The following is a 51202-nucleotide window of genomic DNA, read 5'->3' on the forward strand; positions in this document are numbered from 1 at the left end:
CGGGTGTTTCGTGGAAGATTATCATTCCGGTTTTTGCGACAGGAGTTACTGCGGTTGTAGGATTCATGGCCATCTTTATAAGCAAGGATGGACGTGCCTTCTTGCATCAGATTGGAATGCCAACCTACCAGATTAACCGTATTTTGGCCTGGCTCAATCCCTTTGACTTTGCGCAAACAACGACTTACCAACAGGCGCAGGGGCAAATTGCGATTGGAAGTGGTGGCTTGTTTGGACAAGGTTTCAATGTGTCCAATCTCCTCATTCCAGTACGTGAGAGTGATATGATTTTTACCGTAATTGCTGAAGACTTTGGCTTCATTGGTTCGGTCTTTGTCGTTGCCCTGTACTTGCTTCTTATTTATCGGATGTTGAAGATTACAATCAGGTCAAATAACCAGTTCTACACCTACATTTCGACTGGATTTATCATGATGTTGCTCTTCCATATCTTTGAAAATATCGGTGCCGTGACAGGCTTACTTCCTTTGACAGGGATTCCTCTGCCTTTCATTTCTCAAGGGGGCTCCGCAATTATTAGTAACCTCATCGGTGTCGGTCTCCTCTTATCGATGAGTTACCAGACCAACCTAGCGGAGGAGAAAAGTGGAAAAGTTCCATTCAAACGAAAGAAAGTCGTCCTAAAACAAATCAAATAAGGAGGCCACTATGGCAAAAGTAGCAGTTATCTTAGCCCAGGGTTTTGAAGAAATTGAAGCCTTGACAGTAGTTGATGTCTTGCGTCGAGCAAACATTTCATGCGATATGGTAGGATTTGAAGAGCAGGTGACAGGATCACATGGCATTCAGGTAAAAGCCGACCGTATCTTTGATGGCGATTTGTCCGACTATGACTTAGTAGTTCTTCCAGGTGGTATGCCAGGCTCAGCTCACCTACGGGATAATCAAGCCCTCATTTCTGAGATTAAAGCCTTTGACCAAGTAGGAAAGAAAATTGCTGCCATCTGTGCAGCCCCAATCGCCCTCCATCAAGCAGGTGTGCTGAAAGACAAGCACTTTACCTGTTATGACGGTGTTCAGGAAAACATCAGTGACGGAATTTACCGAAAGGAAACAGTAGTTGTGGATGGCAATCTAACAACCAGCCGAGGACCGTCAACTGCCCTTGCCTTTGCCTATGAGTTGGTAGAGCAGTTGGGAGGAGATGCAGAAAGTTTACGAGTCGGCATGCTCTATCAAGATGTCTTTGGAAATTAACAGTAAGACGAGAGTTCGGCTCTCGTTTTTGCTTGGAAAAATCTAGGAAATCATCGCTTTTTTCGTAAAAAAATGGTATAATGAAGGGTATGAAATATCACGACTACATATGGGATTTAGGTGGTACCCTATTGGATAATTATGAGACTTCTACAGCAGCCTTTGTAGAGACCTTAGCCCAATACGGAATAAAGCAAGAACACGACTGTGTCTACGAAGCCTTGAAGGTTTCGACAGCTTTTGCCATTGAGAAGTTTGCCCCAGCCATCGAGAATTTTTTAGAAAACTACAAAGAAAATGAAGCGCGTGAGCTAGAGTATCCAGTTTTGTTTGAGGGAATTCCAGAGTTACTAAAAGACATCTCTGACAAGGGTGGCCGTCATTTCTTAGTTTCTCATCGAAATGACCAAGTTCTAGAACTTCTTGCAAAGACTCAGATAGCTGACTATTTCACAGAGGTCGTGACTGCCAGTTCTGGTTTCAAACGAAAACCAGATCCTGAGTCGATGATTTATTTACGTGATAAATATCATATCTCATCCGGTTTGGTCATTGGTGACAGAAAGATTGATGTAGAAGCAGGTGAAGCTGCTGGCTTAGATGCCTATCTTTTTAATAACGTTGCGACACTGAGACAAGCAATAGACATGTAAGAAAAGGGAAAAAATGACAGAAGAAATCAAAAATCAACAGGCACAAGATTATGATGCCAGTCAAATTCAAGTTTTGGAGGGACTTGAAGCTGTTCGTATGCGTCCAGGTATGTATATTGGATCGACTTCAAAAGAAGGTCTTCACCATCTAGTATGGGAAATCGTTGATAACTCAATTGACGAAGCCCTAGCTGGATTTGCTAGTCACATCCAAGTCTTTATAGAGCCAGATAATTCCATCACCGTTGTGGATGATGGGCGTGGAATTCCTGTTGATATTCAGGAAAAGACAGGTCGTCCCGCTGTTGAGACCGTTTTTACAGTTCTTCACGCTGGAGGAAAATTCGGTGGTGGCGGATACAAGGTTTCAGGTGGATTGCACGGTGTAGGTTCATCAGTAGTAAATGCCCTCTCAACTCAACTAGATGTTCATGTTCATAAAAACGGTAAGATTCATTACCAAGAATACCGTCGTGGTCATGTTGTTGCTGATCTTGAGGTGGTTGGGGATACGGATAGAACCGGAACAACAGTTCACTTCATACCGGATCCAGAGATTTTTACAGAAACAACGACCTTTGATTTTGACAAATTGAATAAACGTATTCAAGAACTAGCTTTTTTGAACCGAGGTCTTCGAATCTCCATCACAGATAAGCGTGAAGGTCTCGAACAGACTAAACATTACCATTATGAGGGCGGGATTGCTAGCTATGTTGAATATATCAACGAGAACAAGGATGTTATCTTTGACACACCAATCTACACAGACGGTGAGATGGATGATATTACTGTTGAAGTAGCCATGCAGTACACAACCGGTTACCACGAAAATGTCATGAGTTTCGCCAATAATATTCACACCCATGAAGGTGGAACGCATGAGCAAGGTTTCCGTACAGCACTGACGCGTGTTATCAATGATTATGCCCGCAAAAATAAGCTGCTAAAAGACAATGAAGACAACCTAACAGGGGAAGATGTTCGCGAAGGCTTGACTGCAGTTATCTCAGTTAAGCATCCAAATCCACAGTTTGAAGGACAAACCAAGACCAAACTGGGCAATAGTGAAGTGGTTAAGATCACCAATCGCCTTTTCAGCGATGCCTTCTCTGATTTTCTCATGGAAAATCCACAGATTGCTAAGCGCATCGTGGAAAAAGGGGTTTTGGCTGCCAAGGCTCGTGTGGCCGCCAAGCGTGCGCGTGAAGTCACGCGCAAGAAATCTGGTTTGGAAATTTCCAATCTTCCAGGAAAACTAGCAGACTGTTCTTCAAATAATCCTGCTGAAACCGAACTCTTCATCGTCGAAGGAGACTCGGCTGGTGGATCAGCTAAATCTGGTCGTAACCGTGAGTTCCAGGCTATCCTTCCAATTCGTGGTAAGATCTTGAACGTTGAAAAGGCTAGCATGGATAAAATTCTTGCTAACGAAGAAATTCGGAGTCTCTTCACAGCCATGGGGACAGGATTTGGCGCAGAATTTGATGTTACTAAGGCTCGTTACCAAAAACTCGTTTTGATGACCGATGCCGATGTCGATGGAGCCCACATTCGAACTCTCTTGCTAACCTTGATTTACCGCTACATGAAACCAATCCTAGAAGCTGGTTATGTTTATATTGCCCAACCACCGATTTATGGGGTTAAAGTTGGAAGTGAGATCAAAGAATACATTCAGCCAGGTACAGATCAAGAAATTAAACTCCAAGAAGCCTTAGCACGTCATAGTGAAGGGCGCTCAAAGCCAACCATCCAACGTTATAAGGGGTTGGGAGAAATGGATGACCACCAATTGTGGGAAACAACCATGGATCCTGAACATCGCTTGATGGCGCGTGTTTCAGTAGATGATGCTGCTGAAGCAGATAGAATCTTTGATATGTTGATGGGAGATCGGGTAGAACCTCGTCGCGAATTTATCGAAGAAAACGCTGTTTACAGTACACTTGACGTCTAAAAAATGTGGGAAATAGTTCCCTTGGTTTAAAAAATATGATATAATCATTACGATTGTTTCTAGTATAAAAGGAGTTTGATATGTCTAATGGACAACTAATTTATCTAATGGTTGCGATTGCGGTCATTTTGATTTTAGCTTATGTAACAGCCATTTTTCTACGTAAGCGTAATGTAAGCAGATTAACGGCCCTTGAAGAAAGAAAAGAAGAACTCTACAACCTTCCTGTAAATGATGAGGTTGAAGCCGTTAAAAATATGCACTTAATTGGTCAAAGTCAGGTAACCTTTCGTGAATGGAATCAAAAATGGGTTGATTTATCTCTGAACTCATTTGCAGACATCGAAAATCACCTCTTTGAAGCTGAAAACTACAATAATTCTTTCCGTTTCTTTAAAGCAGCTCACAAGATTGATCAAATTGAAAGCCAGATTAGTTTGATTGAAGAGGATATTGCAGCTATTCGCAATGCCCTTTCTGAACTCGAAAAGCAAGAATCTAAGAACAGTGGTCGTGTCCTACATGCTTTGGACTTGTTTGAAACCCTTCAACATACCGTTGCAGAAGATTCAGAGAAATATGGAAAAGCTCTTCCTGAGATTGAGAAACAATTGGAAAACATCCAATCGGAATTCTCTCAATTCGTTACCCTTAACTCATCAGGTGACCCAGTTGAAGCTGCAGCAATCTTAGATGATACTGAAAATCATATTCTTGCTCTAACGCATATTGTTGATCGGATTCCAGCTCTTGTTGAAACCTTGACAAAGGAATTACCAGACCAATTAGCAGATTTGGAAGAAGGCTATCGTAAGCTTTTGGATGCCAATTACCACTTTACTGAAACAGATATTGAGTCACGTTTCCAACTTTTGCATGAATCTTTGAAGAATAATCAAGAAAACATTCGTCAGTTGGAGTTGGACAATGCAGAGTATGAAAATAATCGCATTCAAGAAGAAATCAACGCACTTTATGATATTTTCACTCGTGAAATTGAAGCTCAAAAAGTCGTTGAGAATCTTCTCTCAACACTTCCAACCTATCTCAACCACTTGAAAGAAAATAATCAGGTGCTTGTTCAGGATCTTGAACGCCTGAATAAAACTTATCTTCTTCCAGAAAGTGATGGAAATCATGTTCGCCGACTTCAAGAAGAATTAGCTGCACTTGATACCGCTATTTTAGAAGTAACAGAGGATCAAAGAGAATCTGCTCAAGCCTATTCTGTTCTTGAAGAACAGTTGGAAATGCTTCAAAGCAATCTCAAAGATATTGAAGATGAGCAAATTTCTGTGAGCGAACGACTTGCGCAAATTGAAAAAGACGACCTCAATGCTCGCCAAAAAGCAAATGTCTATGTGAATCGTTTGCACACCATCAAACGTTACATGGAAAAGCGAAACTTACCAGGAATCCCTCAAAGTTTCTTGAAACTCTTCTTTACTGCAAGTCATAACACTGAAGATTTGATGGCGGAGCTAGAACAACCGCAGGTTAATATTGAATCTGTTAAGCGAATTCTTGAAATTGCAACGAATGATATGGCAGTACTTGAGACAGAAACATACGATATTGTTCAATATGCAACCTTGACTGAGCAACTTCTCCAATACTCAAATCGCTACCGTTCATTTGATGAACGCATCCAAGAGGCTTTCAACGAAGCACTTGAAATTTTTGAGAAAGAGTTTGACTATCGGGCATCATTTGAGAAGATCTCTCAAGCCTTGGAAGTTGCAGAACCAGGAGTTACAAATCGTTTTGTGACTTCATATGAAAAAACACGTGAAGCAATTCGCTTTTAAAATAGAAGCTTAGAGAACTCTAAGCTTTTTTTTATTTTTTGAAATGGAGCTAGATTACCTGTTTATCATTGAAATAATAGCTTTGATTTGATATGATGGAAATATGAAGAAAAATATGAACCGTGTTTCTCACGATAAAAAGAGAAGGTTATTGCTTTCCTTTGTTGGGATCTTAGGAATCGCTATGATTCTTTTGGGAAGTGCCATTGGCTACAAGGTTCTACAAAAGCAATCTTATGAACAAAAAATTGAAGCGCTAAAAAGCGAAAAGGATCAGCAATTCAACTCAGCTAGTCAGAGGGACCATTTCCGAAAAGGGCAAGCGGAGGTGATTGCCTACTACCCTCTGCAAGGAGAGGAAGTTATTGCGTCTATTAGAGAAAAAATCAACCAAGACATCAAAGAAAATCTAGAAGATAAAGAGGATCTGGTCTTTTATTATACTGAGCAGCTGGATCCTGTCTTAAAGGGAGTTGTTGCTCGTAATATTGGCAAGCAAGTCTACGATTTATCTGCATCAAAGGTTGAAGAAAAAGAAAAGACTTCTTTAGGAAAAATTTTCTTGACTGAAGATGGGAAAGATTTTGACCTTAGTAAACTTTTTAAAGATGCAAGCAAAGCTAAGGAACTTTTACTAAATCAGGTCAAATCAACTCTAGAAGATAAGAAGCTTGACCAGACAAAAATTGATCAAGTTATAAAGAGTTTCACAGGCCAAGACTTATCATCTTGGAGTTTTGATTATAAAGATAGTCAAATTATCCTTTATCCTGCTAATTCTGAAGAGACTGTTGAAGAAATTGCTTTACCAATATCCAGTTTCTTTGATGTCATTGAGTCCTCTTATTTACTAGAAAAAGATGCTGAACTCTATCAAACTTACTTTGCCAAGAAAAATAAAAAGGTTGTAGCCTTGACCTTTGATGATGGTCCAAATCCGACTACAACTCCACAAGCTTTGGATACCCTGGCTAAGTACGGTGTAAAGGCAACCTTCTTTGTACTTGGAAAAAACATCGCAGGAAATGAAGATCTTCTGAAACGAATGAAATCAGAAGGCCATGTTGTGGGAAATCATAGCTGGGATCATCCTATCCTTTCTAAATTATCCCTCGAAGATGCTAAAAAGCAAATCACTGATACAGAAGATTTGTTGACTCAAGTTTTAGGATCAAGCTCTAAACTGATGCGCCCACCTTATGGTGCCATCACTGATGATATTCGAAATAGTCTTGACTTGAGTTTTATCATGTGGGATGTGGATAGTTTAGACTGGAAGAGTAAGAATGAAGCTGCTATTTTGACAGAAATTCAACACCAAGTTCGTAATGGTTCCATCATTCTCATGCATGATATCCATGGTCCTTCTGTTAATTCCCTACCAAGTGTCATTGAGTATTTAAAGGGTGAAGGGTATACATTTGTGACTGTTCCTGAATTGCTCAATTCTCGCTTGAAGGCTCACGAGATCTATTACGATCGTGATCAATAATTGTTAAAATCTAAAGGAGCAAGTGTTCTGATAATCAGGATTTTGTTTCTTTAGATTTTCTTCACATAGAAAGGAAAAACGATGAAATCTTACACCCTTAATAATGGAGTTTCCATTCCTGTACTAGGATTTGGAACATGGAAAGCTGAAAATGGAGAGGTAGCCTATCAAGCCGTTTTAGAAGCCTTAAAGGCTGGTTATCGTCATATCGATACTGCAGCTATCTATAAAAATGAGGAAAGTGTTGGTCGTGCTATTCGAGATAGCGGTATTCCACGACAAGAAATCTTTGTAACGACCAAACTCTGGAATACCAATCACAGCTATGAAGAAACTCGCCAAGCATTTGAAGAATCAATGGAAAAACTGGGATTGGATTATCTAGATTTGTACCTTATCCATTGGCCAAATCCAAAACCTTTAAGAGAAAATGACGAATGGAAAACTCGCAATGCCGATGTCTGGAGAGCGATGGAGGACCTGTACCAAGAAGGTAAAATTCGTGCTATCGGCGTTAGTAATTTCCTTCCCCATCATTTGGATGACTTACTTGAAACAGCAAGAATCATCCCAGCGGTCAATCAGGTACGCTTGGCACCAGGAGTTTATCAGGAGGAAGTAGTTGACTACTGTAAAGAGAAAGGAATCCTCTTAGAGGCATGGGGACCATTTGGGCAAGGGGAGTTGTTTGACAAGACAGAAGTCCAAGAAATTGCTGCTAAGCATGGGAAATCAGTTGCTCAAATTGCCTTGGCTTGGAGCTTGGCAGAAGGATTTTTACCCCTACCTAAGTCAGTGACAGCCTCTCGCATCCAGAGCAATCTTGACTGTTTTGAAATTGAACTCAGCAAAGACGAGCGAGAAGTCTTAAAGACAATTTCAGTGACTTCGGGCGCACCTCGTGTGGATGAGATGGATTTTTAGTTTGTGAAATCTGTTTATACCGAAATAACAAAGACTAGGAATTTTAAATCCTAGTCTTTTTGTGTATAAAAAATCTAAATTATTTGTATAATAAAATAGTTTTATAAATTGAAATAAATGAACAAGTTTAGAAAATGTTGCTTTGATAGAGCAAATAACACGAATGATAAAATTAAATAAGAAAAATATATACGTAAATATTACATTTTTGTGACAATTCAGATTTTTATGAAAATTTTTGATTATTTGCGTTATAATAGGTATACTTTAAAGAAAAAGGAGATTATTTATGGATAGACGACAACGTTTTTCATTACGGAAATACAAATTTGGTCTTGCTTCAGTTTTATTGGGAACTGCTTTGGTTTTTGGAGCAAGTCAAGTTAATGCCAATGAGCAGAGTACAGGTGAAAATCAAGCCCAAACTCAGGCAATCAAGACAGAGCTAAAAGACGATAAACACTCAAACTCTTCAACTGACCAAACCAATACTAATGGGATAGCACCAGTAGTTGGAGAGAAACAAGAAGTTGAAACTTCTAAAGAGGATGCTAGTAAACAAGATGCTAAGGTAGATGCTCCGGTTGATAAAACTGCTGAAGCCCAAGAATCAGGAAAAGATAGCGCAGTTTCAAACGAAGAGAATCAAGGTGTCGTTCAGAAAGAAACAACAGTAGCTACCAGTCCAGCGCCTGCTACTGAGAAGGCTTCTGACTTGGAGAAAAAAGAGGTTCAAGTAACGACAGCTCCTAAAGCTACTGGAGAAACGGCAGCTACTGAAAAAGAACAAGAAAAAGCTGAGTCTGCAAAACCAAATAGTCTTTCAAGCAATGATATCATCACAGTACCAAAAACTTGGAAGGCTGGTTACAAGGGGACAGGGACCGTTGTTGCCATAATTGACTCTGGGCTTGATTTGAATCATGAGGTTCTTCGAATTTCGGATCCGTCAAAAGCAAAATTTAAAAACAAGGAAGCCATCGAAGCAGCTAAAAAGGCTGCTGGAATCGATTACGGTAAATGGTATAGCGATAAGGTTGTCTATGCCTATGACTACTTTGACGGAACAGATAAGATCAAAGAAGCAGAAAGAACTTCTCATGGGATGCACGTAACAGGGATAGCAGCTGGAAACCCTGATAAAGAAGCACCAAATGGTGAAAAGGTCTATGGTGTGGCGCCAGAAGCCCAAGTTATGTTTATGCGTGTCTTTTCAGATCGCCAAAAAACGACCAGTTCTGCCCTTTATGTAAAGGCGATTGATGACGCAGTTGCCTTGGGAGCAGATGCCATTAATATGAGTTTAGGCTCTAGCACTGGTTCTATGGTCGATGCTGGTTCTGATATCGTGGATGCCATCAAACGGGCTCGTGCCAAGGGAGTTTCTGTTCTTATCTCAGCAGGAAATAGCAATACATTCGGAAATGGTTATTCAAAACCACTAGCCGAAAACCCAGACTATGGCTTGGTTGGAAATCCATCCACTGTTGAAGACTCAATTTCAGTTGCTTCTGTCAATAACAAAACATTGACAACAGCCGTTTTTGAAGTTAAAGGTCTAGAGGGAAATGCCGGCCTTCATAACGGAAAATTTGATTATAATCAACCTGAGGCAGATAAGGACTTTGAAAAAGGAAAAGTGTATGAATACGTCGAAGCAGGGTTAGGTCGTGAAGAAGACTTTGCAAAGTTGGATTTAACTGGGAAACTTGCCCTCATTCAGCGTGGAGCTATGAATTTTTCAGAGAAGATCAAAAATGCACGAAAACACGGTGCAGTTGGTGCTTTGATCTACAATAATGTAGAAGGTGCAAACATCAATATGGCTATTGATGATGAAGCAAAGAAAATTCCTTCTGTATTTATTTCTAAACAGTATGGTGAAGCCTTAAAATCAGGAAACTACAAGATTGTTTTTAATGACAAGATGGATAATCGCCCATCCGATGTAGCCAATCAGCTATCTGACTTTTCAAGTTGGGGAGTGACCACCGATGGACAATTGAAACCAGACGTAACAGCTCCTGGCGGCAATATCTATTCATCCTTTAATGACAATACTTATGGTAGTATCAGCGGAACCAGTATGGCGGCTCCTCACGTTACGGGTGTTGCAGTTCTGGTTAAGGAATACCTTCAAAAACACCATCCAGAATTGACTCCTGAGCAAGTATCAGAGACTGTCAAGGCCTTGATCATGTCAACTGCAAAACCACATGTTAATAAGGACACAGGCACTTATACCTCTCCTCGTCAGCAAGGTTCTGGTATTGTGGACACAGCTGCTGCAGTGTCAACAGACCTCTATGTAACGGGTGAAAATGGTTATCCAAGTGTGACTCTGGGAAATGTTGGAGATCAATTTACTTTCAAGGTCACTGTACACAATATTTCAGATACTGACCGTACTCTCAAGATGGTGGTGAATACCAATACAGACGAAGTTCAAGATGGAAAATTCACCCTTCGACCTCGAAAACTAACGGAGACAGTCTGGCCTGAAGTGACGGTCAAAGCCCACAGCAGTCAAACAGTCACTGTTAAAGTAGATGCTCAAAAATTTGCTGCTGAACTCAGCAAACAAATGCCAAATGGCTATTTCCTTGAAGGTTTTGTTCGCTTTGTAGATCCAGCAGATGATGGGGATATTGTGAGTCTTGCATTTATGGGCTTCCGAGGAGAGTTCCAAAATCTCCCCGCTGTCGAAAAACCAATTTACAACCTTATTCGAGAAGGGAAAAATGGATTTTACACGGAAGTAGACAAGGAAAATCCTGCCGTTAACTACTCTAATGATGCCACCTATCTCGCAACCTTACAAAATGACCTTCTAGTTTCTCAAGGTCAACGCCAAGGACGCCGAATTACTGTTCTTGGGATTGAACAAAATGCTGAAGGTAAGCATGTTCTTCAGTTGGACGAAAAAGGGAATGTCCGTATTGCTATTTCTCCAAACGATGATGGAAACAAAGATCTGGTTGAATACAAAACGGTTGCTTTGAGAAATCTTGTAAATCTTCGGGCTACAGTTTATGCGGCTACGGATACCAAGCATGAACATCCTATTTGGGAGGGCGATGCAAAGGATCTCCGTAAGAATTATTTTGATGGAGACAGTAGAAATCTGAAGAGTTATATTCTAGATAATACTGCTTGGAGAGGTCAGGATTTTAATGGTAATACCGTTGCGGATGGTTTATATGACTATGTTATCAGTTATACACCAGACGTTCCAGGAGCAAAAGAACAATACACGACCTTTAAAATTCAAATTGATACTCAAAAACCGGTCATCACAAGTGGTTATATTCGCTTTAAAGATGGAAATCAAGAATTCGTAGCTCGCAAACCAAAAGATGTTGGTCAAGGCGGTATCCTTTCAGAAAAAGTCTTCTATATCACACCATTTGACCAAAAAGGGAGCATGGTTCTAACTGGAAAGGACCAGTCTGGAACGCGTGCGTTTGAAAACACCCATCTGATTAAGGCCAATGCTGACGGTAGTTATACACTTCCTAAGGATGTTGACAAGGCTAATATTTACTATCTTGTAGAGGACTATGCAGGGAATGTAGACTATATCTCGCTTGCCGAACTTGTGCGCAATCAAAATAGTGGTCGAGTGAAAATTGCATTGAAGGATGCAAAAACAAACCAGGATATTGATACCCTCTACGTCTATCGAATCAAAAATAGCAAGGGGCAATATGTTGATGTTGACAAGACAAAAGCGATTCATTTCTTACAATTTGGTCATTATACGGCAGAAATTTTCAGTTATGACCGAACAGAACTGAAGTTTATCAGTGCCTTGTCCCAAGAGTTTGACCTGACGGAAGAAAATAGTTTCCAAACCATTACCTTCCTAGCAAATCTCCTAGAGTATGCTCCGGTATCTGTTTCTTTCAATCAAGCTGTTCCAAAGACGACTACAGTAGTTCTGAAAGGAGAAGATGGGACAAGTATCACTCTTCCTGCTGAAAAATACGGTCAATACGCCTTTGGTAAGAAAGTTGCTACAGGTCGTTATACTGTACAAGTCACCTTGCCAACTGGATATGAACTCCTTGAAGATCTCGTTTCCTTGCTCGTTCAGCCAGGTCGAAATAATGCTTTGCGCCTATCTGTTGTGTCTAAGTTGGCCTTGATTGCTGCGGTAAATCAACAAAAAGAACTGGTAGAAACGTCTCGTTACTTTAATAGTAGTGCAGATAAGAGAAAAGCTTATGATCAAGCTTTCCAAGTGGCGCAGTCAGCCTTGTCAAGCAAGTTGAAGCAAGAATTGATTGATGGCGTTCTCGCTAGTCTTGAAGCTGCTGGTAAGACTTTGGATGGAAAAGATTTGAACGTGGCAGCCTTGAAAGAAGCTATGAAAGCTTACTACGCAACGACTAAAACTGGACGATATGCTAATGCCAAGGAAAAAGTACGTCGAGCTTATGATCGTGCCTTCCAAGAAATTGCCTTACTAGCTGTGGACCCTAAAGTCAAACAAGATCAAATTGACCAATCTCTTATTGCCCTAGCTACAGCTAAAAGCAAACTAAATGGCAAGGCCACAGACTTCTCTAGTCTAAAGAAACTGGTCAAGGATGAACGTCTCTTCCAAGAAAAGAATGCGAGATTTATCTATGCAGATAAGAAAGAAAAAGCAGCTTATCTTCTAGTCTTTAAAGAAGCACAGGAACTCCTTAAAGATCCAGGAGCGAGCCAAGAAGATGTCAAAGATGCCATTACAGTCTTGAAACAAGCCAAGAGAAATCTGCATGGCAAAAAACCAAAAGCAAGAAGACATCCTTAAACAGGAGTTTCTGAAGCTTTACTGATAAATGAGTCTGAAACTTTGTTTTCAGACTCATTTTTGGTTTACACTAGCTAGGAAATCTGCTATAATACTAGCTAGGAAAGAAAGTCTTATGGCGTTCTTCAAGCGAGCTTGGGATAGTGGGAGCCAAGTAGGACAAGGTAAGAAACTGGCGCTTTCTGTCGTATTTTAAAAAACAATGAAGTAATAAATTAGGGTGGAACCGCGTTTCTGACGCCCCTAGGTCACAGACTTAGGAGTAAAGACACGGTTCTTTTTGTATCCAAAGTCACAAGAATTTATAAAAAGGAGTAAATAATGTCTAAAAAATTGACTTTCCACTGCGTCAGTGGCAGAGACCTCCTTACAGTCGGACTGCCCCACGCTCAGCACTAGAGTGCCTGAGCTAGACGCAGTACTAACTCGTCTTGCCTCGTATAATCGACAAGGCAGACTCGTGTCGCAAAAAATCATTTTTTATTAAGGAGTATTCAATGTCTAAGAAATTAACATTTCAAGAAATTATTTTGACTTTGCAACAATTTTGGAATGACCAAGGTTGTATGCTCATGCAGGCTTATGATAATGAAAAAGGTGCGGGAACCATGAGTCCGTACACTTTCCTTCGTGCTATCGGACCTGAGCCATGGAATGCGGCTTATGTAGAGCCATCACGCCGTCCTGCTGACGGTCGTTACGGGGAAAACCCTAACCGTCTCTACCAACACCACCAATTCCAAGTGGTTATGAAGCCTTCTCCATCAAACATCCAAGAACTTTACCTTGAGTCTTTGGAAAAATTGGGTATCAATCCATTGGAACACGATATCCGCTTCGTTGAAGATAACTGGGAAAATCCATCGACTGGTTCAGCTGGTCTCGGTTGGGAAGTTTGGCTTGATGGGATGGAAATCACTCAGTTCACTTATTTCCAACAAGTTGGTGGATTGGCAACTGGCCCTGTGACTGCGGAAGTTACCTATGGTTTGGAACGCTTGGCTTCTTATATTCAAGAAGTTGATTCTGTCTATGATATTGAGTGGGCTGATGGTGTAAAATATGGAGAAATCTTTATCCAGCCTGAGTACGAGCATTCAAAATATTCATTTGAAATTTCGGACCAAGAAATGTTGCTTGAAAACTTTGATAAGTTTGAAAAGGAAGCTGGTCGTGCCTTGGAAGAGGGCTTGGTTCACCCTGCCTATGACTATGTTCTCAAATGTTCACATACCTTTAACCTGCTGGACGCGCGTGGTGCCGTATCTGTAACCGAGCGTGCGGGCTATATCGCTCGTATCCGTAACTTGGCTCGTGTCGTAGCTAAAACCTTTGTTGCGGAACGCAAACGCCTAGGCTACCCACTTTTGGATGAGGCGACACGAGCTAAACTCTTAGCAGAAGACGCAGAATAGTGAGTAATACTGTGCTCTAAAATCGTTAGAGGCAAGTCGAAGACTTGCTAGAGGGATATGCACCGCTGTACTGTTATGTGGGGATTTTTGAACCCTTGGGTTCAAAAATCAGTCAGCTAAATCCACTTTGATGAGACTGTTGGAAATCTTGATCAATTTTGTATTAGATTTCCATACAGATTCACAAAGTTAATTAGCGACGTCCCCAGTACCTAAGGTGCATATCAAAAGAAAAGATTGAAGAAGATGTAAAGGAAAAAACATGACAAAAAACTTATTAGTAGAACTCGGTCTTGAAGAGTTACCAGCCTACGTAGTAACTCCAAGCGAAAACCAACTAGGTGAAAAAATGGCAGCCTTCCTCAAGGAAAACCGCCTGTCTTTTGAAGCTATTCAAACCTTCTCAACACCACGTCGTTTGGCTGTTCGTGTGACTGGTCTTGCAGACAAACAGTCTGATTTGACAGAAGATTTCAAGGGTCCAGCAAAGAAAATCGCCTTGGATAGTGATGGAAACTTCACCAAAGCAGCTCAAGGATTTGTCCGTGGAAAAGACTTGACAGTTGAAGATATTGAATTCCGTGAAATCAAAGGTGAAGAATATGTCTATGTTACCAAGGAAGAAGTGGGGCAACCAGTTGAAGCCATTGTTCCAGGTGTAGTAGACGTCTTGAAGTCACTGACTTTCCCTGTCAGCATGCACTGGGCTAACAACACTTTTGAGTATATCCGCCCTGTACACACTTTGACAGTTCTCTTGGACGAGCAAGAGTTTGACTTGGATTTCCTTGATATTAAGGGCGGTCGTGTGAGTCGTGGTCATCGTTTCTTGGGACAAGAAACCAAGATTCAGTCAGCATTAAGCTATGAAGAAGACCTTCGTGAACAGTTTGTAATCGCGGATCCACGTGAACGTGAGCAAATGATTGTTGACCAAATCAAAGAAATCGAGGCAAAACATGGCGTACGTATCGAAATTGATGCAGAATTGCTGAATGAAGTCTTGAACTTGGTTGAATACCCAACTGCCTTTATGGGAAGTTTTGATGCCAAATACCTTGAAGTTCCAGAAGAAGTTTTGGTGACTTCGATGAAGGAACACCAACGTTACTTCGTTGTTCGTGATCAAGAAGGTAAACTCTTGCCAAACTTCATTTCTGTTCGTAACGGAAACGCAGAGCATTTGGAAAATGTCATCAAGGGAAATGAAAAAGTTTTAGTTGCCCGCTTGGAAGACGGAGAATTCTTCTGGCGTGAAGACCAAAAATTGGTCATTTCAGATCTTGTTGAAAAATTGAACCATGTGACCTTCCACGAAAAGATTGGTTCTCTTCGTGAACACATGATTCGTACAGGTCAGATTGCCGTCCTTTTGGCGGAAAAAGCTGGTTTATCAGTGGATGAAACGATTGATCTTGCCCGAGCAGCATCCATTTACAAGTTTGACTTGTTGACAGGGATGGTTGGTGAGTTTGATGAACTCCAAGGAATTATGGGTGAGAAATATGCCCTTCTTGCTGGGGAAACTCCAGCAGTTGCGGCTGCCATTCGTGAACACTACATGCCTACATCAGCGGACGGAGCTCTCCCAGAGAGCAAGATTGGAGCCATTCTAGCCATTGCAGACAAATTGGATACGATTTTGAGTTTCTTCTCAGTAGGCTTGATTCCATCAGGTTCTAACGATCCTTATGCCCTTCGTCGTGCAACTCAAGGTGTAGTTCGTATCTTGGATGCTTTTGGTTGGCACATTGCTATGGATGAGTTGATTGATAGCCTTTATGCTTTGAAATTTGACAGCTTGACTTATGGAAATAAAGCAGAGGTCATGGACTTTATCAAGGCTCGTGTTGATAAGATGATGGGTTCTACTCCAAAAGACATTAAGGAAGCGGTCCTTGCAAGTTCGAACTTTGTCGTGGCGGATATGTTGGAAGCAGCAAGTGCTCTCGTCGAAGCAAGCAAGGAAGAAAACTTCAAACCGTCTGTAGAATCTCTTTCACGTGCTTTCAACTTGGCTGAGAAAGCAGAAGGATCTGAAACAGTTGATCCTGCTCTCTTTGAAAATGAAGAAGAGAAAGCCTTGGCGGAAGCAGTAGAATCACTCGTTTTATCAGGGACTGCAAGTCAGCAATTAGAACAACTCTTTGCGCTTAGTCCAGTTATTGATGCTTTCTTTGAGAATACTATGGTAATGACCGATGATCAAGATATTCGTCAAAATCGATTGGCTGTTTTGTCGCAATTAACCAAGAAAGCAGCTAAACTTGCACGCTTTAACCAAATCAATACCAAGTAGACTCTCTATTAAACGAACTGTATCTTTTTACAAAGGAGATAAACATGGATTCAAAAAAAATCGCTCGTATCAACGAGCTCGCTAAAAAGAAAAAAACAGAAGGCTTAACTTCTGCTGAAAAAGTAGAACAAGCTAAACTTCGTGAGGAATACATCGAAGGCTATCGTCGTGCTGTTCGTCACCATATTGAAGGAATTAAGATTGTTGATGAAGAGGGAAATGACGTCACACCAGAAAAACTACGCCAAGTGCAACGTGAAAAAGGTTTACACGGTCGCAGTTTAGATGATCCTAACTCATAAAATGAAAGGGGGCTGTAGATGATTTACAAGCCCTTTTTCTGTTGTAATAAAAAAAGGAGCCATTTGGCTCCTTTTTAGTTTCTTAGTTACTTGCGCCAGAAGTAGCGTCTGCGCCACCACCGTGGCCTCCAGCGTCACCTGAATCAGAAGCACCAGAAGTAGCATCGGCATCTCCATGACTTCCAGCAGCAGGAGCAAATGGTCCGCTACCACCAACCAAACGTTGACCCGTTTCTTTTAGGTACCAGTCAAGCCATGGTTGGAAGTTAAAGACAATTTCATTTATTCCAGCGTATGATCCATCAGGATAGTACATCGCTTGGTAGTTGTGGGTGTTGATGACACCTGCAGGAGAACCTGGAACGATCGTACGGACGTATTCTTGGTTTCCGTTACGAAGTGTTCCGATAACCCACTCTACATTCTTCATACGTGCTGGTGGAAGAGATCCATGAACAGTCGACATACGGTTACCTGATTGAGGTGGTACACGTTTGGCAAACATGGTGTCTGGATCTTGGTGAGCGTTATTGTAGTAGAGGAATTGGTTGTTATCGTCAGCGTATGTCAATTCAAATGGCATAGCTTTCAAGAACATATCAATTTGGTTAACTGTCAGGATACCATGGTCCAGTTTGACATAGGTATCACCAGAAACAGCTCCAGTGATTGCAGCAACTTTTTCTACCCATTCTGGATCGTCAGGATCAACTTCTGTGATGGTTGTAGCGATTGGTTTTCCACAATCCAAGTCTTCTGGTTCGATTGGTTTTGGTTTTTTCAATTTCGAAACGACTCCTACGTATTTTACAAAGTTATCTAAGCAAGTTTCAAGGAATTTAACAGTGCCTTCGTTGGTGATATTTCCGTCGTTATCAAAAGCTTCCTTAGCTTTACCAAGAAGGAATTCGTTACCTGGAAGCGTGTAGGCATTGACACCTGGAGCATCAAGGATTTTACGGAGGTGAACTTGGGCACGTGATGTTCCTTGGTCGTAGTATGATGCACCTACAATCATAACAGGCTTGTTTTCAAATGGATGAACTTCGTATGAAAGCCATTCAAGTACAGATTTGAGAGAAGCTGAGATAGTGTGGTTGTGCTCAGGAGTGGCGATAATGACACCATCAGCACGTGTAATCTTGTTATACAAGAAGCGCAATTGGAAACTTTCGTCCCATTTTTCGTCTTGGTTAAACATTGGAACTTCGTCGATTTCAAGAACTTCTAATTCAAATTTGAATTTGAAATTGCGACGAATAAATTCCAAGAGTTTGCGGTTATATGATTGATCGTAGTTTGATCCAACAAGTCCAACAAATTTCATTCTTTCGGTCTCCTATCTTACAAATTTTCCCAGTCAAATTCTTCTGCATCTTTACGAAGCAATTCTTGTGCGTTGCGCAATTTTTCAGTAATTTTCACGAAGATACGGAAGTCATCAAAAATAGCATCCAATTTCTTGATGACATCAAGGTCAACCAAGTCACCACTTGGGTTAAATGCTTGAAGAGAGTGTGAGAGCAAGAATTCATCTGGAAGAACATTTGCCTTGATTTCAGGAGCATTCAAGATTTGACGAAGTTGCAATTGGGCACGAGATGAACCAAGTGTGCCGTATGAAGCACCAGTAATCATGATTGGTTTGTTCAAAAGTGGGTAGATACCGTAAGATAGCCAAGCAAGAGCGCTCATCAAAACTGCAGGGATAGAGTGGTCGTACTCAGGAGTACCGATAATCACACCGTCAGATGCTTCAATTTTAGCTGCAATCTCAAGAATTTCAGCTGGAAGTTGCTTATCTGCTGGTTTGTTGAAAACAGGGATATCCTTGATTTCAACGAGTTCAATTTCAGCTTTATCCGCAAAGTGTTTTTGCATGTATTGGAGCAATTGGCGGTTTGTAGAACGTTTAGAGTTCGTTCCAACAATGGCAATAAGTTTTAGCATGAGATTTCCTTTCTCTTTTTACATAATACAATTTTGAAGGCCTGAAGAACAAGCAAGGCGTCCCTCTTTGTCGATGAGGATGGCTTCAATCCCATCTATACTTTCGACTTGCCAGAGGATAGAAGCGCTTCGTTCTCCGAATAGGCGGGTTGTCCAAATCTCACCATCAACGGATTTATCTGAGATAATCGTTAGGCTAGCAAGATTGGTTTCGACAGGGAATCCTGTCTCACTATCAAAGATATGGTGATAGTCTTTTCCATCTACTGTCAGGTGACGTTCATAGATACCTGAAGTAACAACGGATTTGTTAGAAGCAGGAATGGTTAGGAGATGATTGCCACGAGGATTTCGCGGATCTTGAATACCGATTTGCCAGGCTTTCCCTTCTTTGGCTTGGTTATTCCCGATGGTGAGGATATTTCCTCCGAGGTTGATCAAGGCAGAGGTGATACCATGTGTTTTCAAATACTGAGCAACCTTATCTGCACTATAGCCCTTGGCTAAACAACCTAAATCAAGCTTCATTCCTTTCTTCTCTAAAAAAACAGTAGAGTTAGTCGGATCTAACTTGATAAAATGCGGGTCAACTAGAGGCAAGACGGCTTCGATTTCGTTTAACTCTGGAAGCCGGGCATCTGCAAATCCGATTCGCCAGGTTTGAATCAAGGGACCGATACTGATATTGAGATGGCTAGAGGGAGCTAGGCTGTGCTCTAGTCCAAGAGCAATCAGTTCAAACAGGTCAGGATGAACCTTAACAGGTGTGATTCCAGCCTGGTAGTTGATTTCCATCAGTTCAGATTCTTGACTATTGGCGTTGAAGCGGTATTCGAGCTCCTTGAGCAAGTCAAAAGCGCCCTGAAGCAGGATTTCTGCCCGCTCATCTACTAATGAAATCGTGATAGTTGTTCCCATTAGCCGTTCAGAACGTGAATGAAGAGGCAAACTACCAGCTCCTTTCTTTTCATAGGAAATCATTCAATATAAGTTGGTTAAAGAAAAAGTAAACCCCTTACATTTTATTTCCATGTAACTAGCATACCATAAAGTCAGCGTTTTCACAAATGTATTTTGACAAAAAGTCAAGAAATATGCTCAAAATTAGAATGAAAACGATAGAAAAATAAGGTTTGTTAATATTAAGAGTATTTTTTTCTGAAAAAAAGAGAATTCTGAGCAAATATCTTGTAAACGCTAACAGTAAATGATATACTAGAAAAGTAAATCAAAAATTAAAGGTAGGAATTTTTCTATGAGTAAAATCGTTGTAGTTGGTGCTAACCACGCTGGTACAGCTTGTATTAATACGATGTTGGATAACTTTGGTCATGAGAACGAAATCGTAGTATTTGACCAAAACTCAAATATTTCATTCCTTGGTTGTGGAATGGCGCTTTGGATCGGGGAACAAATTGATGGCCCAGAAGGTCTCTTCTACTCTGATAAAGAAAAATTGGAAGCAAAAGGTGCTAAAATTTACATGAACTCACCAGTTCTTTCAATTGACTACGATAACAAAGTTGTAACTGCTGAAGTTGAAGGTAAAGAACACAAAGAGTCTTATGATAAATTAATCTTTGCAACTGGTTCAACTCCAATCTTGCCTCCAATCGAAGGTGTTGAAATCGTTAAGGGTAACCGCGAATTCAAAGCAACACTTGAAAATGTTCAATTTGTTAAGTTGTACCAAAATGCAGAAGAAGTCATCGAAAAACTTGCTGACAAGAGCAAACACCTTGAGCGCATTGCCGTTGTTGGTGGTGGTTACATCGGTGTTGAGCTGGCTGAAGCTTTCGAACGTCTTGGAAAAGAAGTGGTGCTTGTTGATATCGTAGACACTGTTTTGAACGGCTACTATGACAAAGACTTCACCCAAATGATGGCGAAGAACTTGGAAGACCACAACATCCGCTTGGCGCTTGGTCAAACAGTTAAAGCCATCCAAGGTGACGGTAAAGTTGAACGTTTGGTAACAGACAAAGAAACATTTGATGTGGATATGGTGGTTCTTGCAGTTGGTTTCCGTCCAAACACAGCTCTTGCTGACGGTAAGATTGAACTTTTCCGCAACGGTGCCTTCCTTGTAGACAAGAAACAAGAAACATCTATCCCAGGTGTATACGCTGTTGGTGACTGTGCGACTGTTTATGACAATGCTCGTAAAGACACTAGCTACATCGCTCTTGCATCTAACGCTGTACGTACTGGTATCGTTGGTGCTTACAATGCTTGTGGACATGAATTGGAAGGAATCGGTGTGCAAGGATCAAACGGTATTTCAATCTATGGTCTTCACATGGTTTCAACTGGTTTGACTCTTGAAAAAGCAAAAGCAGCAGGTTACAATGCAACTGAAACTGGCTTTAACGATCTTCAAAAACCAGAATTTATGAAGCATGACAACCACGAAGTTGCCATCAAGATTGTCTTTGATAAAGACAGTCGCGAAATCCTTGGTGCACAAATGGTTTCACATGATGCTGCAATTAGTATGGGAATCCACATGTTCTCACTTGCTATCCAAGAGCATGTGACAATTGATAAATTGGCTTTGACAGACCTATTCTTCTTGCCACACTTCAACAAACCATACAACTACATCACAATGGCTGCACTTACAGCTGAAAAATAACAATAGCTGAGCTATCTGGCCTTAAGTTAAGGTCAGATAGTTTTTTTAATCCATCTGTACCCAGACAATTATTGTTTTTCTATCTTGTACTTCATTCTAATCTGGCTTAAAATGAAATGGTAGCTACCAATACAAATGATGAGGATTAAGAAATGACTGAAAATCGTTATGAACTAAATAAAAACTTGGCACAGATGCTCAAAGGTGGGGTTATCATGGACGTTCAAAACCCTGAACAGGCTCGTATCGCAGAGGCTGCTGGTGCGGCAGCTGTTATGGCCTTGGAACGGATTCCAGCTGATATTCGTGCAGCTGGTGGGGTTTCCCGTATGAGCGATCCAAAGATGATTAAGGAAATCCAAGAAGCGGTCAGCATTCCAGTGATGGCCAAGGTCAGAATTGGGCATTTTGTTGAAGCTCAGATTTTAGAGGCTATTGAGATTGACTATATCGATGAGAGTGAAGTGCTGTCTCCAGCAGACGATCGTTTCCATGTAGATAAGAAGGAATTTCAAGTTCCTTTTGTCTGTGGAGCTAAGGACTTGGGTGAAGCCTTGCGTCGTATCGCTGAAGGAGCTTCCATGATTCGCACAAAAGGAGAACCGGGGACAGGAGATATTGTTCAAGCCGTTCGTCATATGCGCATGATGAATCAAGAAATTCGCCGTATTCAAAATCTTCGCGAAGATGAACTTTATGTGGCTGCCAAGGACTTGCAAGTCCCTGTAGAATTGGTCCAATACGTTCATGAACATGGAAAATTGCCAGTTGTAAACTTCGCAGCTGGAGGTGTTGCAACACCAGCAGATGCTGCGCTGATGATGCAATTGGGGGCAGAGGGTGTCTTTGTTGGTTCAGGTATTTTCAAATCAGGCGACCCTGTTAAACGAGCAAGTGCTATTGTTAAGGCCGTAACCAACTACCAAAATCCTCAAATTCTGGCTCAAATCTCTGAAGATCTAGGGGAAGCCATGGTTGGTATCAATGAGAATGAAATCCAAATTCTTATGGCAGAGCGAGGAAAATAGATGAAAATTGGAATATTGGCCTTGCAAGGCGCCTTTGCAGAACATGCAAAAGTGCTAGAAAAGTTAGGTGTTGTTAGTGTCGAAATCAGAAATTTAGATGATTTTCAACAACATCAGAGTGACTTGGTGGGTTTGATATTACCTGGCGGTGAGTCTACAACCATGGGCAAGCTCTTGCGCGACCAGAACATGCTGCTTCCCATCCGAGAAGCCATTCTATCTGGATTACCCGCTTTTGGGACCTGTGCGGGCTTAATTTTGCTGGCTAAGGAAATCATTTCTCAGGAAGAAAGTCATCTAGCGACTATGGACATAGTAGTTGAGCGCAACGCCTATGGGCGCCAACTAGGAAGTTTTTATACAGAAGCAGAATGTAAGGGAGTTGGTCAGATTCCCATGACCTTTATCCGTGGACCGATTATCAGCAGTGTTGGAGAGGGTGTAGAAATTCTAGCAACAGTTGATGATCAAATCGTTGCTGCGCAAGAAAAAAATATGCTGGTAACCTCTTTTCATCCTGAGTTAACAGATGATGCTCGCTTGCACCAGTATTTTATCAATATGTGTAAAGAAAAAAGTTGAGAAAAGATTCTCAACTTTTTTACATGTAATAAACAATAGCGATGTACTGAAGTGCAGATGCTGCTAGGATAAAGAGATGCCAAATCATGTGGAAATAAGGTTTTTTCTTAGCGTAAAATCCAGCTCCAACTGTATAACAGAGCCCACCAGTTACCATGAGACTCCAGAAAATTGGTGTTGTTTGACTGATAATGGCAGGAATGATAGCCAGAACCAACCAGCCCATGATCAGGTAAAGGGCAAGGCTGAATTTCTCATTGACCTTTTTAGCAAAGATTTTATAAAGGATGCCAAAGATGGTCGTTCCCCACTGAATGGCAATGATCAGATAGCCAAACCAGTTATTCATCAAAGTCAATACGACCGGCGTATAAGAGCCCGCGATAGCCACGTAAATCATAGAATGGTCGATGATTCGCAAGACGTATTTGTGGGTCGAACCATAGGCCATAGAGTGGTAAATGGTTGACGAGAGGAACATGAGAAAGAGACTGATAACAAAGATAGAAACGCCAAAGGATGATAAAAATCCGTGTGCTTCATAACTATAGGTGGATGAAATGGGGAGTAGGATGAGCATGATAACGGCACCCACAGCATGGGTCACGCTATTAGCAATTTCCTCTCCAAAACTGAGTTTTTTACTGAGTTTTAGACTGGTATTCATTGGATTTCCTCCTCTTCTTTGATAAGGATTAAGTCTAGAGTTTGATGATAGAGTTTAACCGTTTGACAGCTAGTTTGGATAATAGGATTTTCTGGATCAATCCCATGGTTCATGTAGTCTACAAAAGCATCGTAGAGCTGGTCTGAGCTCGCTTGAGTTTGCAGAGTATTAAGGGTCTGAGCAATTTCTTGGATCGAAAAGACAGACTTGAGAGTGGTGATGGCAATCAAACGGGCGATCTGTTTGCGTTGGTATTTTTTCTTGTCTGGCTTTGTCAGGTAACCATGTTTGACATAGTTATTGACCATAGATGCTGTTAGTCCCTTGTCCTTATCTGGAGAGATAGGGGCACAGACCTGATTGACATAAAGTAAAACCTGATCCAGATAGAGGTCAATGTTTGGAATGTCTTCCCATTTTGGGTAGGAAAAGTTAGAATTCATTTCCAACTCCTTTTTATCTAGTTTCGATAACTAGATTATAAAATAATAAAAAACAAAAGTCAAGTTTCAACTGCTTGTAGAAAGCTTTAAATTATGCTATGATGAGAGAAAATAGTTAGAAATGAGGGGAAAAGATGGAGATTCGTTTAGCTTTCCCAAACGAAGTGGATGCGATTATGCAGGTGATGGAGGATGCCAAAAAGTGCTTAGCAAAGTCTGGTAGCGACCAGTGGCAAAATGGCTATCCAAATGCAGATATCATTATTGATGATATCATCTCAGGCCAAGCCTATGTGGCCTTGGAAGAAGGAGAACTGCTAGCTTATGCTACTGTAACCAAGAGTCCAGAGGAAGCCTATGAAGCCATTTATGAAGGAAGTTGGCAGGGGGAAGAATCAGAATATCTGGTCTTTCACCGTATCGCTGTGGCAGCAGATGTCCAAGGACAAGGTGTTGCTCAGACTTTCCTAGAAGGCTTGATTGAAGGTTTTGATTATCTAGATTTTCGCTCAGATACGCATGCAGAAAACAAGGCCATGCAGCATATCTTTGAAAAGCTAGGCTTCCAACAGGTTGGTAAGGTTCCAGTTGATGGGGAACGTTTGGCCTATCAGAAATTAAAAAAATGAAGCAGAAAAAGTACGCAAAGATGCTCTACCCGTCGCCAATTGGAACTTTATCCTTAGTTGCTGACGAGCAATATCTGCATGGAATTTGGGTGCAGGACCAAACTCATTTTGAGAGAGGTATTGATACGGATGGGATAGAAATCGTTAAGGAACATCCTGTCCTCGACAAAGTTATTTCCTATTTAAATGCTTATTTCGATGGGAGAGTTCAAGACTTGTCTCTCTTGCCCTTGGCTCCCATTGGGACGGATTTTGAAAAGCGAGTCTGGACCTACTTACAGAGTATTCCTTATGGGCAAACAATGACTTACGGTCAAATAGCTCAAGACTTGCAGGTACTCTCTGCCCAAGCTATTGGCGGAGCAGTGGGGCGTAATCCCTGGTCCATCCTCGTCCCCTGTCATCGTGTGCTGGGAGCAGGCAAGCGTCTGACAGGTTATGCTGCAGGAGTGGAAAAGAAAGCTTGGCTCTTGGAGCATGAAGGCGCAGATTTTCAAGAAAATAAAGAATAGAAAGAAAAGAAAATGTTAGAATTTATCGAATACCCAAAATGTTCAACTTGTAAGAAAGCAAAGAATGAACTTGACCAACTCGGACTTGACTACAAAGACGTCCATATTGTAGAAGAAACACCCAGCCAAGAAGTCATTTTAAACTGGTTAGAGACTTCAGGTTTCGAGTTGAAACAATTTTTCAATACCAGCGGGATCAAATATCGTGAACTTGGCTTGAAAGATAAGGTAGGAAGTCTGTCAAAACAAGAAGCAGCCAAGCTTCTAGCGAGTGATGGTATGTTATTGAAACGTCCAATTTTGGTGGAGAATGGTGCTGTTAAACAAATTGGCTATAGAAAAACCTATGAGGACTTAGGTTTGAGATAGTTTTTATTTATCTCCTTGATAGGTAAAATATATAGCCTCCCTGTTTTAAAGTGTGATAAACTAGAAGATAGACAAAGTCTGAGCAGCCCGTAGCAAATAATTTGCTTGCGAGCAGAAGTATGATAGAATGAATCATTATCAGGAGAGGATGTTTTTATGACTGTTACAACATTTTTAGCATCAGATTGGTACCAAAGTTTGATGCAACTCATTCCGGATGGTAAGCTCTTTAGTTTGCGTTCGGTCTTTGATGGAATTCCAAGGATTGTCCAACAACTGCCTACAACCTTGATGTTGACGCTTGGAGGTGCACTCTTTGGTTTGCTACTTGCCTTGATTTTTGCCATTGTTAAGATCAATCGTGTTAGGATTTTATATCCCTTGCAAGCCTTTTTCGTCAGCTTCTTAAAAGGTACCCCAATCCTAGTTCAACTTATGTTGACCTACTACGGAATTCCTTTGGCACTGAAAGCTATCAACCAACAATGGGGAACTGGTCTCAATATCAATGCGATTCCAGCAGCGCTTTTTGCGATTGTGGCCTTTGCTTTTAATGAGGCGGCTTATGCAAGTGAAACGATTCGTGCGGCCATCCTTTCTGTTAATCCCGGTGAAATTGAGGCGGCACGCAGTTTGGGTATGACGCGAGCTCAAGTTTACCGTCGCGTGATTATTCCAAATGCGGCCGTTGTGGCGACTCCAACCTTGATTAATTCCCTCATCGGTTTGACCAAGGGGACTTCTCTAGCCTTTAGCGCAGGTGTTGTGGAGGTCTTTGCCCAAGCTCAGATTTTAGGTGGAGCTGATTATCGCTATTTTGAGCGCTTTATCTCTGTTGCCCTTGTTTATTGGGTGGTCAATATTGGAATTGAAAGCCTCGGCCGTTTCATCGAGAGAAAAATGGCTATCTCAGCGCCGGATACAGTGTCTACAGATGTGAAAGGAGACCTTCGTTAATGATTAAGATTTCGAATTTAAGCAAATCCTTTTCAGGACAGACAGTCTTGGATCATCTGAACTTGGAAATCCAAAAAGGTGAGGTAGTGGCTTTGATTGGTTCATCTGGAGCTGGGAAATCAACCTTTCTTCGTAGTTTGAATTACCTTGAAACTCCAGATAGTGGAACGATTCAGATTGACAATTTTAAAGTTGATTTTTCTCAGATTAGCCAAGAAGAGATTCTAACCCTTCGTCGCAAGTTGTCCATGGTTTTCCAACAGTTTAATTTGTTTGAACGCCGAACTGCTCTTGACAATGTCAAGGAAGGTTTGATTGTCGTTAAAAAATTATCCGACGATGAAGCAACAAAAATCGCCAAGGAAGAGTTGGCTAAGGTTGGGCTTTCTGATCGTGAAAACCATTACCCTCGCCACTTATCAGGTGGACAAAAGCAACGGGTTGCCCTCGCGCGTGCGCTTGCTATGAAACCAGATGTCTTGCTCTTGGACGAACCCACTTCAGCTCTAGACCCAGAATTGGTCGGTGAGGTAGAAAAGTCTATTGCAGATGCTGCCAAGTCAGGTCAGACCATGATTTTGGTCAGTCATGATATGTCTTTTGTAACCCAAGTGGCAGATAAGGTTTTATTCCTAGATAAAGGGAAAATCATCGAGTCTGGCACACCGGATGAAATCATCAATCATCCAAAAGAAGAACGGACAAAAGAATTCTTCGCTAGTTACAAACGGACTTATATTTGATATAATAGAAAAAGGAAAACTCAGTTAGTTGGACTAGCTGAGTTTACTCTTTAAAAAAGATAGAAACGAGAGAGATCATGCTGCTGCAACTGTTTTCTTTATATTTCGAGAGTTTGATCTTAACGACCATCCTTGTCGTGATTTTTCTGGGGATTTGGATTGGATTGAGAGCCATGTCTGGTGTGGACAAGACAGCCAAGGCTCGTCAAGCTCATCTCTATGATATGATTATGATTGGAGTTTTGGTCGTTCCGGTGTTATCCTTTGCCGTCATGAGTTTGCTCTTGGTTTTCAAGGCATAATCCTTGCGTGACTAGCAAGAATAAGTTAGAATAAAGATAGTTACAACAAGAAAGAAGGAATCGAAATGTACGATACGATTATTATCGGTGCTGGACCTGCGGGAATGACGGCTGCCTTATATGCCGCTCGAAGCAATCTGAAAGTGGCTTTGATTGAAGGCGGTTTGCCAGGCGGGCAAATGAATAATACATCTGATATTGAAAACTATCCAGGTTATGCTAATATCAGTGGACCTGAATTGGCTGAAAAGATGTTTGAACCACTTGAAAACCTTGGAGTGGAGCATCTTTATGGTTACGTTGAAAATATTGAAGACCAGGGTGACTATAAGAAGGTAATCACTGATGATCAAGTTTATGAAACCCGTACTGTCATTGTGGCAACTGGGTCAAAACACCGTCTCTTAGGGGTTCCTGGAGAAGAAGAACTGAACAGCAGAGGTGTTTCTTATTGTGCAGTCTGTGATGGAGCTTTCTTCCGTGACCAAGACTTGCTCGTAGTCGGTGGTGGAGATTCAGCGGTAGAAGAAGCCCTCTTCTTAACTCGCTTTGCCAAGACTGTTACCATTGTTCACCGCCGTGACCAACTTCGTGCCCAAAAGGTTTTGCAAGACCGTGCCTTTGCTAATGAGAAAGTCAACTTTATCTGGGATTCTGTTGTCAAGGAAATCAAAGGTGAAAACCGAGTAGAATCTGTCGTATTTGAAAATGTAAAAACAGGTCAAATAACAGAGCAAGCCTTTGGTGGTGTCTTTATCTATGTTGGTTTGGATCCCGTTAGCGATTTTGTCAAAGATTTGAATATTCAAGATCAGGCTGGCTGGATTGTGACAGATAACCACATGAAAACTGCCGTTGACGGTATCTTTGCGGTTGGAGATGTTCGCCAGAAAGACCTTCGCCAAGTAACAACAGCAGTTGGAGATGGGGCTATCGCTGGTCAAGAAGCTTACAAATTTATTACAGAACATAGTTAATACACTTCGAAAATCTCTTCAAACCACGTCAGCTTCGCCTTGCCGTAGGTATGGGTACTGACTTCGTCAGTTCTATCCACAACCTCAAAGCAGTGCTTTGAGCTGTCTTAAGCTAGCTTCCTAGTTTGCTCTTTGATTTTCATTGAGTATAATCATAAAAAAGTTTCCAATCAGATGACTGGAAACTTTTTTTATAGTCTATTTCGGAAAACTTCGTACATGAGAATGGCTGCAGCAACACTGGCATTGAGGCTTTGAACATGTCCATTCATGGGAATGGTAATCATCTCATCAACCTGTTTTTTGATGTTGCTAGAGATGCCTTTTCCTTCATTTCCGATGATGAGGGCGATTTTTCCTTTTGTATTCCACTTGTGGCAAGGAGTACCGTTCATATCCGTTCCAAAGGTCCAGAAGCCTTCATCCTTGAGTTTGTCTAGAGTTTGACTGAGGTTGGTCACTCGCGCAATCGGTACATGCTCAATAGCACCTGTGGCCGTTTTGGCAACGACAGGAGTCACTCCGACGGCACGGTGCTTGGGAATGATGACACCTGAAACATTGGTCGCATCAGCAGTCCTTAAGATAGAACCTAAGTTGTGAGGGTCAGTTAGACCATCCAGAATCAACAGAAGTGGATTTTCTTCTTGGCGTGTTTTTGCAAGGATGTGATCCAGCTCGCTATAGGCAAATTCGGAAACTCGTAGAACAAAACCTTGGTGAACAGCGCCTTCGGTCATCTCAGACAGGGATTTTTTTGAAGTCCAAGAGATGGAGACCTTTTTCTCAGCAGCCAGTTCCTTGACTTTCTCAACATTCTTACCTCGGAGATCATCTTGGAGGTAGAGTTTGTTTCCTGTATTTGCAAGGAGGGCTTCGGTAACGGCATGGACGCCATAGACAATATCATTTGTTTTCATGCCTCTATTATAACACAAAACCCCGTCTTGCAACGGGATTTTCTTTATTCGAGGATGAGGAGTCCATCTTTGATAGCAAATGGGTCTTTCTCATTGATACGATCGTAGAACATGATTCCGTTGATGTGGTCAATTTCATGTTGGACAACGATAGAGTTGTATCCTTTAAGCTTGATGCGGTGTTTTTCTCCGTCCTTGTCAAAGTAATCAACAGTGACGCGGGCATGACGAACAACATAGCCTGGAACTACACGGTCGACAGATAGGCACCCTTCTCCTTCACCGAGGGCGGCGTCCTGAACAGAGTGGGATACGATTTTTGGATTGTACATAACAGCTTGCAGGTCGTAGGCTTCCTGAGGAGTTTCACCTTCTTCCACAATATTTGGCACTAAAACAGCGATAATGCGTTTTGAGATATCTAACTGAGGAGCGGCCAATCCAACCCCACCGCGGAGTCCCATCTTTTCAGCCATAACAGGATCCTGAGAATTTTTGAGGAATTGCATCATCTTTTCTCCAAGGATGATTTCCTGGTCAGACAGTGGGAAAGTGACCTCCTCAGCAACCGCGCGTAAAGTTGGGTTCCCCTCACGGATAATATCGTTCATATTAATTAAATGAGCAGCTTTTGTAATACGTTCTATAGCAGACATTTTCTCTCCTTTCATTACCTCTACATGATAACACAAAATAGGCGAGAAAGAAAGTCACAGAAGTTCCTAAAAAATAATATAATAAACGGTATTCCTCTTTTGTCTGTGGTATAATAAAAGAAAAGACTTGCAGTAAAAGCAAGGGGGGGATAAAGATGGAAAAGCGACAAGATAGATGGTCTCATGGTCCTATTTTTGGATTGTTGAAGAGTAGTATTGGTTTCTTTAGGAATTATAAATCTTGGACAAATGCCCAGTTTATTACGGTGCTGTTGCTTGCAGTTTCCTTGTCTATGGGGCTGAACTTGTTGACCCAAGCAGTACAAGGGAACAAGGGAACAAGTCCGAGTGGTCAAACAGTTGATTCTGCTCAGACGTCTAGTCAGTCTAAGGAAAATCAGTCTGCCGAAACGACAGCTCGTATCATGGCAAATGGTGACCTTCTCTACCATATTCCTATCTACCGAACAGCTCTGAAAGAAGATGGAACCTATGATTTCCATGAAAATTTTGAGTATGTAAAACCCTGGCTCAAACAAGCGGATTTAGTGCTTGGTGACTTTGAAGGAACGGTGAACAAGGACCACTACTTGGCAGGCTATCCTCTCTTTAATGCACCTGGAGAAGTCATGGATGCGATCAAGGATGCAGGCTACCAAGTTCTAGACTTGGCTCATAATCACATCTTGGATTCTCAAATTGAGGGAGTGGTTTCGACAGCAGAAGCTATTGAAAAGGCAGGGATGACACCCATAGGAGTCTACACACATGAATCCCGTGACCAAGCTCCACTAGTTATCAAGGAAGTCAATGGTATCAAGGTAGCTCTCCTAGCCTATTCTTACGGTTTTAATGGCATTGAGCAGTATATCTCTCAAGAGGATTATAATCGCTATCTTTCTGACCTGAATGAAGATAAGATGAAGGCGGAAATCGAACGAGCTGAGCAAGAGGCGGATATTACTGTCATCATGCCTCAGATGGGAATTGAGTACCAGCTAGAACCGACGGAAGAACAGAAAACACTGTACCATAAGATGATTGACTGGGGAGCTGATATTATCTTTGGAGGGCATCCTCATGTCGTTGAACCTGCTGAAACCGTTGAAAAAGATGGTGACAAAAAATTGATCATCTATTCCATGGGAAATTTCCTCTCAAACCAACGCATTGAAACCATGCAAGACGAGGAAAATGCCAAGTGGACGGAGCGAGGAGTTCTCATGGATGTGACCATTAAGAAAAAAGATGGCAAGACAAGGATTGAAACTGCTAAAGCACATCCAACTTGGGTTAATCGAACTCCAAAAGGAACTTACTCTCCAGAAGGCTATCCGCTCTTCCTCTATCAGACCTATATCCTAGAGGACTTCATTGAGGGAGGCAGTTACCGTGACAAGTTGGATGAGGCGACCAAGGAACGAATTGACACGGCCTATAAAGAAATGAATGAACATGTAGGGTTGAAGTGGTAGACGCTCGCCCTAAAGGAGATAGGATGACGATTAAATTAATTGCAACAGACATGGATGGAACCTTGCTAGACCCGAGGGGGCAGCTGGATCTGCCCCGCTTGGAAAAGATTTTAGATCAGTTGGATCAAAGGGATATCCGTTTTGTCATTGCAACGGGGAATGAAGTTCACCGTATGAGGCAATTGCTTAAACATTTGGCGAGTAGAGTTGTCCTAGTCGTTGCCAATGGGGCGCGTATTTTTGAAAACAATAAACTGATTCAAGCTCAGACCTGGGATGATGCTATGGTTGACAAGGCTTTAGTTCATTTTAAAGGGAGGGAGTGTCGAGATCAGTTCGTCGTCACTAGTATGAATGGGAGTTTTGTCAAGAAAGGCACTGTTTTTACAGACCTTGATAAATTTATGACTCCAGAGATGATTGAAAAACTTTACCAAAGGACCAATTTTGTGTATGAGCTAAACTCAGACCTCTTTGGAGGAGTTCTAAAGATGAGCATGGTCGTTGGTGAAGAACGTTCGAGTTCTGTTTTGCGGGAAATCAATGATCTCTTTGATGGGCATGTAAGAGCTGTTTCCAGTGGTTATGGTTGTATTGATATCCTACAGGCTGGTGTTCACAAGGCTTGGGGATTGGAAGAATTACTCAAGCGCTGGAATTTGCAATCGGAACAAGTCATGGCTTTTGGTGACAGTGAAAATGATGTCGAAATGTTAGAGTTGGCTGGAATTGCCTATGCGATGGAAAACGCAGCTGATGAGGTCAAGGCCGTTGCTACTGCCCTAGCACCAGCTAACAGCCAGGCGGGCGTTTATCAAGTTCTAGAAAATTGGTTAGAGAAAGAGGGATAAGGTGGCAGTACAGTTATTAGAAAATTGGCTCCTAAAAGAGCAGGAGAAGATTCAAACCAAGTATCGTGAATTGAATCAAGTTTCTGTTCTAGAGCCAGATGTAATTTTTATCGGCGATTCGATTGTAGAATACTACCCATTGCAAGAGTTGTTTGGGACTGCAAAGACGATTGTCAATCGTGGCATCCGAGGCTACCAGACGAAACTGTTATTAGAGAATCTAGATGCCCATCTTTATGGTGATGCTGTGGATCAAATTGCTCTCCTAATTGGGACAAATGATATCGGAAAAGATATTCCTATAAATGAAGCCTTGGATAATCTTGAGCGAGTGATCCAATCAATTGCCCGAGATTATCCGTTGTCACAAATAAAGCTCCTATCCATTTTGCCAGTCAATGAGGGAGAGAAATACAAGCAGACTGTTTATATCCGAACCAATGAAAAGATTAGAGAATGGAATCAAGCCTATGAGGCTCTAGTATCCGCCTATATGCAGGTAGATTTTGTGCCGATTTATGATAGTTTGACAGGTTCAGAAGGGCAACTCAAAAAAGACTATACAACAGATGGCCTCCATCTAAGTGTAGCCGGTTATCAAGCCTTATCGGAAGCCTTAAAAGAGTATCTTTTCTAAAGAAACGGCTTGATTTTGCATTTTTTGTGAAGATAGGTTATAATAGTTCTAACATCCTGGGGTCGTTACGGATTCGACAGGCATTATGAGGCATATTTTGCAACCCGTGTGGCGACGTAAACGCTCAGTTAAATATAACTGCAAAAAATAACACTTCTTACGCTCTAGCTGCCTAAAAAACAGCAGGCGTGACCTGATTTGGATTGCTCGTGTTCAATGACAGGTCTTATGATTAGCGAGATACGATCAAGCCTTGTCTAGTGGTTTGATAAGAGATTAATAGACTCGCAGTTCCTAGGCTTGAGTTATGTGTCGAGGGACTGTTAAAACAATACATAACCTATGGTTGTAGACAAATATGTTGGCAGATGTTTGGACGTGGGTTCGACTCCCACCGGCTCCATTATTCCTTTGCATTCTATTGCATTCCTTGGTAAAACGTTGTTAAATCAACGTTTTTTATTTTTGTCTTTGGTATTCCTTGGTATTCTTTTGCTAAAAAAGGATACAAAAAAAGATACAACATTGTTGTATCTAAAAAATAATTTTGCTTTTCTACGGAAGACATGGGATTCGAACCCACGCACGCTGTTACACGCCTACCGCGTTTCCAACACGGCCTCTTAAGCCTCTTGAGTAATCTTCCAATACTTACTCAAATAGTCTACCATAAAGCCACTTATCTTGCAATAAAAATTTTGGAAATAAGAAAAATGATAGAATTTGAAAGAAAATGATAAAAAATGCTTGACTTTGGTAGGAATTGTGCTAGAATGAATAGTGTAAACGATAACAGGAGGTGATTTGGTGTTAAAAACTGAGCGGAAGCAACTGATCTTAGAGGAGTTAAATCAACATCATGTAGTTTCCCTAGAAAAATTGGTTAGTTTATTAGAAACATCAGAATCGACAGTACGAAGAGATTTGGATGAGTTGGAGGCGGAAAACAAGCTTCGCCGTGTGCATGGTGGAGCAGAATTACCTCACTCCTTGCAGGAAGAAGAAACTATTCAAGAAAAATCTGTCAAAAACCTTCAAGAGAAGAAGTTACTTGCTCAAAAAGCAGCCTCTCTTATCAAGGAACAAGATGTTATCTTTATTGATGCTGGAACGACAACTGCTTTTTTAATCAAGGAATTGGTTAATAAGAATATTACAGTTGTGACCAACTCCATTCATCATGCGGTACAGTTGGTTGAAAAACAGATTCCAACTGTCATGGTTGGAGGAAGTGTCAAGATGGCAACAGATGCATGTATCGGTGGTGTTGCTCTTAACCAAATCAATCAATTGCACTTTGACCGTGCCTTTATCGGGATGAATGGTGTAGACGATGGTTATTATACGACTCCTGATATGGAGGAGGGAGCCGTGAAACGTGCTATTTTTGAGAATGCCAAACAAACCTATGTTTTGGTCGATTCGTCTAAGATTGGACAAACTTGCTTTGCCAAGGTAGCACCACTTACACGCGCTATTGTCATCACAAGTCAAGGGCATGAGCTCTTGCAGGCTATTAAGAAGAAAACGGAGGTAATAGAAGTATGATTTATACAGTCACACTCAATCCATCCATTGACTATATCGTGCGCTTGGACCAAGTTCAAGTCGGCAGTGTCAATCGTATGGACAGTGATGATAAGTTTGCTGGTGGAAAAGGAATCAATGTCAGTCGTGTCTTGAAACGCTTGGATATTCCTAATACAGCGACGGGATTTATCGGAGGCTTTACTGGTAAATTTATCACAGATACCCTTGCAGAAGAGGAAATCGAAACTCGTTTTGTCCAAGTAGCAGAAGATACTCGTATCAATGTTAAAATCAAAGCAGACCAAGAAACAGAAATCAATGGAACGGGTCCAAATGTGGAACCAGCTCAGCTAGAAGAATTGAAAGCTATCCTATCTAGTCTGACAGCAGAAGATACGGTTGTGTTTGCGGGTTCGAGTGCTAAGAACCTAGGCAATGTTATCTATAAGGATTTGATTGCATTGACACGCAAGACTGGTGCCCAAGTGGTTTGTGACTTTGAAGGACAGACCTTGATTGATAGTTTGGACTACCAGCCACTTTTGGTTAAACCAAACAATCACGAACTTGGAGCTATCTTTGGAGTGAAACTTGAAAGTTTAGATGAAATCGAGAAATATGCTCGAGAATTGTTGGCTAAAGGTGCTCAAAATGTTATCATCTCTATGGCTGGGGACGGTGCCCTCCTTGTAACATCTGAGGGAGCATACTTCGCTAAACCAATCAAAGGGACAGTAAAAAATTCAGTTGGTGCTGGTGACTCTATGGTTGCTGGATTTACCGGTGAATTTGTCAAATCAAAAGATGCAGTAGAGGCCTTCAAATGGGGAGTGGCTTGTGGGACAGCAACTACCTTCTCGGATGACTTGGCAACAGCGGACTTTATTAAAGAAACATATGAAAAAGTTGAGGTAGAAAAACGATGAAAATTCAAGACTTATTGAGAAAAGATGTTATGTTGCTGGATTTGCAGGCAACTGAAAAAACAGCTGTCATTGAAGAAATGATTAAAAGTTTGGTAGATCACGGTTATGTGACGGATTTTGAAACATTTAAAGAAGGAATCTTAGCGCGTGAAGCTCTAACTTCCACTGGTTTGGGTGACGGAATCGCTATGCCACACAGCAAAAACTCTGCTGTCAAAGAAGCAACAGTTCTCTTTGCTAAGTCAAACAAGGGTGTTGACTATGAGAGCTTGGATGGGCAACCAACAGACCTCTTCTTTATGATTGCAGCTCCAGAAGGTGCCAATGACACTCACTTGGCAGCCTTGGCAGAATTGTCTCAATACTTGATGAAAGATGGTTTCGCTGACAAACTTCGCCAAGTAACATCTGCAGATCAAGTTATCGAACTATTTAACCAAGCTTCAGAAAAAGCTGAGAAACCTGTTCAAGCACCTGCTAATGAATCTGGTGACTTTATCGTTGCTGTTACAGCTTGTACAACAGGTATTGCTCATACTTACATGGCCCAAGAAGCCCTTCAAAAAGTGGCTGCTGAAATGGGTGTTGGGATCAAGGTTGAAACCAATGGTGCTAGCGGTGTTGGTAATCAACTAACTGCAGAAGACATTCGCAAGGCTAAAGCTGTTATCATCGCTGCAGATAAGGCAGTAGAAATGGATCGTTTTGATGGCAAACCATTGATCAATCGCCCGGTTGCAGACGGTATCCGTAAGACTGAAGAATTGATTAACTTGGCTCTTTCAGGAGATGCTGAAGTCTACCGTGCTGCTAATGGAGCAAAAGCTGCAACAGCATCTAATGAAAAACAAAGTATCGGTGGTGCCTTCTACAAACACTTGATGAGTGGTGTATCACAAATGTTGCCATTCGTTATTGGTGGTGGTATCATGATTGCCCTTGCCTTCTTGATCGATGGCGCTTTGGGTGTGCCACAGGATAGTCTTGGCAATCTCGGATCCTACCATGAGCTAGCTTCCATGTTCATGAAAATTGGTGGAGCAGCCTTTGGCTTGATGCTTCCAGTTTTTGCAGGATACGTTGCCTACTCTATCGCTGAAAAACCAGGTTTGGTAGCGGGTTTTGTGGCTGGTGCTATTGCTAAAGAAGGTTTTGCCTTTGGTAAAATCCCTTATGCAGCAGGTGGTGAAGCAACTTCAACTCTTGCAGGTGTATCATCTGGTTTCCTAGGTGCCCTTGTTGGTGGATTTATCGCAGGAGCCTTGGTTCTTGCTATCAAGAAATACGTTAAAGTTCCTCGTTCACTTGAAGGGGCTAAATCAATCCTTCTCTTGCCACTTCTTGGAACAATCTTGACTGGATTTGTCATGCTAGCTGTTAACATCCCAATGGCAGCAATCAACACTGCTATGAATGATTTCCTTGGCGGTCTTGGAGGCGGTTCAGCTGTCCTTCTCGGTATCGTCCTTGGTGGAATGATGGCTGTTGATATGGGTGGACCAGTTAATAAAGCAGCCTATGTCTTTGGTACAGGTACGCTTGCAGCGACTGTTTCTTCAGGTGGTTCTGTGGCTATGGCAGCAGTTATGGCTGGAGGAATGGTTCCACCACTTGCTATCTTTGTCGCAACCCTTCTTTTCAAAGATAAATTTACCAAAGAAGAACGTAACTCTGGTTTGACAAACATCATCATGGGCTTGTCATTTATCACTGAGGGAGCAATTCCATTTGGTGCCGCTGACCCAGCTCGTGCTATCCCAAGCTTCATCCTTGGTTCAGCAGTAGCAGGTGGCCTCGTTGGTCTTACTGGTATCAAACTCATGGCACCACACGGAGGAATCTTCGTTATCGCCCTCACTTCAAATGCCCTTCTTTACCTTGCCTCTGTCTTGGTAGGCGCAATTGTAAGTGGTGTGGTTTATGGTTACCTTCGTAAACCACAAGCATAAAAAGTATTAGAATAGAAAGATTGTTACCATTTGGTGCAATCTTTTTCTCTTTTCGAAATGGCTGTGAAATATGGTATAATAGAAGAATGGCAAACAAGAATACTACAAAAACAAGACGGAGACCGTCTAAAGCAGAACTCGAAAGAAAACAGGCTATTCAGAGAATGTTGATTTCCTTAGGAATTGCCTTATTGTTGATTATTGCAGCCCTCAAGCTTGGTGCTGCGGGTGTCACCCTTTATAATCTCATTCGACTGTTAGTCGGAAGTTTAGCTTATGTGGCTATAGGTGGTCTCCTCATCTATCTTTTTCTTTTTAAATGGATACGCAAGCAAGAGGGGCTTCTGTCAGGATTTCTCTGTATCTTCGCTGGCTTGCTCTTGATTTTTGAGGCCTATCTTGTCTGGAAGTTTGGTTTGGAGCAGTCAGTTCTAAAAGGGACCTTGGCTCAAGTTATGACGGACCTGACTGGTATCCGGGTGACTAGCTTCGCTGGTGGAGGCTTGCTTGGTGTTGGACTTTATATCCCCATAGCCTTTCTTTTCTCCAATATCGGATCGTACTTTATTGGAGTCCTTTTGATTCTAGTTGGGGCTCTCTTGGTCAGTCCTTGGTCTATTTATGATGTTGCAGCCTTTATTGGAGCTCAGTTCAGATCCTTCATGGAAAAACAGGAACAGAGAAAACAGGAACGCTTCATCAAGAGAGAAGAAGAGAAGGCTCGTCAAGAAGCTGAAGAAGCAGCCAGAATCAAGAGAGAACAAGAAGAACAGGATGCACTACCGCTTCCTCCTGTAGATCCTGAAACTGGAGAAATCTTACCAGAAGTTCCAGACTATGATCTTCCACAAATTCCTGAAAAAGAATGGAGTGAACCGGAGATTATCCTCTCTCAAGCTGATTTTGACGTTCCAGATGTGGAAGAAGACCTTGAGGATGAAGAGGTGCAGGTTGATTTTTCTGCTAAGGAAGCCCTTGAATACAAGCTACCAAGCTTGCAACTCTTCGCGCCAGATAAACCCAAAGATCAGTCCAAGGAAAAGAAGATTGTTCGAGAAAATATCAAAATCTTAGAAGAAACCTTTGCCAGCTTTGGTATCAAGGTAACGGTTGAACGGGCTGAAATCGGCCCATCAGTAACCAAGTATGAAGTCAAGCCAGCCGTTGGTGTACGGGTTAACCGCATTTCCAATCTGGCAGACGACTTAGCGCTAGCTCTAGCAGCCAAGGATGTTCGGATTGAGGCTCCGATTCCTGGTAAATCCCTAGTCGGAATCGAAGTGCCTAACTCTGAGATTGCAACCGTCTCCTTCCGTGAACTCTGGGAACAGTCTCAGACTAAGCCAGAAAATCTCCTCGAAATTCCTTTAGGGAAGGCGGTTAATGGAACTGCTCGCACCTTTGACCTTTCCAAGATGCCCCACCTACTCGTTGCAGGTTCGACAGGATCAGGGAAGTCAGTTGCAGTTAACGGTATTATCGCGAGCATTCTCATGAAAGCAAGACCCGACCAGGTCAAGTTTATGATGGTCGATCCTAAGATGGTTGAGTTATCGGTTTACAATGACATTCCTCACCTCTTGATTCCAGTTGTGACTAATCCACGCAAGGCCAGCAAGGCTCTGCAAAAGGTTGTGGATGAGATGGAAAACCGTTATGAACTCTTCGCTAAGGTTGGTGTACGAAATATCGCTGGTTACAATGCCAAGGTCGAGGAATTCAATGCCCAGTCTGAGTACAAACAAGTACCACTGCCTTTGATTGTTGTCATTGTGGATGAGTTGGCAGACCTCATGATGGTGGCTAGCAAGGAAGTAGAAGACGCCATCATTCGTCTCGGACAGAAGGCGCGTGCCGCAGGAATTCACATGATTCTCGCAACGCAACGTCCATCGGTTGATGTTATCTCTGGCCTTATCAAGGCCAATGTCCCATCTCGTGTGGCTTTTGCAGTTTCATCAGGTACAGATTCACGAACTATCTTGGATGAGAATGGCGCTGAAAAACTGCTTGGTCGAGGAGATATGCTCTTTAAACCAATCGATGAAAATCACCCAGTCCGTCTGCAAGGATCCTTTATCTCAGATGACGATGTCGAGCGCATCGTGAACTTCATCAAGGCTCAGGCAGATGCAGATTACGATGAGAGTTTTGACCCAGGAGATGTCCCTGAAAATGAAGGAGATTTTTCTGATGGTGAAGCTGGTGGCGATCCGCTTTTTGAAGAAGCCAAGGCTTTGGTTATCGAAACCCAGAAAGCTAGCGCTTCGATGATTCAGCGTCGTTTGTCGGTTGGATTTAACCGTGCGACCCGCCTTATGGAAGAACTCGAAATGGCAGGTGTCATCGGTCCAGCTGAGGGAACCAAACCACGAAAAGTATTGCAACAATAAAAAAATAGCTTCTTTCCAAATTTGGAAAGAAGCTATTTTACTGGCTATTGATTGCTTTTATTTTCTGAAGTTGGAGTATTGGGCTGTTTTTCATTTTCAGCGCTAGGTTTAGTTGGAGCAGGTGTAGTAGAGTCCTGAGTTGCTGTTTTCTGCTCTTCTTTTTTCTCTTCCTTGACGCTGGATTTTGGCGTTTCTTCTTGTTGTGTTTTTTCTTGAGAAGTGTTATTTTCCTTATTGGGACTAGTGTTTTCCTGAGGGGATTCCTTTTGGATTTCTTTGACAATGGTTGTCGTCTGGCTTGTCGTCGGTTCTTTTTTATTGTTTTTGCTATTATCCATGGCGTTCATGATAGTGATAGTAGCGGTGATTAGGCCAAGGATACTACCGACGGTAGCAATCGTTTTTTGAAAGACAGTAAACCCTTTTTTGATATGCTCAGTTTTTGGTTTTGAAGTTCTATGATAGTTAGACATGATACTCTCCTTTAATTATGATTTATTATACCTCATTTCTTTAAAAAAATCTTAAAAAAAGAGGACTTGCCCTTTCTTGTCGCAAGCTCTGTTTCATGATACAATAGAAGAAGTGATTTTAGAAAGCGTGAGAAAACATGATCTACTTTGATAATTCGGCAACGACCAAGCCTTATCCTGAAGCACTTGAAACCTATACGCAGGTCGCTTCGAAAATTGTAGGAAATCCTTCTAGCCTCCATCGTTTGGGAGACCAGGCGACACGAATTTTAGATGCTTCCCGGCAGCAAATTGCAGATTTAATTGGCAAGAAGAGTGATGAAATCTTCTTTACTTCTGGAGGAACAGAAGGGGATAACTGGGTCATCAAAGGTGTGGCCTTCGAAAAAGCCCAGTTTGGCAAGCACATCATCGTATCAGCCATTGAACATCCAGCAGTCAAGGAGTCAGCCCTCTGGCTGAAAAGTCAGGGTTTTGAGGTGGATTTTGCTCCAGTTGATGAGAAAGGGTTTGTGGATGTTGAGGCTCTAGGAGCTTTGATACGACCTGATACGACCCTCGTCTCCATTATGGCAGTAAACAACGAAATTGGATCTATTCAACCTATTGAGGCCATCTCAGAACTGTTGGCAGACAAGCCAACTATTTCCTTCCACGTTGATGCAGTTCAGGCACTCGCTAAGATTCCGACTGAAAAATATCTGACAGATCGTGTAGATTTTGCCACCTTCTCAAGTCATAAATTTCATGGTGTCCGAGGTGTTGGCTTTGTCTATATCAAGTCTGGTAAGAAAATTACGCCTCTTTTGACAGGTGGTGGTCAAGAGCGTGATTATCGTTCGACAACTGAAAATGTAGCAGGGATTGCAGCGACAGCCAAGGCCCTCCGTTTGTCTATGGAAAAGTTAGATATCTTTACTAATAAGGCAGGGCAGATGAAATCAGTCATTCGCCAAGCGCTTTTGGACTATCCAGATATTTTTGTCTTTTCAGATGAGGAAGACTTTGCCCCTCATATCCTGACTTTTGGAATCAAGGGTGTTCGTGGTGAAGTCATTGTTCACGCCTTTGAAGACTATGATATTTTCATCTCCACAACCTCTGCTTGTTCATCCAAGGCTGGAAAACCTGCGGGAACCTTGATTGCCATGGGAGTGGACAAAGATAAGGCCCAGTCAGCTGTGCGTCTTAGCCTAGACCTTGAAAATGATATGAGTCAGGTTGAGCAGTTTTTGACCAAGCTAAAATTAATTTACAATCAAACTAGAAAAGTAAGATAGGAGCATTCATGCAGTATTCAGAAATTATGATTCGCTACGGAGAGTTGTCAACTAAGGGCAAAAACCGTATGCGTTTCATCAATAAACTTCGCAATAATATTTCGGGCGTTTTGTCCATCTATCCCCAAGTTAAGGTAACTGCTGATCGCGACCGTGCCCACGTTTACCTCAATGGAGCCGACTACACAGCAGTTGCAGAATCTCTTAAACAAGTCTTCGGGATTCAGAATTTTTCTCCAGTATATAAGGTTGAAAAATCTGTAGAAGTTCTGAAGTCTTCTGTCCAAGAGATTATGACAGATATCTACAAGGAAGGCATGACCTTTAAGATTTCTAGTAAGCGTAGCGATCACAACTTTGAGCTCGATAGTCGTGAACTCAACCAAACACTTGGTGGAGCTGTATTTGAGGCAATTCCAAATGTCCAAGTTCAAATGAAAAATCCTGATATCAATCTTCAGGTGGAGATTCGTGAGGAGGCGGCCTATCTTTCCTATGAAACTATTCGTGGAGCAGGTGGCTTGCCTGTGGGGACTTCTGGTAAGGGGATGCTCATGTTGTCAGGAGGAATTGACTCGCCTGTAGCAGGTTATCTAGCCCTTAAACGAGGGGTAGATATTGAGGCGGTTCACTTTGCCAGTCCGCCATACACGAGTCCTGGTGCCCTTAAGAAAGCCCAAGATTTGACTCGTAAATTGACCAAGTTTGGCGGAAATATCCAGTTTATTGAAGTGCCTTTCACTGAGATTCAAGAGGAAATCAAGGCAAAGGCGCCAGAAGCCTACCTCATGACCTTGACCCGTCGTTTTATGATGCGAATTACCGACCGTATCCGTGAGGTACGAAATGGTTTGGTTATCATCAATGGGGAAAGTCTTGGTCAGGTGGCAAGCCAAACCCTGGAGAGCATGCAGGCTATCAACGCTGTGACCAACACTCCTATCATTCGACCTGTGGTTACGATGGACAAGTTGGAAATCATTGACATTGCCCAGGAAATTGATACTTTTGAAATTTCTATCCAGCCGTTTGAGGACTGCTGTACTATTTTTGCACCTGATCGTCCTAAGACCAATCCTAAGATTAAGAATGCGGAGCAGTATGAAGAACGCATGGATGTTGAAGGTTTGGTTGAGCGAGCAGTAGCTGGGATCATGATTACTGAGATTACACCCCAAGCTGAAAAAGATGAAGTGGATAACTTGATTGACAATCTCCTCTAATCAGAAAATCCAGAAGAATTTAGAATATCAAATGAGAAAAGTTAGTTATTTATCCTTAAAATGGACATTTACTGACTTTTTTTCTATTTTTATGGTATAATAAGATAAAATTTTGAATATAGAGAGTTTTCTGACAATGAATCATTCCTACTTTTACTTAAAAATGAAAGAACACAAACTCAAGGTTCCTTATACAGGAAAGGAGCGTCGTGTGCGTGTGCTCCTGCCAAAGGACTACGAGAAGGACACAGACCGTTTTTACCCTGTTGTTTATTTTCATGACGGGCAAAATGTCTTTTACAGCAAGGAGTCTTATATCGGACATTCTTGGAAGATTATTCCAGCCATTAAACGAAATCCAGACATCAGTCGCATGATTATTGTTGCTATTGATAATGATGGAATGGGACGGATGAATGAGTATGCGGCTTGGAAGTTCCAAGAATCTCCTATACCAGGTCAGCAGTTTGGCGGTAAGGGCGTGGAGTATGCTGAGTTTGTCATGGAAGTGGTCAAGCCTTTTATCGATGAAACCTACCGTACCAAAGCTGATCGGCAGCATACGGCTATGATTGGTTCTTCACTAGGAGGTAATATTACCCAGTTTATCGGACTAGAGTACCAAGAAAGAATTGGTTGTCTAGGTGTCTTCTCATCTGCTAACTGGCTCCACCAAGAAGCCTTTAATCGCTATATCGAGCGTAAGAAACTGTCGCCTGAACAACGCATTTTTATCTATGTTGGAACGGAAGAAGCGGATGATACGGACAAGACCCTGATGGCTGGCAATATCAAGCAAGCCTATATCGACTCATCGCTTCGCTATTACCATGATTTGATTGCAGGTGGAGTACACTTGGATAATCTTGTCTTGAAAGTTCAGTCTGGTGCTATCCATAGTGAAATCCCTTGGTCGGAAAATTTACCAGACTGTCTCCGATTTTTTGCAGAGAAATGGTAAGTTAAGAAAGGAGAAAGCCAATGCATATTGAAAACCTCAGCCACTGGAGTGGCAATCTCAACCGTGAAATGTACCTCAACCGTTATGGACATGCTGGGATTCCAGTTGTTGTTTTTGCTTCATCAGGAGGTAGTCACAATGAATACTATGATTTTGGCATGATTGACGCCTGCGCTTCCTTTATCGAGGAAGGTCGTGTCCAGTTCTTTACTTTATCCAGTGTGGACAGTGAGAGCTGGTTGGCTACTTGGAAAAATGGTCATGACCAGGCGGAGATGCACCGCGCCTACGAACGCTATGTGATTGAAGAGGCCATTCCTTTTATCAAGCATAAGACAGGTTGGTTTTATGGCATGATGACGACAGGTTGCTCGATGGGGGCCTACCATGCACTTAACTTCTTCCTCCAGCATCCAGATGTCTTTACCAAGGTGATTGCCCTCAGTGGAGTTTACGATGCACGTTTCTTTGTTGGCGATTACTACAATGATGATGCTATTTACCAAAATTCGCCAGTAGATTATATCTGGAATCAAAATGACGGCTGGTTTATCGATCGTTACCGTCAGGCAGAAATCGTCGTCTGTACGGGTCTAGGTGCTTGGGAACACGATGGTTTGCCATCGTATTATAAGCTAAAAGAAGCCTTTGATCAAAAACAAATCCCTGCTTGGTTTGCAGAGTGGGGACATGATGTTGCCCATGACTGGGATTGGTGGCGCAAACAAATGCCCTATTTTCTTGGACACCTGTATCTATAAAAGGAGTTGCCTATGAATTACCTTGTCATTTCTCCCTACTATCCGCAAAACTTTCAACAGTTTACCATCGAGCTAGCTAATAAAGGCATCACCGTTTTGGGAATTGGTCAGGAGCCTTACGAACAACTAGATGAACCTTTGCGAAATAGCCTAACCGAGTATTTCCGTGTAGATAATCTTGAGAATATAGACGAAGTCAAACGTGCAGTAGCTTTTCTTTTCTACAAGCATGGCCCAATCGACCGCATCGAGTCCCACAATGAATACTGGCTTGAGCTGGATGCAGCCCTTCGTGAGCAATTCAATGTCTTTGGTGCCAAACCAGAGGATCTCAAAAGGACCAAATATAAGTCTGAAATGAAGAAACTTTTCAAAAAAGCAGGTGTCCCTGTTGTACCTGGCGCTGTTGTCCAGACGGAAGCAGATGTGGACCAAGCAGTTGAGACGATTGGCCTACCAATGATTGCCAAACCTGACAATGGAGTGGGAGCGGCAGCCACCTTTAAGTTGGAAAGTCAGGAAGATGTGGACCGGTTCAAAGAAGAATGGGACCATTCAACCGTTTATTTCTTTGAGAAATTTGTCACTTCTAGCGAAATCTGTACCTTTGACGGGCTTGTGGACAAGGATGGCAACATCGTCTTTTCAACGACTTTTGATTATGCCCATACACCACTTGATCTCATGATTTATAAGATGGACAATTCTTACTATGTGCTCAAGGATATGGATCCAAAACTGCGCAAGTATGGTGAGGCCATTGTCAAGGAATTTGGAATGAGAGAACGCTTTTTCCATATCGAGTTTTTCCGTGACGGGGACGACTACATTGCCATTGAGTACAATAATCGTCCTGCAGGTGGCTTTACCATTGACGTTTATAACTTTGCTCATTCCTTGGACCTCTATCGTGGCTATGCAGCGATTGTCGCAGGAGAAGAGTTCCCAGCATCAGAGTTTGAACCTCAATACTGTTTAGCTACATCACGTCGTGCAAATGCCAACTATGTCTATTCAGAAGAAGACTTGCTTGCTAAATACAGTCAGCAATTCAAGGTCAAAAAAATCATGCCAGCAGCCTTTGCAGAGCTACAAGGGGATTACCTTTATATGCTGACTACTCCAAGTCGCCAAGAGATGGAGCAGATGATTGCAGACTTTGGTCAGCGTCAAGAGTAACGAAAAGGATGAAGGGAGTTTGACTTCTTTTGTCCTTTTCTTAAAGATAAGTTAAATAAAGCGTTTTCCATAGATTCTTTTAGAAAATCTGTTGCTAAAAGGTCTAAAAATTGATAGAATAAGGATTGTCTAAAAAAATTAAGGAGAATCTATCAAATGGATTTTACATGGGCTATTAAATATGCCACTGAATTTTTGGGAACTGCCATTTTGATCATTCTTGGTAATGGTGCAGTTGCTAACGTTGAACTTAAAGGTACGAAAGGTCACCAAAGTGGCTGGCTCGTTATCGCGGTTGGTTACGGTATGGGGGTTATGATCCCAGCCTTGATGTTCGGTAATGTATCTGGTAACCACATCAACCCAGCTTTCACACTTGGACTTGCTGTGAGTGGACTTTTCCCTTGGGCACAAGTACCATATTACATCCTTGCGCAAGTTTTAGGAGCGATTTTTGGTCAAGCTATGGTTGTGGCAACTCACCGTCCTTACTACTTGAAAACAGAGAATTCTAATAACATTTTGGGTACTTTCTCAACGATTTCAAATGTTGATCACGGTACAAAAGAATCACGTTTCGCAGCAAGTGTAAATGGTTTTATCAATGAGTTTGTCGGTTCGTTTATTTTGTTCTTTGCAGCCCTAGGAATGACTAAAAACTTTTTTGGTGCAGAAGTAATGCAATACATGAAGCAAATGGCAACGCAGGCTAATCAAACAGTTGACTTTTCTGAATTAGCTATTAAGGCTCAAATAGCACCACACACAGCAGCAGGTCTTTCAGTTGCTCATTTAGGGCTTGGTTTCCTAGTAATGGCCTTGGTAACTTCACTCGGTGGACCTACTGGACCTGGTTTGAACCCGGCTCGTGACTTTGGACCACGTCTTCTTCACGAACTCCTTCCAAAATCAGTTCTTGGTCAACACAAGGGTGATTCAAAATGGTGGTATGCATGGGTTCCGGTTGTAGCTCCAATTGCAGCGGGAATTGCAGCAGTAGCACTATTCAAACTACTTTACCTATAAGAAACGAAACTGGGGAAACCCAGTTTTTTTCTTGGAAAATTTTCTAATTTAAACAAATATGGCTTGTAAAATATTCTAAAATCCTTTAAAATAAAAGAGTTGGAGGAACTTATGGATGTGAATGAGATTGTTCGGATCATTCCGACTTTGAAAGTTAATAATCGAAAATTAAATGAGATATTTTATATTGAAACTCTAGGAATGAAACCCTTACTAGAAGAGTCTGCCTTTCTTTCATTAGGCGACCAGACGGGTACGGAGAGATTGATTTTAGAAGAGGCTCCAAGCATGCGAACTCGCAGAGTTGAAGGACTTAAGAAGCTAGCTAGGCTCTTGATAAAGGTTGAGGATCCTTCCGAAATCGAGGCCCTTCTTTCTCAAATGAAGTCTCTTCCTCGCTTGTTTAAAGGAAGTCGTGGATATGCTTTTGAGATTGTTTCTCCTGAAGAGGATGTGATCCTTGTTCATGCGGAAGATGATATAAGAGATTTGGTTCCACTGGAAACTGTTCCTGAATTTTATTCAAATACAAGTATAAAATACGTGAGCCAATTTGAGGTTTCTATGGAGTTGCGTTTGCCTGAGGGGACAGAGAGCTTGCTTGATCCTGAAGGAGTAGCGTCAGCAATCACCTTTACTAAAGGGCAAGGGCCAGATTTGGCTGTTGAAAACAATGTCACTTGGGACCTGACGATGTTGAAATTTTTAGTAAGAAATTTTGATTTAAGTAGCCTTCGTAAGAAATTTGAAAAGACAGGTTACTTTGTCCCTAAGTCTGAAAAATTCTTCCTTGGTAAAGATACCAATAACATTGAATTGTGGTTTGAAGAAGCATGAAGTGGGAAAAAATTCTAAGAAAAATAGAAAATCAAATCGAGGCAGGGATTTATCCCGGGGCCTCTTTTGCGTATTATAAGGATGGTGAATGGAAAGAATCTTATCTAGGATTGAGTGATCCAGAAAGGGGCTTGAAAACAGAGAGCGGTTTGATTTATGATCTGGCTAGTGTGAGTAAGGTTGTGGGAGTGGGGACGGTTTTTACCTTCTTGTGGCAGCAGGGCAAATTAGATATTAATCGACCGGTGACGGATTTTTTACCGGAGTGTGATTATCCTGATATCACTATACGGCAACTTCTGACTCATGCAACAGACTTAGACCCCTTTATTCCAAATCGGGATCTCTTGACTGCCCCTGAATTAAAAGAAGCCATGTTTCACCTCAACAGACGAAGTCAGCCTGCTTTCTTATACTCAGATGTTCACTTTTTACTCTTGGGCTTTATTTTGGAAAAAATCTTTGACCAAGACTTGGATCAGATTATAGAAGAACAAGTTTTGGGACCATGGGGAATGACGGGAACCAAGTTCGGCCCCGTTGAGCAAGCTGTCCCAACAGTGAGAGGAGTGGAGGCCGGAATCATTCACGATCCCAAAGCCCGTCTACTAGGGAAACACGCTGGAAGTGCTGGTTTGTTTTCGACTGTTAAGGATCTGCAAATCTTTCTGGAACATTATTTGAAAGATGATTTTGCAGCAGATTTGTGCCGAAATTTTTCTCCTTTAGATGATAAGGAGCGTTCCCTAGCCTGGAATCTGGAGGGAGTTTGGCTCGACCATACGGGCTATACGGGTACCTTTATCATGTGGAATCGAGAGAAACAAGAAGCTGCTATCTTTTTATCCAATCGAACGTATGAGAAGGATGAGCGTGCCCAGTGGATAGTCGATCGAAACCAAGTCATGGAAATGGTTCGTCAAGAAAAGTAGGGGTGAAGTATGTCAAAAACCGTAAAAGGAACTCTGTATACAGTAGTGGCAGGGATTGCTTGGGGCTTGTCTGGAACCAGTGGCCAATACCTGATGGCACACGGGATTTCTGCTCTAGTCTTGACCAATTTGCGACTTATCATTGCAGGTTTGGCACTGGTAGCCTTATCCTATATGACTGCAAAGGATAAACTCTATGCTTTTTTTAAAGACAGAAAAAGCCTTTTATCTCTGCTGTTGTTTGCCTTGTTTGGACTTTTCTTAAACCAGTTTGCCTATCTTTCTGCCATTCAGGAAACCAATGCTGGAACGGCGACAGTTCTCCAGTATGTATGCCCCGTTGGGATTTTAGTTTATACTTGTATGAAGGATAAGGTGGCGCCTACTCTGGCTGAGATTATTTCGATTGGATTGGCTATAGGAGGAACTTTTCTGATTGCGACGCACGGGAAAGTTGACCAGTTGTCTGTCACACCCCTAGGTCTGTTCTGGGGCCTCTTTTCAGCCTTGACCTATGCCCTCTATATCATCCTTCCTATTGCTTTGATTAAGAAGTGGGGCAGTATTTTGGTGATTGGTGTCGGGATGGTTATTTCTGGTGTAGTGGCTATTCCTTTCACAGGAGTCTTACGGGCTAGCATACCAACCAGCTTAGATTTTCTCTTTGCATTTGCTGGGATTATCATCATCGGAACGGTTTTTGCCTATACAGCTTTCCTAAAAGGAGCTAGTCTGATAGGCCCTGTTAAGTCTAGTTTATTAGCTTCCATAGAACCAATTTCTGCCGTTTTCTTTGCCTTTCTGATTATGAAGGAACAGTTTTATGTGATTGATTTTGTCGGTATGGCTATGATTTTACTAGCTGTAACCATTATTTCATTGAAAGATTTACTGCTGGAGATAAAGAGTAAGTAATTAAAAAATCCACTCAATCGAGTGGATTTTGTGTGTATAGATGATTAGTCTTTATTTTCGTGTGGCAAAATCAAGTTTAAGATAATTCCTGTCATAGCTGATAGAGCAGTACCTGAAAGTGTAACTGGGCCAAGTTTGAGGATGGCTCCACCAAGTCCAAGTACCAACATGGCACTGGCAATGATGAGGTTACGCATTTGACTGAAGTCAACACGTTCTTTAATCAAAACTTTCAAACCATTGCTGGCGATAACTCCGTAGAGAAGGATGGACATGCCACCAAGCACAGCATTTGGAATGGTTGAAATCAAGGCAGTGAATTTACCTAGGAAGCTAAGAGCAATGGCGATGAAGGCCGCGTTACGGATAACAGAGACAGAAGCGATACGAGTCATCCCGATAACCCCTGTATTTTCTCCGTAAGTCGTGTTAGCTGGTCCACCGAGGAAAGCCGATACAGATGTCGCGATACCGTCACCGAGAAGCGTACGGTGAAGTCCTGGTTCTTTTAGGAATTGACGGCCACAGATTTGGCTCAAAACTGTGTGGTCTCCGATGTGTTCTGAAATTGTTACAATAGCGATTGGCAAGATAGCAATTGTTTCAGGACCGAAGTACAAGTTGTACTCTTTAAAAGCACCACCCGTGCTAAATGGCAAGTAGAAACCAGGAATTTCAAACCAATTGGCTTGAAGGACTGGGGTAAAGTCAACCAAACCAAGCATCATAGCAAAGATATACCCACCGATGATGGCAAAGAGGAAAGGAATGATACGAAGGAAACCTTTTCCTTTTGTATTGATAAAGGCTGCAATCAAGAACGTCACGACGGCTACAAGAGCATTTTTCCAGTTTCCGTCTGCTACAAGTCCAGCATTCGTTACAGCAGAACCAGCAAGACCAAGACCGATAACGATAATCATAGGTCCGATAATGATTGGTGGCAAGAGTTTGTCAATCCATTTCGTACCTGCAAAACGAACACTTGCTGCTACAAGGACATAGACCAAACCAGTCAAGATGACCCCCGTTTGAGCAGCAGATACATCGCCCCCCATTTCTTTCATGGCTAGAGACATAGCTGTGATAAAGGCGAATGAAGAACCTAGGTAAACTGGAACCTTAAAGCCAGTAGAAATCATATAGATAAGTGTTCCAATACCGGATGCAAAGAGAGCAACCGATACGGGCATTCCCAAAATTAAGGGAACGAGAATGGTTGCACCAAACATGGCAAACACGTGCTGGAAGCTTAGAAGAATTCCTTTACCAGCAGAAGGACGTTGATCAACGTCTAGTAACAAGTCAACAGTTGATTCCTGTTTCATAAAAACCTCACTTTTGGGCATCAAAAAAGAGCCCATTATTTTGCAGCAATAGGCCCTCAGAGTAAGACTTTTTAAAAAATAGCTATCTTTTAAAAATTTATATAAATCTGCGCCTTCGTCACCTCACAGGATGACATTAAAAACCTTTGCTTGTGATAGTATAGCAGAAAAAAATGATTTTGTAAATCATTTTTTCCCGAGCCCGGAAATGCGAGAGCGAGGTTCGTTTTGTAAACGAATTTTTCCCGAGCCTAGAAATGCGAGAGCGAGGTTCGTTTTGTACT

The 51202-nt window shown here is 41.9% G+C and carries 46 protein-coding genes, 1 tRNA gene and 1 other RNA gene (1 of these 48 running past the window's edge); 38 read left to right on the forward strand and 10 right to left on the reverse strand.

Translation table 11 applies throughout. From position 1 onward, the window contains the following. From HMPREF1518_RS06455 to HMPREF1518_RS06505, 11 genes are all read left to right on the forward strand, one after another. Window positions 1–659, forward strand: partial view of an FtsW/RodA/SpoVE family cell cycle protein gene (locus HMPREF1518_RS06455; RefSeq protein WP_033584986.1) — the 3' portion only. 565 nt of this gene lie to the left of the window's left edge; the window shows 659 of its 1224 coding nt (coding positions 566–1224); its start codon lies off the left edge, out of view; the stop codon is at window positions 657–659. 10 nt (window positions 660–669) lie between these two features. Then, window positions 670–1218, forward strand: coding sequence for a DJ-1 family glyoxalase III (locus tag HMPREF1518_RS06460; protein WP_033584987.1), 549 nt, complete (start codon window positions 670–672; stop codon window positions 1216–1218). Between the two features lie 89 nt (window positions 1219–1307). Continuing rightward, window positions 1308–1871: an HAD-IA family hydrolase gene (locus HMPREF1518_RS06465; protein ID WP_033585046.1), complete on the forward strand. Its 564-nt coding sequence runs from the start codon at window positions 1308–1310 to the stop codon at window positions 1869–1871. Window positions 1872–1884: 13 nt separating this feature from the next. After that, window positions 1885–3831 carry a DNA topoisomerase (ATP-hydrolyzing) subunit B gene (gyrB, locus tag HMPREF1518_RS06470; RefSeq protein WP_033584988.1) on the forward strand — a complete coding sequence of 649 codons (1947 nt, stop codon included), beginning with the start codon at window positions 1885–1887 and terminating at the stop codon, window positions 3829–3831. 80 nt (window positions 3832–3911) lie between these two features. Continuing rightward, the gene (ezrA, locus tag HMPREF1518_RS06475; protein ID WP_000064800.1) at window positions 3912–5639 is read left to right on the forward strand and encodes a septation ring formation regulator EzrA; all 1728 of its coding nucleotides are present in this window, start codon (window positions 3912–3914) and stop codon (window positions 5637–5639) included. A 103-nt stretch (window positions 5640–5742) separates the two neighbouring features. After that, on the forward strand, window positions 5743–7131 hold the full coding sequence (gene pgdA / locus HMPREF1518_RS06480) for a peptidoglycan-N-acetylglucosamine deacetylase PgdA (protein WP_050589085.1): 1389 nt from the start codon (window positions 5743–5745) through the stop codon (window positions 7129–7131). Window positions 7132–7212: 81 nt separating this feature from the next. After that, window positions 7213–8055: an aldo/keto reductase gene (locus tag HMPREF1518_RS06485; RefSeq protein ID WP_033584989.1), complete on the forward strand. Its 843-nt coding sequence runs from the start codon at window positions 7213–7215 to the stop codon at window positions 8053–8055. A 289-nt stretch (window positions 8056–8344) separates the two neighbouring features. After that, window positions 8345–12856 (forward strand): S8 family serine peptidase, encoded by a 4512-nt coding sequence (locus HMPREF1518_RS06490; protein ID WP_033584990.1) that lies wholly within the window; start codon window positions 8345–8347, stop codon window positions 12854–12856. Between the two features lie 497 nt (window positions 12857–13353). Next, the gene (glyQ, locus tag HMPREF1518_RS06495; protein WP_000038733.1) at window positions 13354–14271 is read left to right on the forward strand and encodes a glycine--tRNA ligase subunit alpha; all 918 of its coding nucleotides are present in this window, start codon (window positions 13354–13356) and stop codon (window positions 14269–14271) included. Between the two features lie 262 nt (window positions 14272–14533). Then, on the forward strand, window positions 14534–16570 hold the full coding sequence (gene glyS, locus HMPREF1518_RS06500) for a glycine--tRNA ligase subunit beta (RefSeq protein WP_000164802.1): 2037 nt from the start codon (window positions 14534–14536) through the stop codon (window positions 16568–16570). A 44-nt stretch (window positions 16571–16614) separates the two neighbouring features. After that, entirely contained in the window at window positions 16615–16872 is a 258-nt protein-coding gene (locus HMPREF1518_RS06505) for a DUF896 family protein (RefSeq protein ID WP_000377481.1), read from the forward strand. A gap of 82 nt (window positions 16873–16954) precedes the next feature. Here the strand turns inward: HMPREF1518_RS06505 and HMPREF1518_RS06510 are convergent, their stop codons facing one another. From HMPREF1518_RS06510 to HMPREF1518_RS06520, 3 genes are read right to left on the reverse strand one after another with little or no spacing between them, the layout of a single operon-like run. Continuing rightward, complete coding sequence (locus HMPREF1518_RS06510) at window positions 16955–18199, reverse strand: NAD(P)H-dependent oxidoreductase (RefSeq protein ID WP_000673666.1); 1245 nt, start codon at window positions 18197–18199, stop codon at window positions 16955–16957. A gap of 17 nt (window positions 18200–18216) precedes the next feature. Then, window positions 18217–18822, reverse strand: coding sequence for an NADPH-dependent FMN reductase (locus tag HMPREF1518_RS06515; RefSeq protein ID WP_000915933.1), 606 nt, complete (start codon window positions 18820–18822; stop codon window positions 18217–18219). Between the two features lie 18 nt (window positions 18823–18840). Beyond that, complete coding sequence (locus HMPREF1518_RS06520; RefSeq protein ID WP_033585050.1) at window positions 18841–19770, reverse strand: FAD:protein FMN transferase; 930 nt, start codon at window positions 19768–19770, stop codon at window positions 18841–18843. A 307-nt stretch (window positions 19771–20077) separates the two neighbouring features. Here HMPREF1518_RS06520 and nox point away from each other — a divergent pair, with 307 nt between their 5' ends. The 3 genes from nox (at window position 20078) to pdxT (ending at window position 23067) form a co-directional block, all read left to right on the forward strand. Next, complete coding sequence (nox, locus tag HMPREF1518_RS06525) at window positions 20078–21457, forward strand: H2O-forming NADH oxidase (RefSeq protein WP_000036760.1); 1380 nt, start codon at window positions 20078–20080, stop codon at window positions 21455–21457. Between the two features lie 152 nt (window positions 21458–21609). After that, on the forward strand, window positions 21610–22485 hold the full coding sequence (gene pdxS / locus HMPREF1518_RS06530; RefSeq protein ID WP_000138520.1) for a pyridoxal 5'-phosphate synthase lyase subunit PdxS: 876 nt from the start codon (window positions 21610–21612) through the stop codon (window positions 22483–22485). After that, window positions 22486–23067: a pyridoxal 5'-phosphate synthase glutaminase subunit PdxT gene (gene pdxT / locus HMPREF1518_RS06535; protein WP_033584991.1), complete on the forward strand. Its 582-nt coding sequence runs from the start codon at window positions 22486–22488 to the stop codon at window positions 23065–23067. Window positions 23068–23086: 19 nt separating this feature from the next. On the opposite strand, the gene trhA is transcribed toward pdxT, so the two are convergent. Together trhA and HMPREF1518_RS06545 are read right to left on the reverse strand one after the other, a co-directional pair. Beyond that, a complete protein-coding gene (trhA, locus tag HMPREF1518_RS06540) occupies window positions 23087–23734 on the reverse strand; it encodes a PAQR family membrane homeostasis protein TrhA (protein WP_001097972.1) in 648 nt (215 codons plus the stop codon). Continuing rightward, window positions 23731–24177: a DUF1836 domain-containing protein gene (locus HMPREF1518_RS06545; RefSeq protein ID WP_001087578.1), complete on the reverse strand. Its 447-nt coding sequence runs from the start codon at window positions 24175–24177 to the stop codon at window positions 23731–23733. Before HMPREF1518_RS06545 ends, trhA begins: the two co-directional genes overlap by 4 nt. Window positions 24178–24311: 134 nt before the next feature. Here HMPREF1518_RS06545 and HMPREF1518_RS06550 point away from each other — a divergent pair, with 134 nt between their 5' ends. The 7 genes from HMPREF1518_RS06550 to trxB all read left to right on the forward strand — a co-directional run bounded on the left by HMPREF1518_RS06550 (window position 24312) and on the right by trxB (window position 28666). Then, entirely contained in the window at window positions 24312–24806 is a 495-nt protein-coding gene (locus tag HMPREF1518_RS06550; protein ID WP_033584992.1) for a GNAT family N-acetyltransferase, read from the forward strand. Beyond that, complete coding sequence (locus HMPREF1518_RS06555) at window positions 24803–25318, forward strand: methylated-DNA--[protein]-cysteine S-methyltransferase (protein ID WP_033584993.1); 516 nt, start codon at window positions 24803–24805, stop codon at window positions 25316–25318. Before HMPREF1518_RS06550 ends, HMPREF1518_RS06555 begins: the two co-directional genes overlap by 4 nt. Window positions 25319–25330: 12 nt before the next feature. Then, window positions 25331–25687 (forward strand): arsenate reductase family protein, encoded by a 357-nt coding sequence (locus HMPREF1518_RS06560; protein WP_033584995.1) that lies wholly within the window; start codon window positions 25331–25333, stop codon window positions 25685–25687. A gap of 156 nt (window positions 25688–25843) precedes the next feature. Beyond that, a complete protein-coding gene (locus HMPREF1518_RS06565; protein ID WP_033584997.1) occupies window positions 25844–26644 on the forward strand; it encodes an amino acid ABC transporter permease in 801 nt (266 codons plus the stop codon). Further along, complete coding sequence (locus tag HMPREF1518_RS06570) at window positions 26644–27387, forward strand: amino acid ABC transporter ATP-binding protein (protein ID WP_033584998.1); 744 nt, start codon at window positions 26644–26646, stop codon at window positions 27385–27387. Before HMPREF1518_RS06565 ends, HMPREF1518_RS06570 begins: the two co-directional genes overlap by 1 nt. A 77-nt stretch (window positions 27388–27464) precedes the next feature. Beyond that, window positions 27465–27689 (forward strand): DUF4059 family protein, encoded by a 225-nt coding sequence (locus tag HMPREF1518_RS06575; protein ID WP_000926603.1) that lies wholly within the window; start codon window positions 27465–27467, stop codon window positions 27687–27689. A gap of 65 nt (window positions 27690–27754) precedes the next feature. Next, on the forward strand, window positions 27755–28666 hold the full coding sequence (gene trxB, locus HMPREF1518_RS06580) for a thioredoxin-disulfide reductase (RefSeq protein WP_033585000.1): 912 nt from the start codon (window positions 27755–27757) through the stop codon (window positions 28664–28666). Window positions 28667–28857: 191 nt separating this feature from the next. Here the strand turns inward: trxB and rlmB are convergent, their stop codons facing one another. Both rlmB and def read right to left on the reverse strand, forming a co-directional pair. After that, complete coding sequence (gene rlmB, locus HMPREF1518_RS06590) at window positions 28858–29586, reverse strand: 23S rRNA (guanosine(2251)-2'-O)-methyltransferase RlmB (RefSeq protein WP_007517462.1); 729 nt, start codon at window positions 29584–29586, stop codon at window positions 28858–28860. Window positions 29587–29630: 44 nt separating this feature from the next. Further along, window positions 29631–30242 carry a peptide deformylase gene (gene def / locus HMPREF1518_RS06595; RefSeq protein ID WP_001272963.1) on the reverse strand — a complete coding sequence of 204 codons (612 nt, stop codon included), beginning with the start codon at window positions 30240–30242 and terminating at the stop codon, window positions 29631–29633. A gap of 155 nt (window positions 30243–30397) precedes the next feature. Here def and HMPREF1518_RS10675 point away from each other — a divergent pair, with 155 nt between their 5' ends. From HMPREF1518_RS10675 to ssrA, 4 genes are all read left to right on the forward strand, one after another. Beyond that, entirely contained in the window at window positions 30398–31717 is a 1320-nt protein-coding gene (locus HMPREF1518_RS10675) for a CapA family protein (protein ID WP_009729974.1), read from the forward strand. A gap of 23 nt (window positions 31718–31740) precedes the next feature. Then, on the forward strand, window positions 31741–32568 hold the full coding sequence (locus HMPREF1518_RS06610) for a Cof-type HAD-IIB family hydrolase (RefSeq protein ID WP_033585001.1): 828 nt from the start codon (window positions 31741–31743) through the stop codon (window positions 32566–32568). Window position 32569: 1 nt separating this feature from the next. Continuing rightward, window positions 32570–33205: an SGNH/GDSL hydrolase family protein gene (locus HMPREF1518_RS06615; RefSeq protein WP_033585003.1), complete on the forward strand. Its 636-nt coding sequence runs from the start codon at window positions 32570–32572 to the stop codon at window positions 33203–33205. A gap of 58 nt (window positions 33206–33263) precedes the next feature. Beyond that, window positions 33264–33611: a transfer-messenger RNA gene (ssrA, locus tag HMPREF1518_RS10680) on the forward strand. A gap of 152 nt (window positions 33612–33763) precedes the next feature. On the opposite strand, the gene HMPREF1518_RS06620 is transcribed toward ssrA, so the two are convergent. Next, window positions 33764–33851, reverse strand: a tRNA-Ser gene (locus tag HMPREF1518_RS06620). 161 nt (window positions 33852–34012) lie between these two features. Here HMPREF1518_RS06620 and HMPREF1518_RS06625 point away from each other — a divergent pair. The 4 genes from HMPREF1518_RS06625 (at window position 34013) to HMPREF1518_RS06640 (ending at window position 40003) form a co-directional block, all read left to right on the forward strand. Next, entirely contained in the window at window positions 34013–34753 is a 741-nt protein-coding gene (locus tag HMPREF1518_RS06625; RefSeq protein ID WP_033585005.1) for a DeoR/GlpR family DNA-binding transcription regulator, read from the forward strand. After that, the gene (gene pfkB / locus HMPREF1518_RS06630) at window positions 34750–35661 is read left to right on the forward strand and encodes a 1-phosphofructokinase (RefSeq protein ID WP_033585007.1); all 912 of its coding nucleotides are present in this window, start codon (window positions 34750–34752) and stop codon (window positions 35659–35661) included. Before HMPREF1518_RS06625 ends, pfkB begins: the two co-directional genes overlap by 4 nt. Then, the gene (locus HMPREF1518_RS06635; protein ID WP_033585009.1) at window positions 35658–37610 is read left to right on the forward strand and encodes a PTS fructose transporter subunit IIABC; all 1953 of its coding nucleotides are present in this window, start codon (window positions 35658–35660) and stop codon (window positions 37608–37610) included. The genes pfkB and HMPREF1518_RS06635 overlap by 4 nt, the downstream gene beginning before the upstream one ends. A gap of 86 nt (window positions 37611–37696) precedes the next feature. After that, the gene (locus HMPREF1518_RS06640; protein ID WP_081730832.1) at window positions 37697–40003 is read left to right on the forward strand and encodes a DNA translocase FtsK; all 2307 of its coding nucleotides are present in this window, start codon (window positions 37697–37699) and stop codon (window positions 40001–40003) included. 44 nt (window positions 40004–40047) lie between these two features. Here the strand turns inward: HMPREF1518_RS06640 and HMPREF1518_RS06645 are convergent, their stop codons facing one another. After that, a complete protein-coding gene (locus HMPREF1518_RS06645; protein ID WP_033585013.1) occupies window positions 40048–40476 on the reverse strand; it encodes a DUF6556 family protein in 429 nt (142 codons plus the stop codon). Between the two features lie 137 nt (window positions 40477–40613). Here HMPREF1518_RS06645 and HMPREF1518_RS06650 point away from each other — a divergent pair, with 137 nt between their 5' ends. The 9 genes from HMPREF1518_RS06650 (at window position 40614) to HMPREF1518_RS06690 (ending at window position 49590) form a co-directional block, all read left to right on the forward strand. Further along, complete coding sequence (locus tag HMPREF1518_RS06650; RefSeq protein ID WP_033585016.1) at window positions 40614–41756, forward strand: cysteine desulfurase family protein; 1143 nt, start codon at window positions 40614–40616, stop codon at window positions 41754–41756. Window positions 41757–41764: 8 nt separating this feature from the next. Then, window positions 41765–42979, forward strand: coding sequence for a tRNA uracil 4-sulfurtransferase ThiI (gene thiI / locus HMPREF1518_RS06655; protein ID WP_033585018.1), 1215 nt, complete (start codon window positions 41765–41767; stop codon window positions 42977–42979). A gap of 136 nt (window positions 42980–43115) precedes the next feature. Then, a complete protein-coding gene (locus tag HMPREF1518_RS06660) occupies window positions 43116–43940 on the forward strand; it encodes an alpha/beta hydrolase (protein ID WP_033585021.1) in 825 nt (274 codons plus the stop codon). A gap of 20 nt (window positions 43941–43960) precedes the next feature. After that, complete coding sequence (locus tag HMPREF1518_RS06665) at window positions 43961–44701, forward strand: esterase family protein (RefSeq protein WP_033585023.1); 741 nt, start codon at window positions 43961–43963, stop codon at window positions 44699–44701. Between the two features lie 12 nt (window positions 44702–44713). Further along, window positions 44714–45880 carry an ATP-grasp domain-containing protein gene (locus tag HMPREF1518_RS06670; protein WP_033585024.1) on the forward strand — a complete coding sequence of 389 codons (1167 nt, stop codon included), beginning with the start codon at window positions 44714–44716 and terminating at the stop codon, window positions 45878–45880. A gap of 156 nt (window positions 45881–46036) precedes the next feature. Then, window positions 46037–46906, forward strand: coding sequence for an aquaglyceroporin Gla (gene gla / locus HMPREF1518_RS06675; protein WP_000348103.1), 870 nt, complete (start codon window positions 46037–46039; stop codon window positions 46904–46906). Window positions 46907–47017: 111 nt separating this feature from the next. After that, complete coding sequence (locus HMPREF1518_RS06680) at window positions 47018–47743, forward strand: CppA N-terminal domain-containing protein (RefSeq protein ID WP_033585026.1); 726 nt, start codon at window positions 47018–47020, stop codon at window positions 47741–47743. Next, window positions 47740–48675: a serine hydrolase domain-containing protein gene (locus HMPREF1518_RS06685; RefSeq protein WP_033585028.1), complete on the forward strand. Its 936-nt coding sequence runs from the start codon at window positions 47740–47742 to the stop codon at window positions 48673–48675. The genes HMPREF1518_RS06680 and HMPREF1518_RS06685 overlap by 4 nt, the downstream gene beginning before the upstream one ends. A gap of 9 nt (window positions 48676–48684) precedes the next feature. Further along, window positions 48685–49590: a DMT family transporter gene (locus tag HMPREF1518_RS06690; RefSeq protein ID WP_033585029.1), complete on the forward strand. Its 906-nt coding sequence runs from the start codon at window positions 48685–48687 to the stop codon at window positions 49588–49590. 44 nt (window positions 49591–49634) lie between these two features. Here HMPREF1518_RS06690 and HMPREF1518_RS06695 read toward each other — a convergent pair whose 3' ends face one another. Further along, window positions 49635–50918, reverse strand: a complete 1284-nt coding sequence (locus HMPREF1518_RS06695; protein WP_000808282.1) for a uracil-xanthine permease family protein — start codon at window positions 50916–50918, stop codon at window positions 49635–49637. Window positions 50919–51202 lie beyond the last annotated feature (284 nt).

The sequence above is a fragment of the Streptococcus sp. SR1 genome, assembly GCF_000526075.1.
GTDB lineage: Bacteria > Bacillota > Bacilli > Lactobacillales > Streptococcaceae > Streptococcus > Streptococcus halitosis.

Bases quoted from the DNA above. Each gene is read 5' to 3' on its own strand.
- HMPREF1518_RS06515 (WP_000915933.1), bottom strand. From the start codon at position 18,822: ATGCTAAAACTTATTGCCATTGTTGGAACGAACTCTAAACGTTCTACA.
- HMPREF1518_RS06660 (WP_033585021.1), top strand. From the start codon at position 43,116: ATGAATCATTCCTACTTTTACTTAAAAATGAAAGAACACAAACTCAAG.
- HMPREF1518_RS06680 (WP_033585026.1), top strand. From the start codon at position 47,018: ATGGATGTGAATGAGATTGTTCGGATCATTCCGACTTTGAAAGTTAAT.
- pfkB (WP_033585007.1), top strand. From the start codon at position 34,750: ATGATTTATACAGTCACACTCAATCCATCCATTGACTATATCGTGCGC.
- HMPREF1518_RS06490 (WP_033584990.1), top strand. From the start codon at position 8,345: ATGGATAGACGACAACGTTTTTCATTACGGAAATACAAATTTGGTCTT.
- HMPREF1518_RS06575 (WP_000926603.1), top strand. From the start codon at position 27,465: ATGCTGCTGCAACTGTTTTCTTTATATTTCGAGAGTTTGATCTTAACG.
- rlmB (WP_007517462.1), bottom strand. From the start codon at position 29,586: ATGAAAACAAATGATATTGTCTATGGCGTCCATGCCGTTACCGAAGCC.
- def (WP_001272963.1), bottom strand. From the start codon at position 30,242: ATGTCTGCTATAGAACGTATTACAAAAGCTGCTCATTTAATTAATATG.
- nox (WP_000036760.1), top strand. From the start codon at position 20,078: ATGAGTAAAATCGTTGTAGTTGGTGCTAACCACGCTGGTACAGCTTGT.
- pdxT (WP_033584991.1), top strand. From the start codon at position 22,486: ATGAAAATTGGAATATTGGCCTTGCAAGGCGCCTTTGCAGAACATGCA.
- HMPREF1518_RS06555 (WP_033584993.1), top strand. From the start codon at position 24,803: ATGAAGCAGAAAAAGTACGCAAAGATGCTCTACCCGTCGCCAATTGGA.
- pdxS (WP_000138520.1), top strand. From the start codon at position 21,610: ATGACTGAAAATCGTTATGAACTAAATAAAAACTTGGCACAGATGCTC.
- HMPREF1518_RS06650 (WP_033585016.1), top strand. From the start codon at position 40,614: ATGATCTACTTTGATAATTCGGCAACGACCAAGCCTTATCCTGAAGCA.
- HMPREF1518_RS06685 (WP_033585028.1), top strand. From the start codon at position 47,740: ATGAAGTGGGAAAAAATTCTAAGAAAAATAGAAAATCAAATCGAGGCA.
- HMPREF1518_RS06545 (WP_001087578.1), bottom strand. From the start codon at position 24,177: ATGAATTCTAACTTTTCCTACCCAAAATGGGAAGACATTCCAAACATT.
- HMPREF1518_RS06560 (WP_033584995.1), top strand. From the start codon at position 25,331: ATGTTAGAATTTATCGAATACCCAAAATGTTCAACTTGTAAGAAAGCA.
- HMPREF1518_RS06465 (WP_033585046.1), top strand. From the start codon at position 1,308: ATGAAATATCACGACTACATATGGGATTTAGGTGGTACCCTATTGGAT.
- HMPREF1518_RS06505 (WP_000377481.1), top strand. From the start codon at position 16,615: ATGGATTCAAAAAAAATCGCTCGTATCAACGAGCTCGCTAAAAAGAAA.
- HMPREF1518_RS06565 (WP_033584997.1), top strand. From the start codon at position 25,844: ATGACTGTTACAACATTTTTAGCATCAGATTGGTACCAAAGTTTGATG.
- HMPREF1518_RS06570 (WP_033584998.1), top strand. From the start codon at position 26,644: ATGATTAAGATTTCGAATTTAAGCAAATCCTTTTCAGGACAGACAGTC.
- pgdA (WP_050589085.1), top strand. From the start codon at position 5,743: ATGAAGAAAAATATGAACCGTGTTTCTCACGATAAAAAGAGAAGGTTA.
- HMPREF1518_RS06690 (WP_033585029.1), top strand. From the start codon at position 48,685: ATGTCAAAAACCGTAAAAGGAACTCTGTATACAGTAGTGGCAGGGATT.
- glyS (WP_000164802.1), top strand. From the start codon at position 14,534: ATGACAAAAAACTTATTAGTAGAACTCGGTCTTGAAGAGTTACCAGCC.
- HMPREF1518_RS06640 (WP_081730832.1), top strand. From the start codon at position 37,697: ATGGCAAACAAGAATACTACAAAAACAAGACGGAGACCGTCTAAAGCA.
- HMPREF1518_RS06460 (WP_033584987.1), top strand. From the start codon at position 670: ATGGCAAAAGTAGCAGTTATCTTAGCCCAGGGTTTTGAAGAAATTGAA.
- HMPREF1518_RS06610 (WP_033585001.1), top strand. From the start codon at position 31,741: ATGACGATTAAATTAATTGCAACAGACATGGATGGAACCTTGCTAGAC.
- HMPREF1518_RS06485 (WP_033584989.1), top strand. From the start codon at position 7,213: ATGAAATCTTACACCCTTAATAATGGAGTTTCCATTCCTGTACTAGGA.
- glyQ (WP_000038733.1), top strand. From the start codon at position 13,354: ATGTCTAAGAAATTAACATTTCAAGAAATTATTTTGACTTTGCAACAA.
- ezrA (WP_000064800.1), top strand. From the start codon at position 3,912: ATGTCTAATGGACAACTAATTTATCTAATGGTTGCGATTGCGGTCATT.
- HMPREF1518_RS06550 (WP_033584992.1), top strand. From the start codon at position 24,312: ATGGAGATTCGTTTAGCTTTCCCAAACGAAGTGGATGCGATTATGCAG.
- gyrB (WP_033584988.1), top strand. From the start codon at position 1,885: ATGACAGAAGAAATCAAAAATCAACAGGCACAAGATTATGATGCCAGT.
- HMPREF1518_RS06645 (WP_033585013.1), bottom strand. From the start codon at position 40,476: ATGTCTAACTATCATAGAACTTCAAAACCAAAAACTGAGCATATCAAA.
- HMPREF1518_RS06695 (WP_000808282.1), bottom strand. From the start codon at position 50,918: ATGAAACAGGAATCAACTGTTGACTTGTTACTAGACGTTGATCAACGT.
- trhA (WP_001097972.1), bottom strand. From the start codon at position 23,734: ATGAATACCAGTCTAAAACTCAGTAAAAAACTCAGTTTTGGAGAGGAA.
- trxB (WP_033585000.1), top strand. From the start codon at position 27,755: ATGTACGATACGATTATTATCGGTGCTGGACCTGCGGGAATGACGGCT.
- HMPREF1518_RS06510 (WP_000673666.1), bottom strand. From the start codon at position 18,199: ATGAAATTTGTTGGACTTGTTGGATCAAACTACGATCAATCATATAAC.
- gla (WP_000348103.1), top strand. From the start codon at position 46,037: ATGGATTTTACATGGGCTATTAAATATGCCACTGAATTTTTGGGAACT.
- thiI (WP_033585018.1), top strand. From the start codon at position 41,765: ATGCAGTATTCAGAAATTATGATTCGCTACGGAGAGTTGTCAACTAAG.
- HMPREF1518_RS06635 (WP_033585009.1), top strand. From the start codon at position 35,658: ATGAAAATTCAAGACTTATTGAGAAAAGATGTTATGTTGCTGGATTTG.
- HMPREF1518_RS06665 (WP_033585023.1), top strand. From the start codon at position 43,961: ATGCATATTGAAAACCTCAGCCACTGGAGTGGCAATCTCAACCGTGAA.
- HMPREF1518_RS10675 (WP_009729974.1), top strand. From the start codon at position 30,398: ATGGAAAAGCGACAAGATAGATGGTCTCATGGTCCTATTTTTGGATTG.
- HMPREF1518_RS06670 (WP_033585024.1), top strand. From the start codon at position 44,714: ATGAATTACCTTGTCATTTCTCCCTACTATCCGCAAAACTTTCAACAG.